This is a genomic window from Streptomyces sp. CBMA156, from assembly GCF_014596515.1.
GTDB lineage: Bacteria > Actinomycetota > Actinomycetes > Streptomycetales > Streptomycetaceae > Kitasatospora.
In genome coordinates this window covers 1-45,837 of sequence record NZ_MSJQ01000256.1, presented here as the reverse complement: position 1 = coordinate 45,837, position 45,837 = coordinate 1, and the positions used below count along the sequence as shown (strand labels likewise).

The window sequence follows — 45,837 nt, the reverse complement described above, 5'->3', positions numbered from 1 at the left end:
CTGCGCGCGGCCGGCTGGCCGGAGGCGCTGGACCGGGTGGCCGCCGGGCTGGCCCGGACGCGGTCGGAGCACGGCCCGGACGCGGTCGGGGTGTTCGGCGGCGGCGGGCTGACCAACGAGAAGGCGTACCTGCTGGGCAAGTTCGCCCGGGTCGTGCTGGGCACCGCCAACATCGACTACAACGGCCGGTTCTGCATGTCCTCGGCCGCCGCCGCGCACCGCAGGGCCTTCGGCCTGGACCGCGGCCTGCCGTTCCCGCTCGCCGACATCCCGCACACCGGCTGCCTGATCCTGGTCGGCGGCAACCCGGCCGAGACGATGCCGCCCGCCATCCGGTACTTCCGTGAACTGCGGGAGAACGGCGGCACGTTGATCGTCGTCGACCCGCGCCGCACCCGCACCGCCGAACTGGCCGACCTGCACCTCCAGCCGCGCCCCGGCGGAGACCTGGCGCTCGCCCTCGGCCTGCTGCACCTGGTGATCGCGGACGGCCTGGTGGACCAGGAGTTCATCGACCGGCGGACCAGCGGATTCGAGCGGGCCCGCGAGGCGGCGATGGCCCACTGGCCCGACCGGGTGGAGCGGATCACCGGCGTCCCGGTCCACCGGCTGCGCGAGGCCGCACGGCTGTTCGGCGGCGCGGACAGCGGCATCGTGCTCACCGCGCGCGGACCGGAACAGCACAGCAAGGGCACCGACACCGTCGGCGCCTGGATCGACCTGTGCCTGGCCACCGGCAAGGCCGGCCGCCCGTACAGCGGCTACGGCTGCCTCACCGGCCAGGGCAACGGCCAGGGCGGGCGCGAGCACGGGCAGAAGTCCGACCAACTGCCCGGCTACCGCTCCATCGAGGACCCGGCGGCGCGCGCCCACGTCGCCGCCGTCTGGGGCGTCCCGGCCGAGAGCATCCCGGGGCCCGGCAAGTCCGCGTACGAGCTGCTGGACGGACTCGGCCGCCCCGGCGGCGTCCGGGCGCTGCTGCTGGCCGGCTCCAACCCGGCGGTGTCCGCGCCGAACGCCGGACACGTCACCGAGCGGCTGCGCGCCCTGGACCTGCTGGTGGTCGCCGACGTGGTGCTCTCCGAGACCGCGCGGCTCGCGGACGTCGTGCTGCCGGTCACCCAGTGGGCCGAGGAGGACGGCACCACCACCAACTTGGAGGGCCGGGTGATCCTGCGCCGCCGCGCCCTCGACCCGCCGGAGGGCGTCCGCAGCGAACTCCGGCTGCTGCGCGAACTGGCCGCCCGGCTCGGGGTGTTCACCGGCTTCCCGGCCGATGCCGAGCAGGTCTTCGAGGAGCTGCGCCGCGCCTCGGCCGGCGGCGACGCCGACTACGCGGGCATCGGCTACGACCGGATCGCCGCCGAGGACGGGGTGTTCTGGCCCTGCCCGACGCCGGACCACCCCGGCACGCCCCGGCTGTTCCTGGACCGCTTCGCCACCCCGGACGGCCGGGCCCGGTTCGCCGCCGTCACCCACCGCCCGGCCGACGAGGAACCGGACGGGGACTACCCGCTGTACCTGACCACGGGACGGGTGCTCGCCCAGTACCAGAGCGGCGCGCAGACCCGTCGGGTCGCCGAGCTGAACGCGGCCGCGCCCGGGCCGTACGTCGAACTGCACCCCCGGCTCGCCGAGCGGCTCGGGATCGCCGACGGCGAGCCGGTGGCCGTCACCAGCCGGCGCGGCCGGGCCGTCGCCCCGGCCAGGGTCACCGACGCGATCCGTCCCGACACCGTCTTCATGCCCTTCCACTGGGCGGGCCCAGGGCGGGCCAACAGCCTCACCAACCCGGCGCTCGACCCGGTCTCCCGGATGCCGGAGTTCAAGGTCTGCGCCGTCCGGGTGGAGCCCGTCGGACGGGAGGCCTCCCGGTGACCCCGGTGACCCCGGTGACCCCGGTGACCCCGGTGACCCCGGCGGTGCCGGTGACGTCGGCAGCCCCGAGGATCGCCGTGGTCGGCGCGGGCATGGCGGCCGCCCGCTTCGCCGAACGGTACGGCGCGCTCGGCGGGCCGGGACGGGTCACGGTGTACGGCGCCGAGCCGCGCGCCCCGTACAACCGGGTGCTGCTCACCGAGGTGCTGACCGGCCGCTACGACGCCGAGTCCATCGCGCTGCCGCTCGGCGGGGCCGAGGTCAGGCCGGGGTGCGAGGTGGCGGCGCTGGACACCGCGGCACGGAAACTGCGGCTGGCCGACGGCAGCGTCGAGCCCTGGGACGACCTGGTGCTCGCCACCGGCGCCGGCCCGGCGATGCCGCCGGTGCGCGGACTGCGGGGCCCCGACGGGTACCGACTGGCCGGGGGCGTGCACACGCTGCGCACGCTGGAGGACTGCGCCGGGCTGGCCGAGGAGGCCGTCGGCGCGCGGCGCGCGGTGGTGATCGGCGGCGGGGTGCTCGGGGTGAGCGCCGCCCGGGCGCTGGCCGCGCTCGGCATCAGGACCGACATCGTCCACCAGGCAGGACATCTGATCGAACGTCAGCTGGACGGACAGGCCGCCGCCGTCCTGCGCGAGCGGCTGCGGACGCTCGGCGTCGAGTGCCACACCGGCAGCCGCGCCCGGGCCGTGCACACCGGCCCGGGCGCGCCCCCGCCCGGAGGCCGGAGGAGGGTCGAGGCCGTCGAGCTGGCCGACGGCCACCGGCTGGACTGCGACCTGGTGGTGCTGGCCTGCGGCACCCGCCCGCGCACCGCGCTCGCCCGGGCCGCCGGACTGCCCGTCGCCACCGGCGTCCTGGTCGACGACGGGCTGGGCGCCGCCCCGAACGTGCACGCGATCGGCGACTGCGCCGAACACCGCGGCACCGTCCACGGCCTGGCGGGCCCCGCCTGGGAACAGGCCGACGTGCTCGCCCGCCGCCTCTCCGGCGCCGACCCGGACGCCCGCTACCCCGGCACCAGCCCGCGCGCCCGGCTCAGCACCGGCGGCCTGGAGTACGCGGCCTTCGGCGCCGTGGACGAGACCGACGACCCGGGCCTCGACGTGCTGCGGCTCACCGACGCCACCCGCGGCAGCTACAAGAAGCTCGTCCTGCGCGGCGACCACCTGGTCGGCGCCATCCTGCTCGGCGACCTGGCCACGGTGGACGCGCTCGCCGGCGCGTTCGCCGCCGGCGGCGCGCTCGCCGGCCACCCCCTGCACCTGCTCACCGGAGGAACCGCCATGACTGGAGTAGTGCGATGACCACAGACGACCGACCGGCTCCGCACCGCGGCCCCGTCCGGGACCTCGTCCTGGTCGGCCACGGCATGGTCGGCCAGCGCTTCCTGGAGGCCTGGGCCGAGCAGCCCGCCGCGCGCGGCTGGCGGGTCACCGTGCTCGCCGAGGAGCCCCGGCCCGCCTACGACCGGGTCCACCTCAGCTCACTGTTCACCGGGAGCACCGCCGAGGACCTGGCGCTCTGCCCGGCCGGCTTCCTCGCCGAGCACGGCATCGACCTGCGGCTGGGCGACCCGGCCGCCGCGATCGACCGGTCGGCGCGACTGGTGCGCACCGCCTCCGGCGCCGAAGTCCGGTACGACGTCCTGGTGCTGGCGACCGGCTCGGTGCCCTTCGTGCCGCCGGTGCCGGGCACCGACGCCCCCGGCTGCCACGTCTACCGGACGATCGAGGACGTGGAGGCCATCCGGGCCGGCGCCGCGACCGCCGGGACCGGCGTGGTGGTCGGCGGCGGACTGCTCGGCCTGGAGGCGGCCGGCGCGCTGCGCGCCGGGGGACTGGACACCCACGTGGTGGAGTTCGCCCCCCGGCTGATGGCCGTCCAGGTGGACGACGGCGGAGGCGCGGCGCTGCGCCGCAGGATCGAGGAGCTGGGCGTCACCGTCCACACCGGCGCCGGGGCGAGCGGCGTGCTCACCGGAGCGGACGGCCGGGTCCGGGCGCTCGCCCTCTCCGACGGACGCGAACTGCCCGCCGGGCTGGTGGTGTTCTCGGCCGGGGTGCGCGCCAGGGACCAGCTCGCCCGGGACTGCGGACTGCCGGTCGGGCCACGCGGCGGCGTCGTGGTGGACGCCCACTGCCGCACGGAGGACCCGGCGATCCTCGCCGTCGGCGAGTGCGCCCAGGCCGTCGACGGGCGGGTCTACGGGCTGGTCGCGCCCGGCTATCAGATGGCCGAGACGGCCGCCGGGACGGTGGCCCGCCTTGCTGCGCCCGGTCTCGACGGCCCCGGCCGCGGTGCTCCCGGCCCCGGTGCTCCCGACCCCGGTGCTCCCGCTCTCGACGGGGCGGGCTTCAAGGGGGCCGACACTTCCACGAAGCTGAAGCTGCTCGGCGTGGGCGTCGCCAGCTTCGGTGACCCGCACGGCACCGCCGACGGCGCCCTCGACGTGCTGTACAGCGACAGCCGCAGCGGCGTCTACCGCAAGCTCGTCATCGGCACCGACGGAGGCCTGCTCGGCGGCGTCCTGGTCGGCGACACCGAGGGCTACGACACCCTGCGCCCGCTCGCCGTGGCCGGCCGGCCGCTCACGGTGGCGCCCGAACAGCTGGTGCTGCCCGCCGGGTTCGCGGGGGCGGCGGGGCCGGTCGCGCTGCCCGACGACGCGGTGCTCTGCTCCTGCCACAACGTCACCCAGGGCGCCGTCCGGGCCGCCGTCCGCGAGCAGGGCTGCGACGGCGTCGCCGCCGTCAAGAAGTGCACCAGGGCCGGCACCGGCTGCGGCAGCTGCCTCAAGCGGCTCGGCACCGTGGTGGGCGAAGAGCTGGAGGCCGCCGGGGTCTCCACCGTCAAGGGCCTGTGCGAGCACTTCGCCCACACCCGGGCCGAGTTGTACGAGATCGCCCGGGTGACCGGAGCGACGAGCTTCACCGAACTGCGCGACCGGCACGGCAGCGGGGAGGGCTGCGAGATCTGCAAGCCGACCGTCGCCTCCATCCTGGCCAGCCTCGGCAACGGCCACATCCTGGACGGTGAACAGGGCGCCCTCCAGGACTCCAACGACCACTTCCTCGCCAACCTCCAGCGCAACGGCTCGTACTCGGTCGTCCCCCGGGTGCCCGGCGGCGAGATCACCCCCGAGGGCCTGATCGCGATCGGCGAGATCGCCCGTGACCACGGCCTCTACACCAAGATCACCGGCGGTCAGCGGATCGGCATGTTCGGTGCCACCGTCGACCAACTGCCCGTCATCTGGGGCAAGCTGGTCGACGCCGGATTCGAGTCCGGACACGCCTACGGCAAGTCGCTGCGCACCGTGAAGTCCTGTGTCGGCGAGACCTGGTGCCGCTACGGCGTCCAGGACTCCACCGCCCTGGCGATAGAACTGGAGCTTCGCTACCGGGGGTTGCGCTCCCCGCACAAGCTCAAGGCGGCCGTCTCCGGCTGCGCCCGCGAGTGCGCGGAGGCGCAGAGCAAGGACTTCGGCATCATCGCCACCTCGGCGGGCTGGAACCTCTACGTCGGCGGCAACGGCGGCATGACCCCGCGCCACGCCGACCTGCTCGCCGCCGACCTCGACCGCGAGACGCTGATCCGCACCATCGACCGCTACCTGATGTTCTACATCCGCACCGCCGACCGGCTGGAGCGCACCTCGGTCTGGCTGGAGCGGCTGGAAGGCGGCCTGGAGCACCTGCGGGCCGTCGTCCTCGACGACTCGCTCGGCATCGCCGCCGAGCTGGATGATCTGATGAAGCGTCACATAGGTGACTACCAGGACGAGTGGGCCGCGACCCTGGCCGACCCGGAGCGGCTGCGGCGCTTCGCCTCCTTCGTCAACGCGCCGGGCACCCCCGACCCTGCCGTGACCTTCGTCCCCGAACGCGGCCAGATCCGCCCGGCCCGCCCCGGCGAGACCGGCCGCACCCTCGTCGCCCTCGGTTCTCCCGGCTTCCTCAGCCCCCCGGCGCTCGCCGCCGGATCCCGACCGGAGGTGCTCGCCCCGTGACCGTACAGATCCACGACGGCACCCGCTGGCAGACCGTCTGCGCCCTCGCCGACCTCCAACCGGGCCGTGGTGTGGCCGTGTTGCTTCCAGAAGCCGGACAGATAGCGCTCTTCCGGGACGGCGCCGGCGGGCTGTACGCCGTCGACAACCTCGACCCGTTCAGCGGTGCCCCCGTCCTCGCCCGCGGCCTGATCGGCAGCCGCGGCGACCGGCCGACGCTCATCTCGCCGATGTACAAGCAGGTCTACGACCTCACCGACGGCCGCTGCCTGGACGAGGACACCGCCCCCGGCGGCGCGCCCGCCGTGCTGCGGCGCTGGCCGGTGCGGACAGCGGCCCCCGGGGGTGCGGAATGAGCCTCGCGGTCGGGGCCAGGAGGCCTTCTCCGACGGCCGGCTGGGACCCGGAGGACGAGGAGTTCTGGGCGCGGTCCGGCGCCCGGATCGCCCGGCGGAACCTGGTGTTCTCCGTGTTCTGCGAACACATCGGCTTCTCGGTGTGGAGCCTCTGGTCGGTGCTGGTGCTGTTCCTCGGCCCCGAGTACCACATCGACACGGCGGGGAAGTTCACTCTCACCGCCCTGCCCACCGCCCTCGGCGCGCTGCTGCGGCTGCCGTACACCTTCGCCGTCGCCCGTTTCGGCGGACGCACCTGGACGGCGATCGGCGCACTGCTGCTGCTCGTGCCCACCCTGCTCGCGGCCCTGGTGCTGAAGCCGGGCGTCCCGTACGGGACACTGCTGGCCGTCGCCTGCGTGGCCGGGGTCGGCGGGGGCAACTTCGCCTCCTCGATGGCCAACATCAACGCCTTCTACCCGCACCGGCTCAAGGGCTGGGCACTCGGCGTCAACGCGGGCGGCGGCAACCTGGGCGTGCCGGCGGTGCAGCTGCTCGGGTTGCTGCTCCTGGCCACGGCCGGCGTCGCCCACCCCCGGCTGCTGCCGCTGCTCTACCTGCCGCTGATCCTGCTGGCGGCGGCCGGGGCGTGGTGGCGGATGGACAACCTGCCTGCCTCGTCGATGAGTTCGGGGCAGGGGCAGGCGCTTCGCGAGGTTGTTCGTGACCCGTACGGCTGGGCCGTCTCCACCCTCTACGTCGGCACCTTCGGCTCCTTCATCGGCTTCGGCTTCGCCTTCGGGCAGGTGCTCCAGATGCAGTTCCACGAGCGCTTCGACACCCCGGCCAAGGCGGCCGCGCTCACCTTCCTCGGTCCGCTGCTCGGCTCACTGCTCCGGCCGGTCGGCGGGCGGCTCGCCGACCGGTACGGCGGGGCCGCGGTCACCCTCTGCACCTTCCTCGCGATGGGGGCGGGCACGGTGGCGGTGATCGCCGCCTCCCGGGCCGGATCGCTGCCGCTGTTCCTCGCCGGGTTCGTCGCGCTGTTCGTGCTCAGCGGCATCGGCAACGGTTCGACGTACAAGATGATCCCGGCGCACTACCAGGCCGTGGCCCGGACGGCGGTCGCGGCCGGGGCCGACCCGGCCGCCGCCGAGGCCGGCTCCCGGTGCCGCACGGCGGCGCTGATCGGGCTCGCGGGGGCGGTCGGGGCGTTCGGCGGGGTGCTGGTGAACCTGGCGTTCCGGCAGTCCTTCCTGGCCGGCGGCAACGGTGACGCGGCGTACACGGGGTTCCTGCTGGTCTACGCGGGCTGCTCGGTGCTGACCTGGGCGGTCTGGCTCCGGCGCCGGTGAGAAGAGGCGGGCGGGGGCGTCGGCTGATGGGCTGTTGGTATGACGTTCGGACGGTCCGGCGGGCGGGTGCCGGACCGGGCGGTTAGCGTCGGCCGCAACACGTTCTCGGGCCGGGAGGTTGCAGTGCAGCGGTGGATCATCCTGACGGTACTCACCTCGGCGCTCACCGGCCTCACCGGCGCCGCCGTACCCGCCGTCGCCGAGGACCCGGCGCCGTTCCGCGCCACCCCGTCGGCCGCCGCGGCCGCCACCAGGGTCACCATCAGCAGCGCCAGGATCGACCCCAGGCTCCCCGGCCGGATCCGGGTCGAGGTCGAGTACCTCTGCTCCGTCGCGGCCGAGGCCCGCTCGCTCACCGTCACGGGGGAGCAGAAGGACCCGGCGGACACCTCCTCCATCGCCTTCGGCTCCACCCGGACGGCCGAGACCGACGTGCTCTGCAACGGGACGGCGCAGAAGCGGCAGGCCGTCGTCCAGTCCAAGACCACCAACTGGCTCCCGAACACCGACGCCGTCCTGACCGCGACCGTCACCGACATCGGCGCCACCCCGTCGGCCGCCGCCGACGCCAAGCGGATCAAACTGGCCGGCACCACGGCCTGATGCGCCTGCCCCGCCGGGCCGCGGCTTGATCCGCGACGCCCCCGCCCGCGTCCCGATGGCCGGCCACTCCTGATCCGTCGAATACACCCGTGAACAGGGCTGCTGCGAGCCGCCTCCATGTTCTACAGTTCTGTAGAACATGGACGGACGGCGATCGGGGACGAGCATGGACAGGCCGCTTCGGCTGCCGCAGCAGGATCGGGCGGACTTCGAGACGGAGCTGGGGCGGGCGCTCTCCGCCCCGTCGGTGCGGGCGGCGTTGTGGGCCAGCGGGGAGGAGGCCAGGGGCGTCGAGCGGTTGCGGCGGACGGCGCGGGAGAACGCGGAGTTCGTGCTGGCCGCGGCGGCGCCGGAGTACGAGCGCTACGCGACGCTGCGGGCGGATGCCGACGCGGTGGCGCGGCTGCCGGCGGCCGCACCACCCCGGGAGCGGGCGTCGGGGTGGTGGGGGGTGCTGGGGCTGGTCGTGCCGATCATCGCGGTGACGGCGGCGGTGATCTTCCTGCTGCTGGGCTCCGTGCTGGGGCTGGTCGAGGACCTGGAGGTGCTGGCGGGGGCACTGGTGGACGCCGGCTGGGTGTCGGCCGGGGCGGCTGCGGTGAGTCTGCTGGTGGGCGGGCTGGGGCTACTGGGGACGGCCCGGTCGAAGGGGCCGGAGGCCGGGGAAGCGGCGGACGGGCCGGGGGAGTTGGTGCTGGCGCGGGACGCCTGGCGGTCGGCGCTGGCGGAGCGCGGGCTGGTGCCGTACCTGGTGGCGCAGGCCGGTGCGGCGCCGGGTCGGCGGCGCTGATCAGGCCCGGTCGAGTCCCGTCGAGCGGGCCGCGTCGACCAGGAGCCGGGCGGCGTCCGGGGGGATGGCCAGGCGGCGGGCGATCCAGGAGGCCGGCCGGCCGGTTCTGGCGAGCATCCAGGCCGAGTACAGGTGGCCGAGCTGGGGCGCGTTCTCGGCGAGCAGCAGCGGCCGGACGGCCTCCATCGGGAAGCCTTCCAGCGCGCGGGCGCTGTACTCGCGGCCGTTGGGACCGGGCGGGGGCAGCGGGAGCGGGCGGCGGAGGTCGATCCAGCGGCTGAGCAGCACCGCTCCGACCACCAGCAGGCCGGTGCCGGAGGCGCCGATCAGGATGCCGCCGATGACGGGGCGGTCCTCCTCCTCGGCCATGCCCAGGGCGATCTCCTCCAGGACGAGCAGGCCGAGCACGGTGAGCAGCACCGCGGCCTCGGCGGGGCGTGGGTGGGTCCGGGACGTCGTCATGCGGAACCTCTTCCTCGGCGGGGCGACCGGGGGTTTCGGGTGGGCGCGGCGATTCACCTTCCGTACAACGGTGGCGGGCGGCCCGGGGCACGCCTCGCGACTCAGGCGGTGTAATCGCGGATCGGAGTTGACGCATCGTCAAGAGACTGATGTGTTGGGCCGATTGGCCGTCAGCCGGAGGTTGGTTCAGACCTCCTTCCGGTCGGGCGCGCCTGGGCGGTGCGGTCGTCGACGGGGCGGGGCCCGGCTGCGGGCCTCTGGTCAGCATAGCCTGGGCATGCCAACCTCGACAGGCTTGTCGAAGTTGCGGGACCCCGGTCGCGGCGGCGTGTCAAGGGGTGGTGGCCCGGTTACTTCGAGTATGTGGCTCCGCTTTCAAGTCGCTTTCAGTGAAAGGCACTTGCTGCGCGGTCGAACGCACTCGCCGCGCAACGCAACGCGGCGCCCACTCGCACGACCCGGTGTGGTGGCCGGATGGTGCGGGTGGGCGCCGCGGGTGGGACGGGCCCCGGACGGGGGGCTCTCGGGGAGGCCGGTGTTCTCAGCGGGCCAGCAGGGGGAGCGGGGCGCCGGTGCGGGCCGGGAGTTCGAGGCGGGTGAGGAGGGCCGAGGGCGAGACCTCGACGACCCGGCAGCCGGCCCGGTGGCGGCAGTGGCGGGCGACCGAGCCGTGCCGCAGCCGGTCCAGGCGGCGGCGGGTGGCGGCGCCGAGGACGAGCAGGTCCTGCGGGCCGGTGACGGCTCCGACCAGGGCCGGGCCGGGTTCGGCGTTGACCACCACCGGGTGGATGACCAGCCCGGACGGGTAGCCGCCGTAGGCCTGCTCGAAGGCGACGTCGAGCCGCCGGCGGGCGGCGTGCTCCAGTTCGGAGAGCGGGCGCAGGCCGGCCCGCTCGTTCGCGGCCCAGGCGGCGACCGGCACCAGCACGGCCTCGTGCCGGGCCGCCTCGCCGACGGCGTGGTAGAGGGCGGCCAGACTGCTCAGTGATCCGCTCAGTCCGACGATCACTCGGGTGGTCCCGGGCATGGCCGTTCGCCTCCGTCTCTCCGGCGGAACTCTCCATCGGGCTCCGCCGGTTCGGCACTCCTTGCTTCGGATGACTCCAGTGAACCCCGGAACGGACTCCTCCGTACCGCTGCTGACGCCACCATGACGCGGGGCGGGCACATCTTGACGGCCTGCTGACAGCCTCCGTCGGGAGCGTTCAGCCCAGCCCGGGCACGAACCGGACCAGCAGGTCGATCGCCTTGATGCCGAGGAACGGCAGCACCAGTCCGCCCAGCCCGTACACCCGCAGGTTGCGCCGGAGCAGGTCGGTCGCCGAGGCCGGCTGGTAGCGCACGCCGCGCAGGGCGAGCGGGATCAGGGCGACGATGATCAGCGCGTTGAAGATGATCGCGGAGGCGATCGCCGAGGTGGGGCTGTGCAGTTCCATGATGTTGAGGTGGTGCAGCCCGGGGTAGGCGTTCGCGAACATCGCGGGGATGATCGCGAAGAACTTGGCCACGTCGTTGGTGATCGAGAAGGTGGTCAACGCTCCCCGGGTGATGAGGAGTTGCTTGCCGACCCGGATGATCTCGATCAGCTTCGCCGGGTTGGAGTCGAGGTCGACCATGTTGCCGGCCTCCTTGGCGGCCGGAGTGCCGGAGTTCATCGCCACGCCGACGTCCGCCTGGGCCAGCGCGGGGGCGTCGTTGGTGCCGTCGCCGGTCATCGCGACCACGTTCCCGGCGGCCTGCTCGCGCCGCAGGTGGGCGAGCTTGTCCTCCGGGGTGGCCTCGGCGAGGACGTCGTCCACCCCGGCCTCGGCGGCGATGGCGCGCGCGGTCAGCGGGTTGTCCCCGGTGACCATGACCGTCCGGATGCCCATCCGGCGCAGCTCGGCGAAGCGTTCGGCGATGCCCTCCTTCACCACGTCCTTGAGTTCGACCACGCCCAGCGCCCTTGCGCCGTGCCGGTCGTGGACGGCGACCAGCAGCGGGGTGCCGCCGGCCCCGGCGATCCGGTCCACCAGTGGCTTGGCCTCCCTGGGCAGCCGCCCGCCGGAGTTCACCACCCAGCGGGCGACGGCGCTCGCGGCTCCCTTGCGGATCAGGCAGGTGGTGCCGTCCGCCCAGGTCAGGTCGACGCCGCTCATCCGGCTGTGGGCGGTGAACGGGACGGGCCGCGGATCGCCGAGTTCGCCGGGGGCCCTCGGCGGCACCCAGTACTGGCGGTTCGTCAGTTCGACCAGCGATCGCCCCTCCGGCGTCTCGTCCGCCGCCGAGGCCAACTGGGCTGCCTCGGCGAGCTGTTCGGTGGTCGCGCCGGGCAGCGGGTGCAGGGCGACGGCCCGCCGGTTGCCGTGGGTGATGGTGCCGGTCTTGTCGAGCAGCAGTACGTCCACGTCGCCGGCGGCCTCCACCGCCCGCCCCGAGAGCGCGACCACGTTGCGCTGCACCAGCCGGTCCATCCCGGCGATGCCGATCGCGGAGAGCAGTGCGCCGATCGTGGTCGGGATGAGCGCGACCATCAATGCGACCAGCACGATGGTGGTCTGGGGCGCGTGGGCGTAGATGGCCATCGGCTGGAGCGAGACCACGGACAGCAGGAAGACGATCGTCAGCGAGGCCAGCAGGATGTTGAGCGCGACCTCGTTCGGGGTCTTCTGCCGGTCGGCCCCCTCCACCAGGGCGATCATCCGGTCCACGAAGCTCTGCCCGGGCCGGGAGGTGACCCGGACGACCAGGTGGTCGGAGAGGACCATCGTGCCGCCGGTGACGCCGGTGCGGTCGCCGCCGGACTCCCGGACGACGGGCGCCGACTCCCCGGTGATCGCCGCCTCGTCCACGGTGGCGACGCCCTCGACCACCTCACCGTCCCGCGGGATCACCTCGCCGGCCGGGACGAGGACGATGTCGTGCAGCAGCAACTGCTCGGCGGGGATCACCTCGTGGCGCAGGTCGCGGGTGCCGACCCGCCAGTGCAGCAGCCGCCGGGCGGTGGTGGCGGACTGCGCGCGGCGCAGCGACTCGGCCTGCGCCTTGCCGCGGCTCTCGGCGACGGCCTCGGCGAGGTTGGCGAACAGCACGGTCAGCCAGAGCCAGAAGGAGATCACCCAGGCGAAGACGCTCGGGTGGACGACGGCGCTGAAGGTGGTGAGCGCCGAGCCGGTCTCGACCACCAGCATCACCGGGTTGCGCAGCATCGTGCGCGGGTGGAGCTTGCGGACGGCGGCGGGCAGCGCCTCGGCCAGCTGGCGCCGGGTGATCAGCCGGCGGCGGCCGCCCGGCGAGGTGGGGCGGTGGCTCGGTGGCGGTTCCTGCCCGCGCTCCCGGCGCCGGAGCCGGTTCTGCCGGCCGGCGCCGGTGTCCGGGCCGACGGCGGTGTCCGGGCCGGTGTCCGGGCCGGTCTTCGAAGTGGCGTCCGGGCTGGTGCTCGGGCTGGTGTCCGGGGTGGTGAGGGCCGAACGGCGCATCGTCTCGGGGGACCTTCCGGGCCGGCCCCGGGCGACCGGGGGCGGCGGGTTCGGTGGGGCTGCGGGGACGGCGGACAGCCCACCACCGCGGAACCGGGTGGCATGCCGCTCTTGACACGGGCTTGGCGGCGGAGCGGCCGTCCTTGACAGCTCCCTGACGCCGCCGCCGGGGCACTGTCAGGAGAACGTCAAGGACGGCGGCCGGGGCGTACGCCCTGCGTCAAGGACGGGTGCGGTCGGTGTGCGGAGGGTCTCCACTGGAGGTGTCCGGCCGTACGGGCCGGCGCTCGAAGGGACCTGCCATGACCACTGTCACCGCCGTCATCGACGTCGACGAAATGCTGGAGCGGAGGGTCCGCCTGGTGCCCGTCGCCTGGCGCCGGGACCGCCCGGAGCCGCCGGAACCCGGGACCGCCGCGAACGGGTCCCCGGCGGAACCGTTCTCGGCGGCCGACCGGGAGCGCACCCGCCCGGCGCACTGCCGGTTCGCGATGCACTACGAGGACTGACCCGCCACCCGCGCGCCACCAGGAGGAGTAGCCGACATGACCCAGCTCATCACCCCGCCCGTTCCCACCGCCCCCGTCGTTGCCACCGCTCCCACCGCCCCCGCCGACGGGCTCGGCGGCCCCTGGCCGGCCTCGGCGCGCCCCGGCCGGGGAGCCGACCTGCTGGTCGGCGGCGTGGGGCTGGCCGAGGCCGCCGAGCGGTTCGGCACCCCGCTGTACGTGCTGGACGAGGCCGAGGTCCGGGGGCGGGCCCGGGCCTACCGGCGGGCGCTGCCGCACGCCGAGGTGCTGTACGCGGCCAAGGCGTTCCTGTGCAGCGCGATGGCCGACTGGGTGGAGCAGGAGGGGCTGGGGCTGGACGTGTGCTCCGCGGGCGAGCTGTGGCTGGCGGTCTCGGCGGGCTTCCCGGCGCAGCGGATCCTGCTGCACGGCAACGCGAAGTCCCCGGAGGACCTGCGGCTGGCCCGGCGGCTGCGGGTCGGGCGGATCGTGATCGACGGCCCGGCCGAGATCGCGCGGCTGGCCGCGCTGGTGGCCGCCGACGTGCCGCAGAAGGTGCTGGTCCGGGTGGTCCCGGGGATCGCCGCCGGGCACCACGCGGCGGTGCGGACGGGCGTCGGCGGGCAGAAGTTCGGCTTCACGATGGAGGGCGGCGACGCGGCGGACGCCATCGCCAGGGTGCTCGACCAGCCGGGTCTCGAACTGGCCGGTCTGCACTGCCACCTGGGCTCGCAGATCACCTCGGTCGAGCCCTACCTGCTCGCGGTGGACGCCCTGGTGCGGCTGCTCGCCGAGGTCCGGGAGCGGCACGGCGTGGAGCTGCCGGAGCTGGACCTCGGCGGCGGCCACGGCATCCGCTACCTGCCCGAGGACGCCGGGTTCGACCTCGCCGGGTTCGCGGTCCGGGTGACCGACCGGCTGGCGGTGCGCTGCGCGGAGGCCGGGCTGGAGGTGCCCCGGCTGGTCGTGGAGCCGGGCCGGGCGATCGCCGGACCGGCGGCGGTGGCGGTCTACCGGGTGCTGTCCGTCAAGCACACCGCGGACGGCCGCTGCTTCGTCGCGGTGGACGGCGGCATGAGCGACAACCCGCGCCCGGCGCTGTACGGATCGCCGTACACGGTGCGGCTGGTCGGCCGCCGCTCGGAGGCGGGGGAGACAAGGGCGGACGTGGTCGGCCGCCACTGCGAGGCCGGCGACGTGCTGGTGCGGGACGCGGCCCTGCCCGCCGACCTGCGCCCGGGCGACCTGCTGGCGATGCCCGCGGCCGGCGCGTACCAGCTGTCGATGGCCTCCGGCTACAACTTGGTCGGCCGCCCGGCCGTGGTGGCGGTGAAGGCCGGCCGGGCCCGGCTGCTGATCCGCCGGGAGACCGTGGAGGACTTCCGCCTGCGCGAAGTCGGCACCTGAGCCCGGCCCCCGCCCCGGCGTGGGAAGTCGGCCCGGCCGACTTCTCGCGCCGTAGGAGTGGGCGCTCAGGAAGGGCGGCGTCCCCAGCAGGAGACCATCATCCAGGCGGTGTCGGTGAAGGCCGGGTCGTCGAGGTGCGCGACCGCCGCCGTGATCTGCTCGGCGGTCATGAGCCCGGTCTCGATGAGCCCGGGGGTGGCCTGGGCGAAGCACCGGCGCCAGAACGCGTCCTCCGTCCGGTCCGTTCCGCACACGGCGACGCGCATGGTCATGCCGATGTCGGTGAGGCCCGAGCGGGCCATGGCCGCGGGGATGCGGCGGGCCCAGCCGTGGTCGGTCCCGTGGGCCCGGGCCAGCAGCTCCTGGCAGGCCTCCAGCAGGGCGGCGAACTCCGGGTAGGGGGAGTCCGCGGCCGGGAGGTAGGTGGGGTCCTCGACGACGAGCCATCCGCCGGGCGCGAGCCAGCCGGCCATCCGGTCGAGGGCGAGCTCCGGGTCGGGCAGGTGGCCGAGCAGGGCCCGGGCGTGCACCAGGTCCTGGGAGCCGGCCGGGAAGCCGTCGCGCGTCACGTCGTGCCGCTCGACCGTCAGGTTGGCCGGTACGGGGGACTCGGTGAGGAGCGCGGTGTCGAGGTCGGTGGCGGTGACCAGGCCGTCGGGGCAGCGGGCGGCGAGCCAGCGGGCGATCGAACCGTGTCCGGCCCCGGCCTCGACACAGCGCCAGTCGGCGGCGACACCGAGCCGTTCGAGGACGCCGACGGTGGTCGGGTCGTTGAGTTCCTCCAGCAGGCGCAGCCGTTCGCGTTCGCCGTGCGTGCCGTGGGCGAGGACACCGTCCTGGTAGACCGGGCCGCTCATCGTTCACCTTCCGGGAGTAGGACCGGTCCGCCGGGGAGCGGCGACCGCGGTTCGTCGGGCAGTCTCTCGCCCGGGGTGCCGGACATGAGGGCCGGGTGGCGTTCCCGGAGGGCCGGGTGACGCTCCCGGAGGGTCACGGCCGTCGGCCCGGGTCGGTCATCGGGCTGCTCCACTCGCGCATCAGCGCGACCAGCCGGCCGCAGTAGCTGCGCTCCGCCTTCACGTAGCTGCCGCCCTCCGCGCCGAACGACCACGCGACGGCGTTCATCTCCTCCTCGTCGTGCGAGGGGGCTCCACGGAAGAAGGCGGCCAGCCGGTCGTTGACGCGCGGGAACCGCCCGGCGGGCAGCCGGAGGGCGTAGATGCCGACGCGCTCGATCCGTCCGGTGGAGATGCGCAGCGTCACCGAGAAGGTGTGCCCGTCCGGGGCCGTGAAGGCGACCATGTCCTGGAAGGTCGCCTCGTCCGGCACCCGGCCCCGGGACAGGGTGAGCAGTCGTTCCGCCGCCTTCGGGCTGAGGCCTTCCGGGGTGCGGAAGTACAGGTTCGCCGTGTCGTGCTGGTAGTCCACGGCCACGTGCCGCACCGATGTCAGGCCCAGTTCGCGGAAGCGGCTGTGGTGCCGGCGGATCGTGTCGGGGACGCCGGGGGCGCCGAGGACCTCGTCCAGCGGCCGGATCCCGCCGAGGTACACCCAGGTCTTGACCAGACCCCGGGTCGCGTCGAAGTCGCACAGCTCCGTCGAATCCCCGTACAGCGAACTCCACCCGGAGATCAGGGCGGCCGTCCGGCTGTCGGGGCCGAGGAGTCCGGCCCGTACGGCGATGTGCACGGTGTCGACGGGAATGCGCTCGTAGAAGCGGTAGTTCAGCGCACCGCCGGGTTTGTCGTTGGTGCGCCAGAGGACTGCTCCCCGGTGGAAGTTCTCTTCGTACGCGTCCAGCACCCGGCGGGTCATGGCCGGGGAGTGGCCGACGCCCAGCAGGGCCGCGGTGGCCTCGATGTCCCTGAGGAACCGGGACGGTGAGAAATCGCTGGCAGACATCATCGGGGGTGCCCCCATTCGTCGGTGTAGGGGCTCCGCAAATCCGGCGTGGGCCGTCCCCGCGGTGATCCAATCACCTCGAAGATCGTTTCGCCAGGGGGCCGATTGTTCCGGCGGCGGCGCCGGGTCGTGGCCAAGTGACGCGCCGGGTGGGGTCTTTGGCTCGGCCCCTGGCCCTCTCGTGGCTGGATAAGACCACTTCTGGCGGCACGTCAGCTGTTGTGTGTGAGATATGTGGTGCGAACGCGACCATTTCTGGCAGGTCGCTGTTAGGCTGCGCGACTAAATCCCAACTCACCGGGATGCAACCAGATTTGGAAGAGGGCGTGAAGATTCGCCCGACGGGCCGGGCCCCGGTCCGTGCGCCGACTTCACCGCCGTCGTCGACACCCGAGGAAGCGCGTGAGATCCGAAGACGTTCCCCTGCTGTTCCAGGAGCTGGCCCGCGCGTTCGCCGACGTGACCGGGATGTCGGTGGCGGCGACCGGGTCGCTGGCCCGCGGGGACCACCGCACCGGGCCCGGCGGTGACATCGTCTCCAACCTCGACCTGGTCCACGTCGTGGCCGACGGGGCCGACGTGGCGCAGGTCCGCGCCGTGGTGGCGCGGATCATGCGGCGGATCTCCGACGGCTTCCGGATCGAGACGACGTCCGTCCTCGCCGTGCTCCCGGTGTTCCGGCTGGCCGGCCACGCCCACTACCGGATGAGCATGCGGCCCGAGTGGTTCTGCGACGGACTCGGGCTGGGGCAGGCGGCGTTCGACCGTCCCGGTGGCGATGGCCGTGACGGCGGCGACCCGCGGACGGCCCTGGCCTGGGCGCTCCAGCCGGTGCCCTACTACCTGGCGAAGGCCACCGTGCTGGACCCGCCGACGAACCTGGCCAAGGCCCGCAACCACGCGACCCGGCTGGCCGACCGGTTCGACCTGGAGGAGCTGCGCGACGGCCTCGACAACCTCCCGCGGGCCCTGCGCGCCGTGATCGCGGGACGCGGGGTGACCCCGCTCGACTCCACCGCCCGCTACCTCGACACCCCCACCCACCCGGCCATCGCTCAGGTCGTCCGCGACGCGGTGTTCGTCGAGGGCATGGGCCTGTCGTCCGCGGACTCGATGGTCACCATGCTGCCGTCCGTCCCCAACTGACCGGCACCTCCTGAACCGGACGATCCTGGAGAGCACCCCCATGTCCACTCGGCAGCACGTGGAGATCCTTCCCCCGCACCCGTTGCGGGCCGGCTACGACAGGTCCCTGGACCGCGGGTCGATCGCCGACGACTTCCAGCGGCGCCTGGAGCCGGCCCACTTCACCCCGGGCTACCTCGGGGCCCTGGCCGAGCGGGTCGAACGGGCCCTGGCGCGGGACCCGGCGGACGAGACCCTGCGCTGGCGCCTGGCGTTCCTGCTGCTCCAGAACAACGCCACCGCGGCGGCCGTCGAACGCGCCGAGGACCTGCTCGCCGGCGCCACCCTCCCGCAGGCCCGGCGCCTGGCCCAGCTCGTGGCCGGCATCCGGAGCCGCGCCGGCCGGCCGCGTACGGGCCGTCGCGTCCGGCGGGTCAACTGGTCGATCAACAACCGCTGCCCGATGTCCTGCCAGGGCTGCTACAACCCGTTCGCCGCCGAGCAGATCGACCTCGCCCAGGCCGAGCGGATCATCGCGAAGCTGGCCGCGCACGGGACCAGCGACCTGGTGCTGGCCGGCGGCGACCCGCTGCTGTGGCCGCCGATCTTCGACGTGGTGGACCGCGCCGTGGCCAGTGGCCTGAAGGTCGGCCTGGACACCACCGGCTACACCCTCACGGCAGAGAAGCTCGCCCGGCTCCGGGGGCTGTCCTCGCTGCGGCTGCCGCTGGACGCCGTGACCGCGGACGTGCAGCGCGCCTTCCGCCGCAGCCCGGACGGCAACCTCCTCCAGGCGCTGCTGGACTCCCTCGCCCTGTGCGACACCGAGGGCTTCGACCGGGTGCGGGTGCACACCGTGGCGAGCGCCGAGAACCTCCACCAGCTGCCGGAGCTCGCCGACGAGGTGCTGTCCCACCCCTCGGTCGCCCAGTGGGTGATCTTCCAGTGGTGGGGCCGGCGGGCCTCGCCGGCCACGGTGCGCAGGCTCGGGGTGGCGGTGGAGGACGTCCGCGAGGTGGTGGAGGGCATCCGGCGCGACCACCCGGGGCGGGAGATCCACCTGGCGGAGAGCTCCGAGCGGGAGCTGCTGAACTGGATGATCCAGTCGAGCGGGCAGGTCGTCACCTTCGGGTCGGGCGCGGAGGAGGAGTTCATCCTGGGCAACCTCCTGACCGACTCGGTCGAGGAGATCCTGACCCACCCGATCCTGGACTTCGAGGCGATGTCCCGGGGGATCCCGGTCACCCCGGGGACGGTGTTCGGCCCTGCGGACGGCACCCCGGGCCGATGACGGTGCCGCGGGGCCGATGACGACGGCACCCCGGGCGGAGGTCTCCGGCTCATAACGGAACGGTTGCGGAGCCCGCCCTTCCCGTGCTCAGGGCTTGACGGCACGGGGAGGGCGGGCGTTTGCTGTGTCCGCTCGTTCGAACCTGTTTGGTTCTGGTTTGTTTTGTGTGTTTGAACGTTCAAATCTGCGTTCAACCCGCCTCAGGCCCGCGAAGTCCGCAAGCCGAGTGTCCGAACCCCACCCCATCCCGTCCTCCCGCTCCTCGCCACCCCATCGAGAGGAATGCAATGTCACACCTTTCCCGCCGCGACCTGCTCCGCGCCTCCGGAGCCGGCCTGCTGGCCCTCGCCGCCGGCGGCACCCTCACGGCCTGCGGCGGCGGCTCCGGCTCGGGAGGCGCCTCCGGTGGGGACGCCGACACCGGCACGATCACCGTCTGGTCCTGGGCCACCGCCGCCGACGCCCTGCGCGGGATCGTCCCGGCCTTCGAGAAGGACAACCCGGGCATCAAGGTCGACGTCCAGGACATCGGCGAGCCCGCCATCTGGGACAAGATCACCGTCGGCATGGCGGCCGGCGGCCAGGGCCTCGGCGACGTCCTGCACATCGGCTGCGACTACCTGCCCGGCTACCTGGAGAAGTTCCCCGGCGGCCTGGCCGACCTCTCCTCGCTCGGAGCCGACGCCCACAAGGACAAGTTCGCCAAGGGCCTTTGGCCGGTCGTCTCCGGCAAGGACGGCCACGCCTACGCCCTGCCCTGGGAGGTCAACCCGCTCGGCTTCTTCTACCGCAAGGACTACTTCGACAAGGCGGGCATCGACCCCGAGTCCTTCGCCACCTGGGACGACCTGCTCGCCGTCGCCGACCGCTTCAAGGCCGCCAACCCCGGCATCGCCCTGATCGGCGTCAACAAGGCCGCCAACCCCACCCCCGACCTGGACTTCCTCCAGGGCCTGATGCAGCTCCAGGGCGCCTTCTACTTCGACCTCCAGGGGAAGATCACCGTCGGCTCCGAGCCGGCCGTGCGCGCCCTGACCATCATCAAGCGGCTGGAGGAGGCCGGGCTGATCGGCGACACCCCCGGCGTCCAGAGCTGGCCGCCGGTGATGAAGACCGGCAAGCTCGCGGTGGCCGCGATGCCCGCCTGGGTCGCCCACTACCTGGAGAAGAAGTTCCCCGACCAGAGCGGCAACTGGCGCCTCACCAAGCCCCCGGCGGTCACCCCCGGCGGCAAGCGCACCGCCCTGGTCAACTCCACCCACCTGGCCGTCGCCGCCTCCAGCCCGCGCCGCCGCGCCGCCTGGAAGTTCGTCGAGTACGCGCTCACCCGCCCCGCCTCGGTGAACTCCATGTTCAACGCGGGCGGCGTCTTCCCGGCCCTCACCGAGGCCTTCACCGACCCGGTGTACGCCGCGCCGAGCGCCTTCTACGGCGGCCAGCCGGTGCTCAGGACCTTCGCCGACCTCGCCATCGAGGGCGGCGACCCCACCAACTACTCCGGCGACTACGCCCGCGCCCTCAAGCTCGTCAGCGACGCCCAGGTCAAGGTCCTGCTCAAGGGTGCCGACCCGGCCGCCGTCCTCCAGGACGCCGCCAAGCAGCTCGCCCAGCAGACCGGGCGCGGGATCGCATGAGAGCCGCCAGCCCGCCCCAGGCCGGCCTCAACGGCCGGATCAGGAACAGCCGTTGGCGCCGAAGCGCGGTGCCGTACCTGCTGCTCGCTCCCGCCCTGCTGACCTTCGGCGTGTTCAAGGCCTACCCGGTCGTCGACTCGCTGCTGCTGTCCTTCACCACCGGCTCCGGCGCCGCCACCCGCAACGCCGGCGTCGCCAACTACCAGCGCCTGCTGGACGATCCGCTGTTCTGGACGGCGCTGCGCAACACCGGTGAGATCCTCGCCATCCAGGTCCCGCTGATGCTCGGGCTGGCCCTGCTGATGGCCGTCGGCCTCAACTCCGCGCTGGTGCGCTGGCGTACGGTGTGGCGGCTCGGCGTCTTCATGCCCTCGGTCACCGGCCTGGTCGCCACCGGCGTGATGTTCGCCTACCTGCTCAAGTCCGACGACGGCGCCGTCAACTGGGTGCTGAGCGCCGTCGGCCTGCCCTCCGTCGACTGGCTGGGCCAGCCGGTCTGGGCCCGGATGGCCGTCATCGTGGTGCTCACCTGGCACTACACCGGCTACAACGCCGTCATCTACCTCGCCGGGCTCCAGGGCATCCCCAAGGAGCTGTACGAGGCCGCGATGGTCGACGGCGCGGGCCCGATCCGCCGCTTCATGTCCGTCACCGTCCCCGCGCTGCGCCCGGTGCTGCTGTTCACGGTCGTGCTCTCGACCATCGGCACGCTCCAGCTCTTCGACGAGCCGTACGTGCTGACCGGCGGCGGGCCCGACAACGCGACCCTGACCGTCTCCATGTACCTGTACCAGAACGGCTTCCGGTTCTTCGACTTCGGATACGCCTCCGCCATCGCCTACGCGCTCACCCTGCTCGTGTCGGTGCTCGGCGCCCTCCAGATGCGTTTGATGGGAGAGCGCGAAAAGTGACCACCAAGTCCCTGAACCCCAAGTCCCTGAACCCCAAGTCCGTGACCTCCGAGGGCGAGAAGCCCAAGGGCGTCCTCAGGAAGCTGCGCGGCTGGCCGCTGACCTTCTTCCTGGCCGGCGTCACCGGGCTGTCGATCGCCCCCTTCTACTGGCTGGTGGTCTCCGCCACCCGCAAGGACACCGAGGTCTTCGACTGGCCGCCCAAGCTGCTGCCCGGCGGGAACCTCGGTGAGAACCTGAGCCACCTGGAGCAGAAGATCGGCCTGCTCAGGGTGGTCGGCAACTCCCTGCTGGTGGCGGGCGTCCAGACGCTGGGCGCCCTCGTGGTGGCGCTGCTCGCCGGCTACGCCTTCGCCAAGTTCCGCTTCCGCGGCCGCACCCTGCTGTTCGCCCTGCTGCTGTCCACCCTCGTGGTGCCCGAACAGGTCACGCTGGTACCGCTGTTCAAGATGATGATGAACTTCGGCCTGCTGGACACCTACCAGGCGCTGATCCTGCCCGGTCTGTGCGTGCCGTTCGCCATCTTCCTGATGCGGCAGTCGCTGAGCAGCCTGCCCGACGAACTCCTGGACGCCGCCAGGGTCGACGGCGCGGGCGAGCTCCGGGTGCTGTTCAGCGTGGTGGTGCCGGTCATGCGGCCGGTGCTGGCGGCCCTGTCGATCTTCCTCTTCCTGGGCTCCTGGAACCAGTTCGTCTGGCCGCTGATCGCCCTGCGCAGCCCCGAGATGCACACCCTGCCGGTCGCCCTGGCGACGCTGCACGGCAACAAGTCCAACACCGACTACGGCGCGATCCTCTCCGGCACCGCGCTGTCCACCCTGCCGATGATGGTCCTCTTCCTGGTCCTCCAGCGGCAGTTCATCTCCGGCCTGCTGGCCGGTGCCACGAAGGGCTGACCATGACCGAGAGCACGAACCAGAGCACGAGCCAGAGCACGACCGAGACGACGGCCACCGGCGCCGGCGCGACCACGGCCGAGGTCTGGGAACCGCACGCGCCCACCGCCGGCGGCGGCCTGCGCCCGCTGTACGCCCAGGGGCTGGACGTGCGGGTGAGCGGCACCGGCACGGCCCAGGGCGTCGCCGACGGCGTGGTGGAGGTGACCGCCGAGGGCGCGGGCGAGGTCCGCATCGAGTGGCGGGTGCCCTGCGTGGACGTCACCGCCCTCTGGACGCCCGAGCCGCGCGGCACCGGCTGGCTGCCCGCTGCCTGGAGTGCCCCGCGCCGCACCTCGCTGGCCAACGGCGCGCCGATCGCGGCCCTGATCGGCACCGGGGACGTCGCCCTGTGCGCCTTCGCCGCCGGGCGCCCGGACGTGCTGGCCGGGGCCGGAGTGGTCGAGGAGACCGGCGAGTTCCGGTTCTGGGCCCAGGCCACCGACCGGCTCACCGTCCGGATCGACACCTCCCGCCGGCACTTCGGCCGCGCCCTGGCCGACCTCGCCGCCTGGTGGGGCGAGGGCCGCACGGCCGACATCCCGGAGGCCGCCCGCCGCCCCGCGTACTCCACCTGGTACTCGATGCACCAGGACGTCACGCCCAAGGGCGTCGAGACCCAGGCCGCGCTCGGCAGGGAACTGGGCCTGGACGTGATCATCGTGGACGACGGTTGGATGACCGCCGACCGCACCCGCGGCTACGCCCACTGCGGCGACTGGGAGCCCGTCTCGCTGCCCGACACCGCCGCCCACGTGCAGCGCGTGCACGACCTGGGTGTGCGGTACATGCTCTGGTACGCGCTGCCGTTCATCGGCAAGGACAGCGCCGCGTACCGGGAGATCGGCCACCTCGCGCTGGCCGACGCCGCCCACATGGGTGCGATCGTCGCCGACCCGCGCCACCCCGAGGTCAGGGCCTTCCTCACCGACCGGCTCGCCCGGGCCGTCGAGGAGTGGGGCATGGACGGCCTCAAGGTGGACTTCGTCGACTGGTTCGCCCGCGCCGACGCCCCGCCGGCCCGCCCCGGCGCGGACTGCGCGAGCGTGGACGAGGGCGTGGAGCGGCTGCTCGCCGGGATCCGCCGCCGGATCACCGCCGCGAACCCGGAGGCGATGATCGAGCACCGCCAGCCGTACGTCAGCCCCGGCCTGTGGCCGTACGCCACCATGATCCGTGCCACCGACTGCCCGCTCAGCCCGCAGGAGAACCGGCAGCGGACCATCGACGTGCGGCTGGCCGCCGGGCCCGTCCCGGTCCACGCCGACATGCTGATGTGGCACGCGGGCGAGCCGGCCGAGCAGATCGCCTGCCACCTGATCAACGTGCTGTTCTCGGTGCCGCAGGTCTCCGTCGACCTCGCCGCGCAGAGCGAGGCGCAGCGTGAGGCGATCGCCTTCTGGCTGGGCGTCTTCCGCGAGCACACCGCCACCCTCCAGCTCGGCGAACTGCTCCCGGCCCGCCCGGACCTGGGCTACCCGATGGTCACCGCGCGCGGTACCGGCACGGTGGCCGTGGCCCGCTACACCGCGCTGCCGGTGGACGTCTCCGGCGACGACTGGCACACCCTGCTGGTGGCCAACGCCGACGCCGACCCGGACGTCCGGCTCACCGGTGGCCGCGGGCAGGTGGCCGTGACCGTGCAGGACGCCCGGGGGCGTATCGTCCGGCAGGGCGAGGTCGAGCTGGACCGGGCGGAGGCGGTCCCCGTGCCGCGCGGCGGGCTGCTGACCCTGCGCCGGGCCTGACCCCGCACCGGGCCTGACCCCGCACCGGGCCTGACCCTGCGCCGGGCCTGACCCGCTCGGGGCGCCGGACCGGCGCCGGCGCCCCGCCCGAGCCCCCGACCACCTGGAGAGACCGCATGCCCGAGGGAGCACACCGGCCGCGCCGCGGCGCCACCACGATCGAGGAGGTCGCCCGGGCGGCCGGGGTCTCCCGGCAGACCGTCTCCAACGCGCTCAACGCGCCGCAGCGGGTCCGCCCGGAGACCCTGGAGCGGGTGAACGCGGCGATCCGCGAACTCGGGTACCAGCCCGACCAGTCGGCCCGCTCGCTGCGCAGCGGCGCCCGGCGCACCATCGGCTACCTCGCCCCGGTGGACGACCCGCTCGACCCCAACCCGCTGATGGCCGGCTTCCTGGAGGCCCTGGTCGACGCGGCGGGGGCGGCGGGGCAGCGGGTGCTGCTGTTCCGTCCCGGGCAGGGGACGGCCGACCCGGTGGCGGCGATCGACGAACTGGTGGCGGCCCGCCAGGTGGACGGGCTGGTGCTGGCGGACGTGCTGCGCGAGGACGTCCGGATCGCCCATGTGACCGGGCTCGGCGTCCCGTTCGTCAGCTTCGGGCGGACCGGGCCGGGGCAGCCCCAGCGCTGGGTGGACATCGGCAACGAGGCGGCGATGGCCGAGGTGGTGCGGCACCTGGCGGCGCTCGGCCACCGCCGGATCGGTTACGTCGGGGCGGCCGAGGAACTGCCCTGGACGGCGGCGCGGCGGGCCGGGTTCCTGGCCGAGGCGCGGCGGCTGGGGCTGTCCGCGGTGGCGACGGGCGCGCGGCGGGCGGGCACGTCGGAGTCGGGCGATTCGGGGCCGGGCCGTTCGGGTGCGGCGGCCGAGGGCTCCGTGGCGGCCTCCGTCCGGGCGTTGCTGCGCGGGCCCGGCCGGCCGACCGCCTTCGCGGCCGGCAGCGACCTGCTGGCGCTGGACGTGTACGAGGCCGTCCGGGCGGAGGGGCTGGTGGTCGGGCCCGGCGGGGTGGCCGTGACCGGCTTCTACGACATGCCGCTCTGCCGGCACCTGCATCCCGCGCTGACCTCGGTCCGGCTGCCGCTGCGGCCGATCGCCACGGCGCTGGTGGGCCGGCTGCTGGCGCAGGTGCGTGGGGAGGCGGTGCCGGGGGAGGGGCTGGAGCTGCCCACCGAGCTGGTGGCGCGCGGGAGTTCGGGCCGGTCCGGCGGGCCGGACCGATCCGGCTGGTCGGGCTGGTTCGGTTAGCCGGCCGGGTTCGCGTGGCCCGTCAGCCCGTCAGCCCGGCTGGTTCGCGTGGTCCGTCGTCGGCGCGACGATCAGCTCGCCGACCAGCCGGGCCGCGGCGGCCCGCTGCTCGGCGGGCAGGGCGTCGTCCGTGACCAGCACGTCCAGCTGGTCCAGGTCGGCGAAGGAAGCCAGGCCGACCGCGTTCCACTTGGTGTGGTCGGCCACCACGACCACCCGGCGGGCCGACCGGAGGAAGGCCCGGTTGGTCTCCGCCTCGGCCAGGTTCGGGGTGGTCAGCCCGGCCTCGGCGGAGAGGCCGTGGCAGCCCAGGACCAGCAGGTTGACGTGCAGGGAGCGGATCGCCTGGTCGGCCACGGGGCCGACCAGGGCGTCCGAGGGGGTCCGCACGCCGCCGGTGCGGATCACCGTGGCGGTGGCGGGCGTGCCGTCCTCGGCGGGCTGCTCCAGCAGTTCGGCGATCCGCAGCGAGTTGGTCACCACGGTGAGGTCCTCGACGGCGCGCAGGTGCCGGGCGACGGCGAAGGTGGTCGTCCCGCCGGCCAGCCCGACCGCCGAACCCGGCGGCACGAGTGCGGCGGCGGCCCGGGCGATCGCCTCCTTGGCGGGCAGCTCCCAGTGCGCCTTGGTCTCGAACCCGGGCTCGCCGGTGGCCGGAGCCTCGACCCGCACCGCGCCGCCGTGCACCTTGTGCACCAGGCCGCGGCGGGCCAGCGCGTCCAGGTCGCGGCGCACCGTCATGTCGGAGACCCCGAGGTCGCGGACCAGTTCGGTGACCCGGACCCCGCCGCGCGCGCGGATCTGCTCCAGGATCAGCACGCGGCGCTGTCCGGCGAGCGGTTGGGCGCTGTCAGCCATCGGGAAGCCTCCTTCGGCCACCTCAGGGGAGTGGCCATGGTGGATAATGTTTGAGATTGTAGCTTTCTGTTGATTCCAATGGCTTCACTCAGAGGAAGAAGGGCCATGCCCGGTACGTCCCTGACCCAGCCCACCGTCAGGACCGTGACCACCCTCGCGGACGGTCGGCAGCTGATCTACTACGACGACGGCGCCGCCGCCCCCCGGGGCGCCGTGGACGAACGGCCGCTGGACCCGCAGGTCCCCGGCTCCGAGGTCCGGCTGGACCCGGTCACCGGCGACTGGGTCACCATCGCGGCCCACCGCCAGGCGCGCACCTACCGGCCGCCGGCCGAGGAGTGCCCGCTCTGCCCGTCCAAGGACGGACGGCTCAGCGAGATCCCGGCCGATGACTACCAGGTGGCCGTCTTCGAGAACCGCTTCCCCTCGCTGGCCGGCCCGCCCGCGGAGCCCGTCCCGGCGGCCGACGGCCCGTGGACCAGCGGCCCCGGCGCCGGGCGCTGCGAGGTGGTCTGCTTCACCGCCGACCACGAGGCCTCCTTCGCCGACCTCACCCCCGAACGCGCCCGGCTGGTCCTGGACGCCTGGACCGACCGCACCGCCGAACTCTCCGCGCTGCCCGGCGTGCGGCAGGTCTACTGCTTCGAGAACCGGGGCGCCGAGATCGGCGTCACCCTGGCCCACCCGCACGGCCAGATCTACGCCTTCCCGTTCACCACCCCGCGCACCGCCAGGACGGCCGCCCGCGCCGCCGAGCACCGTGCCGCCACCGGCCGCAACCTCTTCGACGACCTGCTCGCCGCCGAACGCGCCCACGGCGACCGCGTCGTCCTCGCCGGGACGCACTGGACCGCCTTCGTCCCCTTCGCCGCCCGCTGGCCGTACGAGGTGCACCTCTACCCGCACCGCCGGGTGCCCGACCTGACCGCCCTGGACGCCGGGCAGCGGGACGAGTTCCCGGTGCTCTACCTGGAGCTGCTGCGCCGCTTCGACCGGCTCTTCGGCGGCGGTCGCACCCCGTACATCTCCGCCTGGCACCAGGCCCCCGTCGGACAGCGGGACGAACTCGCCCTGCACCTGGAGCTGTTCACCATCCGCCGCGCCGCCGACAAGCTGAAGTACCTGGCCGGCGTGGAGTCCGGCATGGACGCCTTCGTCAACGACGTCACCCCCGAGGACGCGGCCCGCCGGCTGCGGGAGGTCGCCACATGAACGAGCGAAGCGAGTTCGTCATCAAGAGGTGCGGGTTGTCTGAAGCACCCGCCGAGCGCAGCGAGGTGGGCGCATGAACACCTTTGAACAGCTGTACGGCCGTCCCGCCGAGGGGGAGTGGGCCGCCCCCGGCCGGGTGAACCTGATCGGCGAACACACCGACTACAACCTCGGTTTCGTCCTGCCGATCGCCCTGCCGCAGACCGTCCGCGCCGAGGCGGCCCGCCGGGAGGACGGGCTGCTGCGGATCTGGTCCGCCCAGGGCCGTGAGCCCGTCACGCTGCGGGTCGCCGACCTCGCCCCCGGCTCGGTGCCCGGCTGGGCCGGCTACCCGGCCGGGGTGGTGTGGGCGCTGCGCGACGCCGGACACGAGGTCGGCGGGGCGGACCTCCGGCTGGACAGCGACGTGCCCAGCGGCGCCGGGCTCTCCTCCTCCGCCGCGCTGGAGTGCGTCCTCGCCGCCGCGTACAACGACCTGTACGGGCTGGGGCTCCCGGCCGCGGAGCTGGCGGTGCTGGCGCAGCGGGCCGAGAACGCCTTCGTCGGCGTGCCCTGCGGGATCATGGACCAGATGGCCTCGATGTGCTGCCGCCCGGGGGCCGCGCTGTTCCTGGACAGCCGGGACCTGGCGATGCGGCAGGTGCCCGTCGACCTCGCGGGCGCGGGCCTCGCGCTGCTGGTCCTGGACACCCGGGTGAAGCACGACCTCGGCGACGGCGCCTACGCCGCGCTGCGGGCCGGCTGCGAGCGGGCCGCCGCCCTGCTCGGGCTGCCCGCGCTGCGCTCGCTCCAGCCGTCCGGGCTGGCGGACGCCCTCGCCCGGCTCCCTTCGGAGCTGGTGCCGCTGGTGCGCCACGTGGTCACCGAGAACGCCCGGGTGGAGGCCGCCGTCGCCCTCCTGGACGCCGGCGACCTCGTGGCCCTCGGCCCGATCCTCACCGCCGGGCACGCCTCGCTGCGCGACGACTACCGGGTCTCCTGCCCGGAGACCGACCTCGCCGTCGAGACGGCCGTCGCCGCGGGTGCCCACGGCGCGCGGATGACCGGCGGCGGCTTCGGCGGCTCGGTCATCGCCCTGGTGGACCAGGACGCGGCCGAGCGCGTCGCCGCCGAGGTCACCACCGCGTTCCGCGCGGCCGGGTACGCCGAGCCGCGCACCCTCACCGCCGTCCCGGGGGAGGGTGCGCGCCGGCTCCGGTGAGCTACGCCCTGTGGGCCTCCGGGCGCTCCGGGGACGCCTCCGCGAGCGCCCGGGTCACGGCCTCGGCCCCGGCGCGCAGCCCGTACACCGGGGTGGCCGGCTGCTGGCGCCAGGACTCGTCGATCCCGCCCGCGTCCACGGTGTCGAAACCCAGCTCGTCGACCAGCGCCCGGACCACCCGCTTGGCCGCCTCGTCGTCCGAGGCGACCGGCACGGCGAGCCGCTCCGGGTCGCCCGCCGGGAGCGGGCGCTCCACCAGGTCCTGGGCGTAGGTGCCGTTGAACACCTTCACCACCCGGTGCCCGATGTGCTGCTCCGTCCAGCGGCTCTCGGTGAGCCCGCCGTCCTCGATCGCGTCGATCCGGCCGTCGCGCTCCTTCGGGTAGTAGTTGCCGGTGTCGATCACCGCGACGCCCTCGGCGGCGCCGTCCAGCAGCCCGGCGGGCAGGTCGGGCACGCTCTTCAGCGGCACCGTCACCACCACGACCTGCGCCCCCGCCGCCGCCTCGGAGACCGTCACGGCCTTCGCCCCGGTCTCCTCGACCAGCGACTTGAGCGTCTCCGGGCCACGGGAGTTGGCCACCGCCACCTCGTGCCCGAGCGCGGACAGCCGCCGCGTCAGGTTCCCGCCGATGTTGCCCGCGCCGATGATGCCGATCTTCATGGGAAGCCCCTCTTCGCGAGTGCCGTAATGGACCGTCGCCTTGGCCCAACGACCCGGTGATCGTCCCGATTCCCGGCCGGCGGGGTGGATTTCGCGAACCGCCGGGTGGATCTCACGATCCGCGGGACGGCCGTCCCGATCCGCAGGGTGGTCCTCCCGGACCCGGGGTCGGGGCGGGCCTGGCACCGGTCCCGCGCCGTCGCGAGGGTGGACGCCATGAACCGCACTCCCACCGGAACTCCCAACGAACCCACCGTCCTCGTCACCGGCGGCACCAGCGGCATGGGCCTCGCCACCGCCCGCCGGCTCCTCGACACCGGCGCCCGGGTCGTCGTCACCGGCCGCGACGACGCCAGACTCGCCCGCGCCGCGGCGCGGCTCGACGCCGGCGACCGGCTGCTCACCGTCCGCGCCGACGCCTCCGTGCCGGCGGACCTCGCCCGGCTGGCCGACACCGTACGGGAGCGGTACGGCCGGCTCGACGGCGTCTTCGCCAACGCGGGCGTGGCCGGGTTCCAGCCGGTGGAGGAGGTGACGGAGGCCGAGTTCGACCGGGTCGTCGCCACCAACCTCAAGGGCGTGTTCTTCACCGTCCGCCACGCCCTGCCGCTGCTGGACGCGGCCGGCGGCGGCTCGGTGGTCCTCAACGCCTCCTGGACCCCGCACCGCGGCCTGCCCGGCGCCGCCGTCTACGCCGCGACCAAGGCCGCCATCCTCAGCCTCGCCCGCACCCTCGGCAGCGAACTCGCCGGACGCGGCATCCGGGTCAACTCGGTCAGCCCCGGCTACATCGTCACCGAGATGTTCCACGCGGCCGTCCCGGACCCGGCCGACCACGAGCCGATCCGCGGCCACGTCCCGCTCGGGCGGCTGGGCACGGCCGAGGACGTCGCGGAGACGGTGGCCTTCCTGCTCTCCGACCGCTCCTCGTACATCACCGGGCAGGACATCGTGATCGACGGCGGCCTCGTCCCGGCCTTCCCGTCCCTGACCGGCTGAGCGCCCTCCCGCCCGTGCCTGGTCCTGACAGGACCAGGCACGGGGCGCCCTTTCGGGTGACAATCCAGGACGTGAACCCGAGCAGCGCCCTGAGCGAATTCCTCCGCACCCGCCGCGCCCGCCTGCGGCCCGAGGACGTCGACCTCCCCGACTACGGCGGCCGCCGCCGGGTCGCCGGGCTGCGCCGGGAGGAACTCGCCCACCTCGCCGGGGTCAGCGTCGACTACTACACCCGCCTGGAACAGGGCCGGGTCGGCAACCCGTCCGACGCCGTCCTCGGCGCGGTGGCCCGCGCCCTGCGCCTGGCCCCCGACGAGTCCGGCCACCTCCACCGCCTCGCCCGCCCCTCGGCCCGCCCCCGCCGCCCGGCCGCCCGCCAGCAGCCGCGCCCCTCCCTGCTGCACCTGCTGGAGCAGCTCGACCACACCCCGGCCGTGGTGATGGGCCACCGGATGGACATCCTGGCCTGGAACCGCGCCGCCGTCGCGCTGTTCGGCGACTACGGCGCCCTGCCCGCCGAGGACCGCAACATCGCCCGGATCACCTTCCTCGACCCGGCCTCGCGCGAGCTCTACGCCGACTGGGCCGCCTGCGCCCGCGAGAACGTCGCCTTCCTCCACCTGGAGGCGGGCCGCCGCCCCGACGACCCGCTGCTCGCCGAGCTCGTCGGCCGGCTCTGCCTGGGCAGCCCGGAGTTCCACCGGATGTGGGCCGAACACCCGGTCGCCGACAAGACCTCGGGCCGCAAGTCCTTCCGGCACCCCCTGACCGGCACCCTCGACCTCGCCTACGACACCCTCCGGCCCGCCGACGACACCGGGCAGGCACTGGTGACCTACACCGCGGACCCGGGCTCGCCCTCCGAGGACGGGCTGCGGCTGCTGCTCTCCTGGGCGGCGACCGGCTGACGGCCGGGAACGGCCACGGGGGGCGGCGCTCCGTCGCGGAGCGCCGCCCCCGTGGTCAGGGCCGGGGGCCGGTCAGAACGACTGGTAGTAGCCGAACAGGTCGACCATGAAGTCGGTGTCCTGCCAGCCCTGGTTCCAGACGTCGATCATGCCGCCCTTGCCGCCGGGGGTCTGCGCGACGTTCGCGACGGTGGCGCCGGCCGTCCAGTTGAGCGTCGAGGAGACCGGGCGCTGCGGGACGGTCTGGGTCCCGTTCTGGTAGTCGGACCAGAAGTTCGGGTCGGGGGTGACCGACAGGAAGCCCGGGCCGCCGGTGTTGGTGACGGTGGTGTTCAGCACCCAGCCGTCGACCTTGGGCTCGGTGGTGTCGGCCTCAAGCCGCATCGCGAAGAAGTCGCGGCCGTGCAGCGGGCCGGCCGGACGGTTCCAGCTGTTCTTGCGGCTGTCGACGAGCCGCAGCGGCACCCGGGCGGGCACGAAGGCGGAGCGGCTGTCGGGGGTGTAGTAGCCGACGACGTCGAGCACCACGTCGGCCGGCTGCCAGCTGCCGTTGCGGATGGAGATCCGGCCGTCCGCGCCGACCGGCACGATGACGGCGTTGGCGACCGTCTGGCCGGCGACGAAGTTGACGCTGGAGGTGGTCGGCACCGCCTGGCCGCTCGGGTAGGCGATCAGGTGGCCGGCCTCCTGCGGGTTGGTGACCGTCAGGTTGAGCGCGACGGCGGTGGCGCCGGCCGGAACGCCGCTGCGGCCGGCGACGGTGACGTCGAACCCGCTCTGCCCGGCGACCGGGCCCCTGGCGGTGCCGAGGCCCTCGCGGGTGTCGACGACGCGGGTCTGCGTCACCGACTTGTAGCCGCCGGCGGTGACGGGCGCGAAGTACCCGGTCACGTCCGCGAGCAGGTCCACCGGCTGCCAGCCGCCGTTGAACAGGTAGACGTACCCGTCGGCGCCGATGTACGAGACCACCAGGTTCGGCACGGTCTGGCCGGCGTCGTAGTTCAGGTTCGAGGTCTCGGTGCTCTGGGCGAGGTCCTTCTGGGAGGCCGCCGAGACGTGGCCGCCGCCCGTGGTGTTGGTGACGGTGACGTTGAGCGCCACCGAGGTGGCGTTCGCCGGGATCCCGGCGTTGCCGGCGATCTTCAGGGCCACCGTGCCGCGCGCGGGCACCTTGGCCGCGGGGGCGCCGATGCCCGAGCGGGTGTCCAGCAGCCGGGTGGGCGCGTGCGGGGTGAACTCGGAGCCCGCGGTGACGAAGTCGATCTGGTTCACGGCCTCGATGCCGTTCGCCGCGTCCTTCGCCGTGATCTTGATCTGGTACGTGCCCAAGGCGGCGTACTGGTGCCTGGCCCGGTGCATGTCGGAGGCGGCGGAGGAGACGGCGGAGGAGTACGTGTCCGTGGTGCCGTCGCCCCAGGCGACGGTGACGTCGACCGTGGCGTTCTCGGTGACCCCGACGTAGGACTGGAGGTCCGCCGAGTACGCGCCCGCGGACATGGCGGTCAGGAAGGCCACGAGGTGCTGCGAGCTCTGCGCGCCCGAAGGGGCCTGCGCGCCGGGCTCCGAGGTGACCACCGTCCGCTCGGCCGGGCTGCTGAACGTCCGGCCCTGGAGCTCCTGCGCCGGGGCCGCCCCGCCGGCCGTCGTCGCGGCGGGCTTCGCCCCGGGCCCCGACGCCTGGGCCGTCCCGGACGTGACACCCACACCGGCCGCCACCAGGGCAGCCAGAACCACAAGTCGGCGATTGCGCACCGAATTCTCCCCAAAAGTCATCAAAAGAAGCACGCGTTCGAAGGTTTCGAACGCGTGCAGATTATCCACTTCCCCGACGACCGTGCTCGCAATTCCTAGCAGTACGGGCACGCCTCGCGATTCCGGCGGCCGCCGAACGCCCGCACGACGTCGTCCTCCTCCCCGGAGCAGGGCCGCACCCGCGCAACGCCGTCCGGGCCCGGCAGGGCCCGGCCCGTCACGCCATCGCCGGCCGGCGGCCCGGCCCAGCCCTCCGGCTCGCCGTCGAGGCGGCAATCGACCGGACCGACCATCCCACCGAACTCGAACAACTCATCACCGTCCATGACATCGCGGCGCCCCTGGCGTACCGTCCATCCACGTGGCCCTCGATCAGGCGTACGTGAACCAGATCTTCCTTCCGGACACCTACGCCCGCGGCGTTCCGTACGAACTCTTTCGAAAACTCCGCGAATCCGCCCCCGTCTGCCGGGTCGAGGAGCCTGCCGTCGGCGGCTGGCCGGCCGGGCCCGGGTACTGGGCGGTGCTGCGGCACGCGGACGTGAAGCACGTGCTGCGCAGCCCGGAGGACTTCTCCTCCCATCTCGGCGCCACCCAGATCCGCGACCCCGACTCCCCGGCCGACCTGGCCTTCGCCCGCACGATGATGCTCAACCAGGACCCGCCCGACCACGCGCGGCTTCGGCGTGCGGTGACGGCCGCCTTCTCCCCGTCCGCGCTGCGCGAACTCTCCATCGCCATCGAGGCCCGCGCCGCCGAACTCGTGGCCGAGGTGCGCCCGTTGGGCGAGGCCGACTTCGTGCCGCTGGCCGCGGATCTGCCCGTGTGGACGCTGTCCCGGATCCTGGGCGTTCCCGAGCAGGACCGACAGCTGCTGGTCGACTGGTCGAACCGCGTGATCGGGTACCAGGACCCGGACTACGCCGGGTCCGGCATCGCGGACCCGTCGGGGCTCACCGAGCTGGGACGGGCAGCGGTGGCCCGACGCCCCCAGGCCCTCACGACCCCCGACGGCCGTCCCGTCAATCCGCGTTCGCGCGCCGCGCTGGCGGACATGTTCGCCTACGCGCACGCCCTCGCCGAGCATCCGCCGCCCGGCAGCATCGTGGCCCGCATGCGCGAAGCCGGGCTGAGCGCGGCCGAGTTCGAGACGATGTTCTTCCTCTTCGGAGTCGCCGGCAACGAGACCCTGCGCAACGGCGTGCCCGGCGGACTGTATTCCCTGCTCACCCACGCCGACCAGTACCGCCTGCTGAACCGGCGGCCGGACCTGACCGCCTCGGCGGTGGACGAGCTGCTGCGGTTCTGGCCGCCGGTACTGGAGTTCCGGCGCACGGCCACACGGGACGTCGCCCTGGGCGGGCAGCCGATTCGCCGCGGGGACAAGGTGGTCGTGTACCACGCCTCCGCCAATCGCGACGAGTCGGTCTTCTCCGACCCGGACCGCCTGGACATCACCCGTACGCCGAACGACCACGTCAGCTTCGGCTTCGGCCCGCACTTCTGCCTGGGCGCACAGCTGGCCAGGATCCAGATGTCAGCCCTGATCCGGCGCGTCATCGCCGAGCTGCCCGGCCTGGAGCTCGCGCCGGGCGCGGCGCCGACGCGGCTGGTGTCCAACTTCCAGAACGGGCTCAAGACCCTGATCATCCGCTGGCGTTGAGGGGCGCTCCGAGGTGGCCGGTGTCCCGTCGGACCATCGGCGTCCCGGTCCCGCACGCCGGCCCGTCAGCACCCGCGACGGCGAGCCGTGCACCGCACACGAAGCTGAACCCGTCCCGCAGACCGTCCCGTTCCCAGGGGAAAGGGCAGCGCCCGCGCGCTGCCTCCACTGCCGATTCCCTGGAGGACCGCAGTGCACCACCTCTCCCGCCCTTCCCGTGCTCCCCGCCCGGCCGCCAGGGCACTCGGCGCGGCCGCCTCGTTGAGCCTGGCGCTGGCGCTCGTCCTGACCGCGTCCCCCGCCCTGGCCGCGCCGCCGGGCCCGACCGCGGATCCCGATCCCGTCCCCGGACTGGTGGCGGGCGAGGGCACCGCCACCCCGCAGTTGGTGACCGGGCTGTCCGAGGCGGCGCCCGGCGGTCCGGCCGAGGCGGCCCGCGCCCACCTCGCGGCCCACGTCGACCGGTACCGGATCGACCCGGGGCAGCTGACCGAACTCGCGGTCGAGAGCACGGCCGAGGGCCGGCACACCGTCAGGTTCCAGCAGTACCACGGCGGTGTGCCGGTGCTCGGCGGGCAGTACCTGGTGCGCCTGGTCGGCGAGGGCGCCGATCAGCGGGTGGAGTCCGCCGGCGGCAAGTACTTCACCGGACTGACCGCGCCGACCACCTCCGCCGTACCGGCCGCGGCGCTGCCGGCGGCGGCGCTCGGCTCGCTCAAGGACCCGCGCACCCGGGCCGGGGCCACCGCGGAGGACCGCGGCCCGGTCGTCCTGCCGGGCGGCGCCGGGCGGCTCGCCCGGCACTTCACCGTGCGCACCACCGACCCGGCGACCGGCGGTCCGCTGATCCGCGAGGTCTACGTGGACGCCGTACTCGGCGTGGTCGCCCTCGCCCACGACGCCCCGGCGCCGTACCAGGTCGGCGCCGGTGCCTCAGCCGTTCCTGCCGCTGCCGCTGCCGCTGCCGCTGCCGCCGCCGATGCCGGGCCCTCGGGATCCGCCGAGGAGCCCGCCACCGGTACCGCCCCCGACCTCCGCGGCGGTACCGTCCCGGTGAACATCGCCCGTCAGCCGGACGGGAGTTACCGGCTCGTCGACCTCACCAGGCCCACCACCATCAGCACGTACGACGCGGCCGGGCAGGAGTTCTACCAGTACCTGGGCGGGCTGCCCGAGGGCAGTCTGCCGGTCGCCTCCTCGGGCCCGGACTTCCCGGCCTCGACCGGCGCCGGCGGCGCCACCGACGCCCACGTCAACGCCGCCGCCGTCTACGACTTCTACCGCAGCCGGCTCGGCCGGGACAGCCTGGACGGCAAGGGCGGCCCGATCGTCTCCGTGGCCAATGCGAGCCACGACGGCAAGCCCTTCCCGAACGCCGCCTGGGACGGGCAGAAGATGATCTACGGCAACGGCGACGACCAGCACCTCCCGTTCTCCGCGGCGCTCGACGTGGCCGGTCACGAGATGACGCACGGCGTCATCCAGCACACCGCCAACCTGGTCAACGCCGGGCAGTCCGGCGCGATGAACGAGGGGATCGCCGACTACTTCGGCAACGCCATCGACGTGACCGCCCACGGCATCCCGATGAACGATCCGCGGGCCCCGCTGATGGGCGAGGCGCTCTGCCGCACCGGCACCCCGGAGGCCTGCGCCAACCGCCGGCTGGACGACCGCCGCACCACCGTGGACGACTACCTCGGCACCGGGCCCGACCTGGACAACGGCGGCGTGCACCTCAACTCCACCATCTTCAGCGGCGCGCTGTGGGACATCCGGCGCACCCTCGACCCGCTCACCGCCGACAAGCTGGTCTACCGCACGCTCACCGAGTACCTCACCCCGCTGGACGACTTCGTCGCCGGACGCAACGCGGTGCTCGCCGCCGGCCAGGCGCTCAAGCTCGGCAAGGCCGAACTGCGCAAGGTGGCGGCGGTGTTCGACGCGCACGGGATCAAGGCCGGCTGGCAGAACCGGATCGCGACGGACAGCCGCCCGCTGCTGCGCGACGCCACCGCCCTGACCGGACCGGCCGTGGCCGGCGGCCACTGGGTGATGGGCAGCACCGAGGACAGGAACGGCGAGAGGACGGCCGCCCTGTACACCGGCTCCACCACCGCCCCCGGCACCCCGACCCGGCTCAGCCCGGACGACGGGCGGATGCACAGCTGGGCCGCCACCGACGGCAAGTCCGCCGCCTGGCTGGCCATCGGGCCCGACGCCACCGGCACGTGGGGGACGGAGGTGCTGAGCAGCCCGCTGTCCGGCGGGCCGGTCCGCAGCCTGTTCCGCTCGTCCAGCCAGTCGCCCACGAGCGTGCAGATATCCGGCGGGGACATCGCCTTCCTGGTGCGCGACGGCAGGACCGGCGTGGACCGGGTCGTCCTCTCCCGCGACGGCGCCCCGCTGGTGGACCTCCCGCTGCCCGAGGGGCACTCCGTCGACGGCCTCACGTTCAGGGACGGCCGGCTCGGCTGGATCGAGTCCTGGACGACCGGCGAGGCGGCCGTCCAGGCCCCGACGGTCTTCTCCCTCGCCACCGGCAAGGTCAGCGCGCAGTACCCGGTGAGCACCCCGAAGGGCGGCGCCGCGCCGTTCCTCGTGTCCCCGCGGCTCGCGGGCGGCCGGTTGCTCTGGCTGTCGCTCCCGGCCGACGACACCCGGACGGCGAGCATCCGCTCCGGCGCGGTGGACGGCTCCGGCGCGACCGACCTCCTGCCCGCGGGCTCGACGTACACCCCGGCGGACATCGAACTCACCGCCTCCGACCAGGCGGTCACCTTCCTGACCCGCAGCCCCAAGCCGAGCGGCGGCTGGTCGAACGCCGCGCTCCCCAAGCTGTACCAGCTGCCGCTCACCGGCGGCACTCCGGTACGGGTCTCCTGCAACCGGGGCAGCCAGCTGCTGGCCGCCGCCGCGGACCAGGGCAAGGGCGTGGTCTGGCTGGACGCCACCTCCGGCCGCACCGACCTGGTGACCCGCGCCCGCCCGGCGGGCTCCTGCTGATCCGGCCGTGGCCGGCGGCCGGCCCGCCCGGCCCGGCGTCGCGCCGGTGCCGGGCCGGCTGCCTCAGCGCCTGGTCCCCGGCTTCCGGAAAGGGCTCAAGTCGCTTCCAGGCCAGTGGGGTTGAGGCGGCCCTTCGGGCAGGCCCGGTCCGTCACTCGAAGCGCGCGGGGTCGCCGGCCCCGCGACGGACGATCTCCGCCTCGCCGCTGGAGAAGTCGACGACCGTCGTCGGGACTGTGCCGCAGTCGCCCGAGTCCACCACGGTGTCCAGCACGTGGTCGAGCCGCTCCTTGATCTCCCACCCCTGGGTCAGCGGCTCGTCCTCACCGGGGAGGAGCAGGGTGCTGGAGACCATGGGCTCGCCGAGTTCGGCGAGCAGGGCCCTGGTGACGGCGTGGTCGGGGATCCGGACCCCCACCGTCTTCTTCTTCGGGTGCAGCAGACGGCGGGGGACCTCCTTGGTGGCGGGGAGGATGAAGGTGTAGCTGCCCGGCGTCGCCGCCTTGACGGCGCGGAAGACGTTGTTGTCGATGTGGACGAACTGGCCCAACTGGGCGAAGTCCATGCACATCAGGGTGAAGTGGTGGCGTTCGTCGAGACGCCGGATCGACCGGATCCGGTCGAGGGCGTCGCGGTTGTCCAGCTGACAGCCCAGGGCGAAACAGGAGTCGGTCGGGTACGCGATGAGGTCTCCGGAGCGCAGGCCGGCGACCACGGTGCCGATGGTGCGGGGCTGGGGGGATTCTGGGTGAACGTCGAAGTACTTCGCCATTGGCCGACCCTACGGGATGCCCGCCCCCGATCGGTGCAGCCGTCGAGCACGCCGCGCCCGTCGAGCACTCCGTGCGGGGCGCCCGTGATCAGCCCGTGATCAGCCCGCGCAGTCCGGGCAGAGCCCCCGGTAGGTGACCTCCGCCTGGGCCACCGCGAACCCGAAGCGCTGCTCGTCCGGCAGGTCGGCCAGCGGATTGCCGCGCGGGTGGACGTCGCGGATCGCGCCGCAGCCGGTGCAGATCAGGTGCTGGTGCGGGTGGTGCGCGTTCGGGTCGTACCGCTTGGCGCGCCCGTCGGTGGACACCTCGATGACCTCACCCAGGGTGACCAGTTCACCGAGCGTGTTGTAGACCGTCGCCCGGGAGATCTCCGGCAGGCGCTCGGCCGCCCGGGCGTGCACCTCGTCGGCGGTCAGGTGCACGTGCTCGCCGTCCAGGACCTCGGCCACGACACGCCGCTGGGAGGTGAGGCGCCAGCCACGCCCGCGCAGCCGCTCCAGCAGGTCACTCATATCGGTTCACCTATTCAGGTCAAGTAGTGGACCGGAGTTTACCAATGCACATCCGGTGCCTTCCGAATCCCGATCGGATATGGCTTTGGTGTCTTTCTTGACTTGGATTCCGTCCATCGTAGGATCGGCTCCGGCGCTAGCCTGGGTGGCAGCAGCACGTGACTCCCGTCACCGCCGTACGCGGCGGCAAGCGTGGCAACACGTGGCGCGCCAGGACCAGACAGCAGCAGTAGGTGCCGTAGGTAGCAGTGAAGACACCGTGATCCGCCTTGTGAGGGAAGGATTCCCATGTCTGACATCCACGATGCAACCGGCGTAGAGGCGAGCGCGGAAGGTTGCCCGGTGAACCACGGGCGGGCGCCGCACCCCACCCAGGGCGGCGGGAACCGCCAGTGGTGGCCGGAACGGCTCAATCTGAAGATCCTCGCGAAGAACCCCGCCGTGGCCAATCCGCTCGGTGCGGACTTCGACTACGCCGAGGCCTTCCGGGCCCTCGACCTCCCGGCCGTCAAGCGGGACATCCAGGAGGCCCTCTCCACCTCGAAGGACTGGTGGCCGGCCGACTTCGGCTACTACGGCCCCTTCATCATCCGGATGGCCTGGCACAGCGCCGGCACCTACCGGATCAGCGACGGCCGCGGCGGCGCCGGCGGCGGCCAGCAGCGCTTCGCCCCGCTGAACAGCTGGCCCGACAACGCCAGCCTGGACAAGGCCCGCCGCCTGCTGTGGCCGGTGAAGAAGAAGTACGGGCGCGCCCTGTCCTGGGCCGACCTGATCGTCCTGTCCGGGAACGTGGCCCTGGAGGGCATGGGCTTCCGGACCTTCGGCTTCGGCGGCGGCCGGGTCGACGAGTGGGAGCCGGACGAGGACGTCTACTGGGGCCCGGAGACCACCTGGCTCGGCGACGAGCGCTACACCGGCGACCGCGAGCTGGAGAACCCGCTGGCCGCCGTCCAGATGGGCCTGATCTACGTCAACCCCGAGGGCCCGAACGGCAACCCGGACCCGATCGCCGCCGCCCGCGACATCCGCGAGACCTTCTACCGGATGGCGATGAACGACGAGGAGACCGTCGCGCTGATCGCCGGCGGCCACACCTTCGGCAAGACCCACGGCGCCGGCCCCGCCGACAACGTCGGCCCGGCCCCCGAGGACGCCCCGATCGAGCAGCAGGGCCTCGGCTGGAAGAGCGCCTTCGGCACCGGCGTCGGCGGCGACGCCATCACCAGCGGTCTGGAGGGCACCTGGACGCCCACCCCGATCACCTGGGACAACAGCTTCTTCGAGACGCTGTTCGGCTACGAGTGGGAGCTCACCAAGAGCCCGGCCGGCGCGCACCAGTGGAAGCCCAAGGACGGCGGCGGCGAGGGCACCGTCCCGGACGCGCACGACCCGGGCAAGCGGCACGTGCCGATCATGCTCACCACCGACCTGTCGCTGCGCCTCGACCCGGTCTACGAGCCGATCTCCCGGCGCTTCCTGGAAAACCCGGAGGAGTTCGCCGACGCCTTCGCCCGCGCCTGGTACAAGCTGACCCACCGCGACATGGGCCCGGTCGTCCGCTACCTCGGCCCGGAGGTCCCCGGCGAGCACCTGCTCTGGCAGGACCCGCTTCCGGAGGCCACGTACCAGCAGATCGGCGCGGCCGACGTCGCCGACCTCAAGCGCCGGATCACCGCCACCGGCCTCCCGGTGTCCGACCTGGTCTCCACCGCCTGGGCGGCGGCCTCCTCGTTCCGCTCCAGCGACAAGCGCGGCGGCGCCAACGGCGGACGCATCCGGCTCCAGCCGCAGATCGGCTGGGAGGTCAACGAACCCGACCGGCTGGCCTCGGTGCTGCGCGCGCTGGAGGGCGTGCAGCAGGAGTTCAACGCGCAGGGCGGCGGCAAGCAGGTCTCGCTCGCCGACCTGGTGGTGCTGGCCGGCGGCGTCGGCGTCGAGCAGGCCGCCAAGGCGGCCGGCCTGGCCGTCGAGGTGCCGTTCGCGCCCGGCCGGGTGGACGCGTCGCAGGAGCTGACCGACACCGAGTCCTTCGCCGCCATGGAGCCCAAGGCGGACGGCTTCCGCAACTGGGTCGGCAAGGGCAACCGGCTGCCGGCCGAGTACCTGCTGCTCGACAAGGCCAACCTGCTGGGTGTCAGCGCGCCCGAACTGACCGTGCTGGTCGGCGGCCTGCGGGTGCTGGGCGCCAACCACGGCCGGTCGAAGCACGGTGTGCTCACCGGGACCCCGGGCGTGCTGACGAACGACTACTTCGTCAACCTGCTGGACCTGGACACCAGTTGGAAGGCCACCTCGGAGGACGCGCACACCTTCGAGGGCCGGGACGGCTCGGGCCGGGTCCGGTGGACCGGCACCCGTGCCGACCTGGTCTTCGGCTCGAACGCCGAACTGCGGGCCGTCGCCGAGGTGTACGCGGGCGACGACGCCAAGGAGAAGTTCGTCGAGGACTTCGTCGCGGCCTGGGCCAAGGTCATGAACGCGGACCGCTTCGACCTCGCCTGATCCCGGGCGGCTGGCGGCGGGAGCCCGGGGGCGCCGACCCCCGGGCTCCCGCCGTTCCGTGGTCGCCGCCGTGGTCGCCGCAGTGTTCCCGTCGCGCTCCCGCCGGGGGCTACCGGCCCTCGGGGGAGCCCACGCTCACCAGCCCGGTCTCGTACGCCGCGACCACCACCTGGGCCCGGTCCCGCAGGCCCAGCTTGCCGAGGATCCGGGCCACGTGCGTCTTCACCGTCGCCTCGGAGAGCTGTAGCCCGCGGGCCAGTTCGGCGTTGCTGAGGCCGCGGGCGAGCAGCGCCGTCACCTCCAGCTCGCGCGGGGTGAGCGTGCCCAGCTCGCGGTGCGGGGCGAGCGCGGCACCGGCCGGGTCGTCCGGGCGGGCGAAGCGCTCGACCAGGCGGCGGGTGATCGCGGGGGCGAGCAGCGCGTCCCCGGTGCGGACCAGCCGGACGGCCGCCGCCAGGTGCTCCGGGGTGACGTCCTTCAGCAGGAAGCCGCTGGCCCCGGCCGCCATCGCCGCGTAGACGTAGCGGTCGAGGTCGAAGGTGGTCAGCATGATGACCCGTGGCGGCTCCTGCGCGCCGTCCGCCAGGATCCGGCGGGTGGCCTCCAGCCCGTCCAGGCCGGGCATCCGGATGTCCATCAGCACCACGTCCGGCCGGCAGCGCCGGACGGCCGCGACGGCCTGCTCGCCGTCCTCGGCCTCGGCCACCACCTCGATGCCCTCCGACTCCAGGATCAGCCGGAACCCGGTGCGGACCAGGGCCTGGTCGTCGGCGACCACCACCCGCAAGCTGTTCAAGAGTCCTCCAGGGGGAGACGGGCCGTGACGCGGTAGCCGCCGCGCGGCCGGGGGCCGGTGTGCAGGGTGCCGCCGTAGACGGCGAGGCGTTCGCGCAGGCCGAGCAGGCCGCGTCCGTTGCCGCTGGCGGCCGCGCCGGTGGGGCGGCCGCCGGTGTCGGTGACCTCCACCAGGAGCCGGCCGGGCGCGTACTCGACGGTGACCGCGGCGTCGGCGCCGCCCGCGTGTTTGACGGTGTTGGTGAGCGCCTCCTGGACGACCCGGTAGGCGGCCAGTTCGACCCCGGGCGGGACGGTCCTGCGCTCGCCGCGGACGGTCAGCTCGACCGGCAGTCCGGCCTGCCGGACGCCCTCGACCAGGGCGCCGAGGCGGCCGAGGCCGGGCTGCGGGCTGAGGTCGGCTGCGGCCGCCGGGTCCGTGTCGCCCGCCGCGCCGCCGGTCCCTGAGCCGATGCCCCCTGAGCCGATGGTCCCCGAGTCGATGGTCAACAGGCCCATCACCTGCCGCAGTTCGGTCATCGCCGCACGGCCGCCGGACTCCACCGCGGCCATCGCCTCGCGGGCCTTGTCCGGAGCGGTGTCCAGGATCTTGCGGGCCGCCCCGGCCTGGATCGTCATCATGCTCACGTTGTGCGTGACGATGTCGTGCAACTCCCGGGCGATCCGGGCCCGTTCGAGCTCCACCGCGCGGTGCAGCGCGGCCAGCTGCTCGCGCTCCAGGGCGGAGAGACGCTCCCGCCCCTCCTCCACCCGGCGGCGCCACATCCGCAGTTCGTAGGCGACCGCGAGCACCGGCACCAGCAGCAGGACGGCGATCACCCCGTTGGGGAAGTGCGGCAGCTTGGCCTCGCCGAACAGCACCACCAGGGCGGCGGTCGCCGCCGGCAGGCTCAGCAGTACGGCCCCCGGCCGGCGCCCGTACGCGGCGGCGCTGTACGCGGCGACGACCACCGCCACGCCCGCCGAGTACGCGATGTCCTCGGACGCGTGCCGCACCAGCAGGGCGGCCGGCAGCACCGCCCACAGCACCGCCAGCGGGTAGTGGCGGCGCAGCACCAGCGGCAGCGGGACGAGCGGCACCAGCAACAGCAACAGCCCGTGCCGGCCCGGGTGGCCCGGATTCTCCGCGATGGTCGCGTAGCGCCCGCTGGTGAGCGCGAGGAAGAGGGCCAGGGACAGGTCGAAGGCCCGGCCGCGCCGGGTCGGCCGGGGCGGTGGCGCGGCGCCGGGGCCGCCGGCCGGGCGGACCGCCGCCCACAGCCGTCGCACCGTCGGATGGTTGATCACCGGGACATTGTGCGGGCCAGGGGCCCCGCGGGACAGCCCCGCGGGCGGCGGGAAGCGGGTACATCCCTCGACTACACCGGAAGGATGACGCCGGCGGACGTCCGCCCGGCGAGGTACGGAACCTGCCGCGGGCGGCGGACGCGGGCCCGGGCGGCCCGCTCGTACCTTCGTCCTCGTCATCAGGCGGGCAACGACGAGGAGCGGGGAAATGAGCAGCGATCCGGTGATCGGACTGAGCGGGGTGAGCCGGCACTACGAGGGGGCCGGGGCGGCGCTGGACGGGGTCACGCTGAGCGTGCGGGCGGGGGAGTGCGTGGCCGTGCTCGGCCCGTCCGGCAGCGGGAAGTCCACCCTGCTGAACCTGGTGGCCGGGCTGGACCGGCCGAGCGCCGGGACGGTCACCGTCGCCGGGGTACGGGTGGACCGGCTGGGCGAGGCGGCCTCGGCCCGCTACCGGCGCGGCACGATCGGCATGGTGTTCCAGTTCTTCAACCTGCTGGACGACCTCACCGTGGCCGACAACGTGGTGATGGCCGGCGAGCTGGCCGGGGTGCCGCGCGCCGAGGCCCGGCGCCGGGCCGCCGAGCTGCTGGAAGCGCTCGGCATCGACCGGCACGCCCGCGCCCACCCGGGCCGGCTCTCCGGCGGCGAGCGCCAACGCGTCGCGGTGGCAAGGGCGTTGATGAACCGGCCGACCGTACTGCTGGCCGACGAACCGACCGGTGCGCTGGACTCGGCCTCGGGCGAGGACGTCAAGGAACTGTTCCGGGAGCTGCACGAGGACGGGCAGACCATCCTGATCGTCACCCACGACCTGGCACTGGCCGGGGACTGCGCCACCCGCACCGTCCGGATGCGGGACGGCCGGGTCGAGGCGGACTCGGCGGTGGCGGCATGAGTGAGCGGAGTGAGCTCATCATCGGGAGGTGCGCGTTGCGCGAAGCGCCTGCCGAGCGTAGCGAGGTGGGCGCATGAGTGCCCTCGGAAGGGTGGTGCGCGCGGGCGTCCGCAGGCGCCGGACGCAGTCCGCCGCCGTCGGGCTGGCCGCGCTGGTGGCCACCACCTGCTCCGTCCTCGGCGGCTCTCTGCTGGTGGCCTCCCAGGCCCCCTTCGACCGGGCCTTCGACGGCCAGCACGGCGCCCACCTCACCGCGCGCTTCGACGGCACCCGGACGGACGCCGCGCAGCTCGCCGCCACCGCGCACGCCGCCGGAGTGACGGCCACCGCGGGGCCGTACCGCACCGTCACCGTCGACCCGGGGCCCGGGCCCGGCCTGGACCTGCCACCCGGGGTGACGATGTCGCCGATGACCGTCACCGGCCGCGCCGCGGCCGCCGCCGGGGTCGACGACCTCACCCTGCTCCAGGGGAGTTGGCCGCAGCGGCCGGGCGAGGTGGTGATCGAGGCCGGGTACCACGACATCCCGCGGGAGCCGGGCGGCACCCTGCGCCTGCCCGGCCTGCCGGGCAGCCCGACGCTGAAGGTCGTCGGCTTCGCCCGCTCCGTCAGCCGGACCTCCGACGCCTGGGTGGCCCCGGAGGCCGTCGCCGCCCTCGCCCCGCCCGGCAGCACCCCCGGCTACGAGATGCTCTACCGCTTCGGCGAGGCCGGCAGCACCGAGGCGATGGCCGCCGGCCGGGCCGCCGTCGTCGCCGCGGCGCCCGCCGGCGCGCTGACCGGCGCGCAGTCCTGGCTCACCGCCAAGCAGGGCTCGGACCGCAACACGGCGCTGTTCCTGCCCTTCATGGTCGCCTTCGGCCTGCTCGGCATGGCGATGTCGGTGCTGGTCGCGGGGAACGTGGTGGCCGGTGCCGTCGGCGCCGCCACCCGGCGGATCGGCGTGCTCAAGGCGCTCGGCTGCACCCCCGCCCAGGTGGTGCGCGCGTACGTCGCCCAGGCGCTGGTCCCGGCCACCGCGGGCACCCTGCTCGGGGTGGCCGCGGGCAACGCGCTGACCATCCCGGTGCTCGCCACCACCGGCTCGTTCTACGGCACCACGACCTCCGGCATCGCCCCCTGGGTGGACGTCGCGGTGGCGGGCGGCACACTGGCCGCCGTCGCCCTGGTCGCCTGGGCCGCGGCCGCCCGCGCCGGAC

Annotated in this window: 38 protein-coding genes; 25 read left to right on the top strand and 13 right to left on the bottom strand. The window is 74.0% G+C overall.

Annotated features, from left to right (window positions below):
• The 7 genes from BU198_RS21520 to BU198_RS21490 form a co-directional block, all read left to right on the top strand.
• On the top strand, window positions 1–1,878 hold a 1,878-nt coding region (locus tag BU198_RS21520), incomplete at its 5' end, for a molybdopterin oxidoreductase family protein (RefSeq protein WP_188298496.1).
• The gene (locus tag BU198_RS21515; RefSeq protein WP_317620241.1) at window positions 1,875–3,188 is read left to right on the top strand and encodes an NAD(P)/FAD-dependent oxidoreductase; all 1,314 of its coding nucleotides are present in this window, start codon (window positions 1,875–1,877) and stop codon (window positions 3,186–3,188) included. The genes BU198_RS21520 and BU198_RS21515, both read left to right, overlap by 4 nt.
• Complete coding sequence (nirB, locus tag BU198_RS21510) at window positions 3,185–5,893, top strand: nitrite reductase large subunit NirB (RefSeq protein WP_188298495.1); 2,709 nt, start codon at window positions 3,185–3,187, stop codon at window positions 5,891–5,893. Before BU198_RS21515 ends, nirB begins: the two co-directional genes overlap by 4 nt.
• A complete protein-coding gene (gene nirD / locus BU198_RS21505; protein ID WP_317620240.1) occupies window positions 5,890–6,249 on the top strand; it encodes a nitrite reductase small subunit NirD in 360 nt (119 codons plus the stop codon). The genes nirB and nirD overlap by 4 nt, the downstream gene beginning before the upstream one ends.
• The gene (locus BU198_RS21500) at window positions 6,246–7,583 is read left to right on the top strand and encodes an MFS transporter (protein WP_188298494.1); all 1,338 of its coding nucleotides are present in this window, start codon (window positions 6,246–6,248) and stop codon (window positions 7,581–7,583) included. The genes nirD and BU198_RS21500 overlap by 4 nt, the downstream gene beginning before the upstream one ends.
• Before the next feature lie 123 nt (window positions 7,584–7,706).
• On the top strand, window positions 7,707–8,186 hold the full coding sequence (locus tag BU198_RS21495; protein WP_188298493.1) for a hypothetical protein: 480 nt from the start codon (window positions 7,707–7,709) through the stop codon (window positions 8,184–8,186).
• 166 nt (window positions 8,187–8,352) lie between these two features.
• Complete coding sequence (locus BU198_RS21490) at window positions 8,353–8,976, top strand: hypothetical protein (protein WP_188298492.1); 624 nt, start codon at window positions 8,353–8,355, stop codon at window positions 8,974–8,976.
• Here BU198_RS21490 and BU198_RS21485 read toward each other — a convergent pair whose 3' ends face one another.
• The 3 genes from BU198_RS21485 to kdpB all read right to left on the bottom strand — a co-directional run bounded on the left by BU198_RS21485 (window position 8,977) and on the right by kdpB (window position 12,896).
• Window positions 8,977–9,438 (bottom strand): hypothetical protein, encoded by a 462-nt coding sequence (locus BU198_RS21485; RefSeq protein WP_188298491.1) that lies wholly within the window; start codon window positions 9,436–9,438, stop codon window positions 8,977–8,979. It abuts the gene before it with no gap.
• Between the two features lie 541 nt (window positions 9,439–9,979).
• On the bottom strand, window positions 9,980–10,465 hold the full coding sequence (locus BU198_RS21480) for a universal stress protein (protein ID WP_188298490.1): 486 nt from the start codon (window positions 10,463–10,465) through the stop codon (window positions 9,980–9,982).
• A 178-nt stretch (window positions 10,466–10,643) separates the two neighbouring features.
• On the bottom strand, window positions 10,644–12,896 hold the full coding sequence (gene kdpB / locus BU198_RS21475; RefSeq protein WP_188298489.1) for a potassium-transporting ATPase subunit KdpB: 2,253 nt from the start codon (window positions 12,894–12,896) through the stop codon (window positions 10,644–10,646).
• A gap of 302 nt (window positions 12,897–13,198) precedes the next feature.
• Between kdpB and BU198_RS21470 the strand changes: the two genes are divergently transcribed.
• On the top strand, window positions 13,199–13,405 hold the full coding sequence (locus BU198_RS21470; RefSeq protein WP_188298488.1) for a hypothetical protein: 207 nt from the start codon (window positions 13,199–13,201) through the stop codon (window positions 13,403–13,405).
• 36 nt (window positions 13,406–13,441) lie between these two features.
• Window positions 13,442–14,812 (top strand): diaminopimelate decarboxylase, encoded by a 1,371-nt coding sequence (lysA, locus tag BU198_RS21465; protein ID WP_188298487.1) that lies wholly within the window; start codon window positions 13,442–13,444, stop codon window positions 14,810–14,812.
• Window positions 14,813–14,877: 65 nt separating this feature from the next.
• Here lysA and BU198_RS21460 read toward each other — a convergent pair whose 3' ends face one another.
• Together BU198_RS21460 and BU198_RS21455 are read right to left on the bottom strand one after the other, a co-directional pair.
• Window positions 14,878–15,669, bottom strand: coding sequence for a class I SAM-dependent methyltransferase (locus BU198_RS21460; protein WP_188298486.1), 792 nt, complete (start codon window positions 15,667–15,669; stop codon window positions 14,878–14,880).
• 133 nt (window positions 15,670–15,802) lie between these two features.
• A complete protein-coding gene (locus BU198_RS21455) occupies window positions 15,803–16,717 on the bottom strand; it encodes an aromatic prenyltransferase (protein WP_188298485.1) in 915 nt (304 codons plus the stop codon).
• A gap of 399 nt (window positions 16,718–17,116) precedes the next feature.
• Here BU198_RS21455 and BU198_RS21450 point away from each other — a divergent pair, with 399 nt between their 5' ends.
• The 7 genes from BU198_RS21450 (at window position 17,117) to BU198_RS21420 (ending at window position 25,605) form a co-directional block, all read left to right on the top strand.
• Window positions 17,117–17,860: a hypothetical protein gene (locus BU198_RS21450; RefSeq protein WP_188298484.1), complete on the top strand. Its 744-nt coding sequence runs from the start codon at window positions 17,117–17,119 to the stop codon at window positions 17,858–17,860.
• A gap of 40 nt (window positions 17,861–17,900) precedes the next feature.
• Window positions 17,901–19,130 (top strand): radical SAM protein, encoded by a 1,230-nt coding sequence (locus tag BU198_RS21445; RefSeq protein ID WP_188298483.1) that lies wholly within the window; start codon window positions 17,901–17,903, stop codon window positions 19,128–19,130.
• 287 nt (window positions 19,131–19,417) lie between these two features.
• A complete protein-coding gene (locus BU198_RS21440; protein WP_188298482.1) occupies window positions 19,418–20,764 on the top strand; it encodes an ABC transporter substrate-binding protein in 1,347 nt (448 codons plus the stop codon).
• A complete protein-coding gene (locus BU198_RS21435; RefSeq protein WP_188298481.1) occupies window positions 20,761–21,675 on the top strand; it encodes a carbohydrate ABC transporter permease in 915 nt (304 codons plus the stop codon). Before BU198_RS21440 ends, BU198_RS21435 begins: the two co-directional genes overlap by 4 nt.
• On the top strand, window positions 21,672–22,571 hold the full coding sequence (locus BU198_RS21430; protein WP_317620239.1) for a carbohydrate ABC transporter permease: 900 nt from the start codon (window positions 21,672–21,674) through the stop codon (window positions 22,569–22,571). Before BU198_RS21435 ends, BU198_RS21430 begins: the two co-directional genes overlap by 4 nt.
• A gap of 2 nt (window positions 22,572–22,573) precedes the next feature.
• Window positions 22,574–24,358 carry a glycoside hydrolase family 36 protein gene (locus BU198_RS21425; protein WP_188298480.1) on the top strand — a complete coding sequence of 595 codons (1,785 nt, stop codon included), beginning with the start codon at window positions 22,574–22,576 and terminating at the stop codon, window positions 24,356–24,358.
• 116 nt (window positions 24,359–24,474) lie between these two features.
• Window positions 24,475–25,605: a LacI family DNA-binding transcriptional regulator gene (locus BU198_RS21420; protein ID WP_188298479.1), complete on the top strand. Its 1,131-nt coding sequence runs from the start codon at window positions 24,475–24,477 to the stop codon at window positions 25,603–25,605.
• Window positions 25,606–25,635: 30 nt separating this feature from the next.
• On the opposite strand, the gene BU198_RS21415 is transcribed toward BU198_RS21420, so the two are convergent.
• Window positions 25,636–26,463 (bottom strand): DeoR/GlpR family DNA-binding transcription regulator, encoded by an 828-nt coding sequence (locus tag BU198_RS21415; RefSeq protein ID WP_188298478.1) that lies wholly within the window; start codon window positions 26,461–26,463, stop codon window positions 25,636–25,638.
• A gap of 105 nt (window positions 26,464–26,568) precedes the next feature.
• Here BU198_RS21415 and galT point away from each other — a divergent pair, with 105 nt between their 5' ends.
• Both galT and galK read left to right on the top strand, forming a co-directional pair.
• Window positions 26,569–27,675 carry a galactose-1-phosphate uridylyltransferase gene (gene galT, locus BU198_RS21410; RefSeq protein ID WP_188298477.1) on the top strand — a complete coding sequence of 369 codons (1,107 nt, stop codon included), beginning with the start codon at window positions 26,569–26,571 and terminating at the stop codon, window positions 27,673–27,675.
• 73 nt (window positions 27,676–27,748) lie between these two features.
• Window positions 27,749–28,876: a galactokinase gene (gene galK / locus BU198_RS21405; protein WP_188298476.1), complete on the top strand. Its 1,128-nt coding sequence runs from the start codon at window positions 27,749–27,751 to the stop codon at window positions 28,874–28,876.
• 1 nt (window position 28,877) lies between these two features.
• On the opposite strand, the gene BU198_RS21400 is transcribed toward galK, so the two are convergent.
• Entirely contained in the window at window positions 28,878–29,726 is an 849-nt protein-coding gene (locus BU198_RS21400) for an NADPH-dependent F420 reductase (protein WP_317620238.1), read from the bottom strand.
• A 30-nt stretch (window positions 29,727–29,756) separates the two neighbouring features.
• On the opposite strand from BU198_RS21400, the gene BU198_RS21395 reads away from it, so the two are divergent.
• Window positions 29,757–30,539, top strand: a complete 783-nt coding sequence (locus BU198_RS21395; RefSeq protein ID WP_188298475.1) for an SDR family NAD(P)-dependent oxidoreductase — start codon at window positions 29,757–29,759, stop codon at window positions 30,537–30,539.
• Window positions 30,540–30,610: 71 nt separating this feature from the next.
• A complete protein-coding gene (locus tag BU198_RS21390; RefSeq protein WP_317620237.1) occupies window positions 30,611–31,447 on the top strand; it encodes a helix-turn-helix transcriptional regulator in 837 nt (278 codons plus the stop codon).
• Window positions 31,448–31,519: 72 nt separating this feature from the next.
• Here BU198_RS21390 and BU198_RS21385 read toward each other — a convergent pair whose 3' ends face one another.
• Together BU198_RS21385 and BU198_RS21380 are read right to left on the bottom strand one after the other, a co-directional pair.
• Window positions 31,520–33,151, bottom strand: a complete 1,632-nt coding sequence (locus BU198_RS21385; protein ID WP_188298473.1) for a hypothetical protein — start codon at window positions 33,149–33,151, stop codon at window positions 31,520–31,522.
• 143 nt (window positions 33,152–33,294) lie between these two features.
• The gene (locus BU198_RS21380; RefSeq protein WP_188298472.1) at window positions 33,295–33,525 is read right to left on the bottom strand and encodes a hypothetical protein; all 231 of its coding nucleotides are present in this window, start codon (window positions 33,523–33,525) and stop codon (window positions 33,295–33,297) included.
• Between the two features lie 35 nt (window positions 33,526–33,560).
• On the opposite strand from BU198_RS21380, the gene BU198_RS21375 reads away from it, so the two are divergent.
• Window positions 33,561–34,862, top strand: a complete 1,302-nt coding sequence (locus tag BU198_RS21375) for a cytochrome P450 (RefSeq protein WP_317620236.1) — start codon at window positions 33,561–33,563, stop codon at window positions 34,860–34,862.
• A gap of 192 nt (window positions 34,863–35,054) precedes the next feature.
• Complete coding sequence (locus tag BU198_RS21370; protein ID WP_188298471.1) at window positions 35,055–37,868, top strand: M4 family metallopeptidase; 2,814 nt, start codon at window positions 35,055–35,057, stop codon at window positions 37,866–37,868.
• A gap of 151 nt (window positions 37,869–38,019) precedes the next feature.
• Here the strand turns inward: BU198_RS21370 and BU198_RS21365 are convergent, their stop codons facing one another.
• Together BU198_RS21365 and BU198_RS21360 are read right to left on the bottom strand one after the other, a co-directional pair.
• Entirely contained in the window at window positions 38,020–38,640 is a 621-nt protein-coding gene (locus BU198_RS21365) for an L-threonylcarbamoyladenylate synthase (protein ID WP_188298470.1), read from the bottom strand.
• A gap of 99 nt (window positions 38,641–38,739) precedes the next feature.
• Window positions 38,740–39,153 (bottom strand): Fur family transcriptional regulator, encoded by a 414-nt coding sequence (locus BU198_RS21360; RefSeq protein WP_188298469.1) that lies wholly within the window; start codon window positions 39,151–39,153, stop codon window positions 38,740–38,742.
• Window positions 39,154–39,441: 288 nt separating this feature from the next.
• On the opposite strand from BU198_RS21360, the gene katG reads away from it, so the two are divergent.
• On the top strand, window positions 39,442–41,658 hold the full coding sequence (gene katG, locus BU198_RS21355; protein WP_188298468.1) for a catalase/peroxidase HPI: 2,217 nt from the start codon (window positions 39,442–39,444) through the stop codon (window positions 41,656–41,658).
• Between the two features lie 109 nt (window positions 41,659–41,767).
• On the opposite strand, the gene BU198_RS21350 is transcribed toward katG, so the two are convergent.
• Together BU198_RS21350 and BU198_RS21345 are read right to left on the bottom strand one after the other, a co-directional pair.
• A complete protein-coding gene (locus tag BU198_RS21350) occupies window positions 41,768–42,454 on the bottom strand; it encodes a response regulator transcription factor (RefSeq protein ID WP_188298467.1) in 687 nt (228 codons plus the stop codon).
• On the bottom strand, window positions 42,451–43,740 hold the full coding sequence (locus BU198_RS21345) for a sensor histidine kinase (RefSeq protein ID WP_317620235.1): 1,290 nt from the start codon (window positions 43,738–43,740) through the stop codon (window positions 42,451–42,453). Before BU198_RS21345 ends, BU198_RS21350 begins: the two co-directional genes overlap by 4 nt.
• A 208-nt stretch (window positions 43,741–43,948) precedes the next feature.
• On the opposite strand from BU198_RS21345, the gene BU198_RS21340 reads away from it, so the two are divergent.
• Both BU198_RS21340 and BU198_RS21335 read left to right on the top strand, forming a co-directional pair.
• On the top strand, window positions 43,949–44,638 hold the full coding sequence (locus BU198_RS21340; RefSeq protein WP_188298465.1) for an ABC transporter ATP-binding protein: 690 nt from the start codon (window positions 43,949–43,951) through the stop codon (window positions 44,636–44,638).
• Window positions 44,639–44,711: 73 nt separating this feature from the next.
• Window positions 44,712–45,837: FtsX-like permease family protein (locus BU198_RS21335; RefSeq protein ID WP_188298464.1), on the top strand; the 1,126-nt coding region annotated here is incomplete at its 3' end.

Coding starts and splice junctions, on each gene's coding strand:
- nirB (WP_188298495.1), top strand. CDS start 3,185: ATGACCACAGACGACCGACCGGCTCCGCACCGCGGCCCCGTCCGGGAC.
- BU198_RS21500 (WP_188298494.1), top strand. CDS start 6,246: ATGAGCCTCGCGGTCGGGGCCAGGAGGCCTTCTCCGACGGCCGGCTGG.
- BU198_RS21490 (WP_188298492.1), top strand. CDS start 8,353: ATGGACAGGCCGCTTCGGCTGCCGCAGCAGGATCGGGCGGACTTCGAG.
- BU198_RS21485 (WP_188298491.1), bottom strand. CDS start 9,438: ATGACGACGTCCCGGACCCACCCACGCCCCGCCGAGGCCGCGGTGCTG.
- BU198_RS21480 (WP_188298490.1), bottom strand. CDS start 10,465: ATGCCCGGGACCACCCGAGTGATCGTCGGACTGAGCGGATCACTGAGC.
- kdpB (WP_188298489.1), bottom strand. CDS start 12,896: ATGCGCCGTTCGGCCCTCACCACCCCGGACACCAGCCCGAGCACCAGC.
- BU198_RS21470 (WP_188298488.1), top strand. CDS start 13,199: ATGACCACTGTCACCGCCGTCATCGACGTCGACGAAATGCTGGAGCGG.
- lysA (WP_188298487.1), top strand. CDS start 13,442: ATGACCCAGCTCATCACCCCGCCCGTTCCCACCGCCCCCGTCGTTGCC.
- BU198_RS21460 (WP_188298486.1), bottom strand. CDS start 15,669: ATGAGCGGCCCGGTCTACCAGGACGGTGTCCTCGCCCACGGCACGCAC.
- BU198_RS21455 (WP_188298485.1), bottom strand. CDS start 16,717: ATGATGTCTGCCAGCGATTTCTCACCGTCCCGGTTCCTCAGGGACATC.
- BU198_RS21445 (WP_188298483.1), top strand. CDS start 17,901: ATGTCCACTCGGCAGCACGTGGAGATCCTTCCCCCGCACCCGTTGCGG.
- BU198_RS21440 (WP_188298482.1), top strand. CDS start 19,418: ATGTCACACCTTTCCCGCCGCGACCTGCTCCGCGCCTCCGGAGCCGGC.
- BU198_RS21435 (WP_188298481.1), top strand. CDS start 20,761: ATGAGAGCCGCCAGCCCGCCCCAGGCCGGCCTCAACGGCCGGATCAGG.
- BU198_RS21425 (WP_188298480.1), top strand. CDS start 22,574: ATGACCGAGAGCACGAACCAGAGCACGAGCCAGAGCACGACCGAGACG.
- BU198_RS21420 (WP_188298479.1), top strand. CDS start 24,475: ATGCCCGAGGGAGCACACCGGCCGCGCCGCGGCGCCACCACGATCGAG.
- BU198_RS21415 (WP_188298478.1), bottom strand. CDS start 26,463: ATGGCTGACAGCGCCCAACCGCTCGCCGGACAGCGCCGCGTGCTGATC.
- galT (WP_188298477.1), top strand. CDS start 26,569: ATGCCCGGTACGTCCCTGACCCAGCCCACCGTCAGGACCGTGACCACC.
- galK (WP_188298476.1), top strand. CDS start 27,749: ATGAACACCTTTGAACAGCTGTACGGCCGTCCCGCCGAGGGGGAGTGG.
- BU198_RS21395 (WP_188298475.1), top strand. CDS start 29,757: ATGAACCGCACTCCCACCGGAACTCCCAACGAACCCACCGTCCTCGTC.
- BU198_RS21380 (WP_188298472.1), bottom strand. CDS start 33,525: ATGGACGGTGATGAGTTGTTCGAGTTCGGTGGGATGGTCGGTCCGGTC.
- BU198_RS21365 (WP_188298470.1), bottom strand. CDS start 38,640: ATGGCGAAGTACTTCGACGTTCACCCAGAATCCCCCCAGCCCCGCACC.
- BU198_RS21360 (WP_188298469.1), bottom strand. CDS start 39,153: ATGAGTGACCTGCTGGAGCGGCTGCGCGGGCGTGGCTGGCGCCTCACC.
- katG (WP_188298468.1), top strand. CDS start 39,442: ATGTCTGACATCCACGATGCAACCGGCGTAGAGGCGAGCGCGGAAGGT.
- BU198_RS21340 (WP_188298465.1), top strand. CDS start 43,949: ATGAGCAGCGATCCGGTGATCGGACTGAGCGGGGTGAGCCGGCACTAC.